This window comes from Celeribacter persicus (genome assembly GCF_003050785.1).
Classification (GTDB): Bacteria; Pseudomonadota; Alphaproteobacteria; order Rhodobacterales; family Rhodobacteraceae; genus Celeribacter; species Celeribacter persicus.
Map to the genome: position 1 here is coordinate 1 of NZ_QAOH01000005.1, position 57,671 is coordinate 57,671.

General features: G+C 60.2%; 44 protein-coding genes and 1 tRNA gene (1 of these 45 running past the window's edge). 26 read left to right on the forward strand and 19 right to left on the reverse strand.

The genetic code is table 11. The features are described 5' to 3' along the window. The first annotated feature begins 301 nt into the window (after positions 1–301). From C8N42_RS07875 to C8N42_RS07900, 6 genes are all read left to right on the forward strand, one after another. On the forward strand, positions 302–559 hold the full coding sequence (locus C8N42_RS07875; RefSeq protein ID WP_107816023.1) for a DUF4212 domain-containing protein: 258 nt from the start codon (positions 302–304) through the stop codon (positions 557–559). 12 nt (positions 560–571) lie between these two features. Beyond that, positions 572–2,311, forward strand: coding sequence for a sodium:solute symporter family protein (locus C8N42_RS07880; protein ID WP_107816024.1), 1,740 nt, complete (start codon positions 572–574; stop codon positions 2,309–2,311). A gap of 99 nt (positions 2,312–2,410) precedes the next feature. Beyond that, positions 2,411–4,228, forward strand: a complete 1,818-nt coding sequence (locus C8N42_RS07885; RefSeq protein WP_107816025.1) for a DUF294 nucleotidyltransferase-like domain-containing protein — start codon at positions 2,411–2,413, stop codon at positions 4,226–4,228. 18 nt (positions 4,229–4,246) lie between these two features. Continuing rightward, positions 4,247–4,738 carry a hypothetical protein gene (locus tag C8N42_RS07890; RefSeq protein WP_107816026.1) on the forward strand — a complete coding sequence of 164 codons (492 nt, stop codon included), beginning with the start codon at positions 4,247–4,249 and terminating at the stop codon, positions 4,736–4,738. A gap of 17 nt (positions 4,739–4,755) precedes the next feature. Then, on the forward strand, positions 4,756–5,145 hold the full coding sequence (locus C8N42_RS07895; protein WP_107816027.1) for a response regulator transcription factor: 390 nt from the start codon (positions 4,756–4,758) through the stop codon (positions 5,143–5,145). Beyond that, positions 5,135–7,240 (forward strand): 3'-5' exonuclease, encoded by a 2,106-nt coding sequence (locus C8N42_RS07900; RefSeq protein WP_107816028.1) that lies wholly within the window; start codon positions 5,135–5,137, stop codon positions 7,238–7,240. The genes C8N42_RS07895 and C8N42_RS07900 overlap by 11 nt, the downstream gene beginning before the upstream one ends. Here the strand turns inward: C8N42_RS07900 and C8N42_RS07905 are convergent. The 6 genes from C8N42_RS07905 to C8N42_RS07930 form a co-directional block, all read right to left on the reverse strand. Then, on the reverse strand, positions 7,237–7,842 hold the full coding sequence (locus tag C8N42_RS07905; RefSeq protein WP_107816029.1) for an NUDIX hydrolase: 606 nt from the start codon (positions 7,840–7,842) through the stop codon (positions 7,237–7,239). The two genes, C8N42_RS07900 and C8N42_RS07905, sit on opposite strands and share 4 nt — an antisense overlap. A 21-nt stretch (positions 7,843–7,863) precedes the next feature. Beyond that, the gene (locus C8N42_RS07910) at positions 7,864–9,033 is read right to left on the reverse strand and encodes an HlyD family type I secretion periplasmic adaptor subunit (RefSeq protein ID WP_107816030.1); all 1,170 of its coding nucleotides are present in this window, start codon (positions 9,031–9,033) and stop codon (positions 7,864–7,866) included. Beyond that, positions 9,033–11,669, reverse strand: coding sequence for an ATP-binding cassette domain-containing protein (locus C8N42_RS07915; protein ID WP_425430519.1), 2,637 nt, complete (start codon positions 11,667–11,669; stop codon positions 9,033–9,035). Before C8N42_RS07915 ends, C8N42_RS07910 begins: the two co-directional genes overlap by 1 nt. Next, positions 11,666–13,024, reverse strand: coding sequence for a TolC family protein (locus tag C8N42_RS07920; RefSeq protein ID WP_107816031.1), 1,359 nt, complete (start codon positions 13,022–13,024; stop codon positions 11,666–11,668). The genes C8N42_RS07915 and C8N42_RS07920 overlap by 4 nt, the downstream gene beginning before the upstream one ends. A gap of 63 nt (positions 13,025–13,087) precedes the next feature. Then, entirely contained in the window at positions 13,088–16,243 is a 3,156-nt protein-coding gene (locus C8N42_RS07925) for an Ig-like domain-containing protein (protein ID WP_107816032.1), read from the reverse strand. 240 nt (positions 16,244–16,483) lie between these two features. Then, positions 16,484–18,922 (reverse strand): heavy metal translocating P-type ATPase, encoded by a 2,439-nt coding sequence (locus C8N42_RS07930; protein WP_107816243.1) that lies wholly within the window; start codon positions 18,920–18,922, stop codon positions 16,484–16,486. A 105-nt stretch (positions 18,923–19,027) separates the two neighbouring features. Here C8N42_RS07930 and C8N42_RS07935 point away from each other — a divergent pair, with 105 nt between their 5' ends. From C8N42_RS07935 to C8N42_RS07945, 3 genes are all read left to right on the forward strand, one after another. Beyond that, entirely contained in the window at positions 19,028–19,228 is a 201-nt protein-coding gene (locus tag C8N42_RS07935; RefSeq protein WP_107816033.1) for a heavy-metal-associated domain-containing protein, read from the forward strand. Positions 19,229–19,292: 64 nt separating this feature from the next. Then, a complete protein-coding gene (locus C8N42_RS07940; RefSeq protein ID WP_170109249.1) occupies positions 19,293–20,033 on the forward strand; it encodes a 2-dehydro-3-deoxygalactonokinase in 741 nt (246 codons plus the stop codon). Beyond that, entirely contained in the window at positions 20,030–21,025 is a 996-nt protein-coding gene (locus tag C8N42_RS07945; protein ID WP_107816035.1) for an aldose epimerase family protein, read from the forward strand. Before C8N42_RS07940 ends, C8N42_RS07945 begins: the two co-directional genes overlap by 4 nt. A 34-nt stretch (positions 21,026–21,059) precedes the next feature. On the opposite strand, the gene C8N42_RS07950 is transcribed toward C8N42_RS07945, so the two are convergent. Then, positions 21,060–22,295 carry a urate hydroxylase PuuD gene (locus tag C8N42_RS07950; RefSeq protein WP_107816036.1) on the reverse strand — a complete coding sequence of 412 codons (1,236 nt, stop codon included), beginning with the start codon at positions 22,293–22,295 and terminating at the stop codon, positions 21,060–21,062. Positions 22,296–22,297: 2 nt separating this feature from the next. Beyond that, positions 22,298–22,657, reverse strand: a complete 360-nt coding sequence (uraH, locus tag C8N42_RS07955; RefSeq protein ID WP_107816037.1) for a hydroxyisourate hydrolase — start codon at positions 22,655–22,657, stop codon at positions 22,298–22,300. A 151-nt stretch (positions 22,658–22,808) separates the two neighbouring features. Between uraH and puuE the strand changes: the two genes are divergently transcribed. Genes puuE through C8N42_RS07970 form a run of 3 tightly spaced genes read left to right on the forward strand, consistent with a single transcriptional unit; the run spans position 22,809 to position 25,562 of the window. Next, the gene (gene puuE / locus C8N42_RS07960) at positions 22,809–24,236 is read left to right on the forward strand and encodes an allantoinase PuuE (protein WP_107816038.1); all 1,428 of its coding nucleotides are present in this window, start codon (positions 22,809–22,811) and stop codon (positions 24,234–24,236) included. 10 nt (positions 24,237–24,246) lie between these two features. Further along, a complete protein-coding gene (locus C8N42_RS07965; RefSeq protein WP_107816039.1) occupies positions 24,247–25,077 on the forward strand; it encodes a bifunctional allantoicase/(S)-ureidoglycine aminohydrolase in 831 nt (276 codons plus the stop codon). Then, positions 25,074–25,562, forward strand: coding sequence for an ureidoglycolate lyase (locus C8N42_RS07970; RefSeq protein WP_107816040.1), 489 nt, complete (start codon positions 25,074–25,076; stop codon positions 25,560–25,562). The genes C8N42_RS07965 and C8N42_RS07970 overlap by 4 nt, the downstream gene beginning before the upstream one ends. Before the next feature lie 58 nt (positions 25,563–25,620). Here C8N42_RS07970 and C8N42_RS07975 read toward each other — a convergent pair whose 3' ends face one another. Next, entirely contained in the window at positions 25,621–29,217 is a 3,597-nt protein-coding gene (locus C8N42_RS07975) for a hydantoinase B/oxoprolinase family protein (RefSeq protein ID WP_107816041.1), read from the reverse strand. Positions 29,218–29,380: 163 nt separating this feature from the next. Between C8N42_RS07975 and C8N42_RS07980 the strand changes: the two genes are divergently transcribed. Further along, positions 29,381–29,457 (forward strand) — tRNA-Met (locus C8N42_RS07980). A 239-nt stretch (positions 29,458–29,696) separates the two neighbouring features. On the opposite strand, the gene C8N42_RS07985 is transcribed toward C8N42_RS07980, so the two are convergent. The 6 genes from C8N42_RS07985 to C8N42_RS08010 form a co-directional block, all read right to left on the reverse strand. Next, positions 29,697–30,944, reverse strand: coding sequence for an AGE family epimerase/isomerase (locus C8N42_RS07985; protein WP_107816042.1), 1,248 nt, complete (start codon positions 30,942–30,944; stop codon positions 29,697–29,699). A 62-nt stretch (positions 30,945–31,006) separates the two neighbouring features. After that, positions 31,007–31,432, reverse strand: coding sequence for a RidA family protein (locus C8N42_RS07990; protein ID WP_107816043.1), 426 nt, complete (start codon positions 31,430–31,432; stop codon positions 31,007–31,009). A 111-nt stretch (positions 31,433–31,543) separates the two neighbouring features. After that, positions 31,544–33,172 carry a hydantoinase B/oxoprolinase family protein gene (locus C8N42_RS07995; RefSeq protein ID WP_107816044.1) on the reverse strand — a complete coding sequence of 543 codons (1,629 nt, stop codon included), beginning with the start codon at positions 33,170–33,172 and terminating at the stop codon, positions 31,544–31,546. Beyond that, a complete protein-coding gene (locus C8N42_RS08000; protein ID WP_107816045.1) occupies positions 33,169–35,223 on the reverse strand; it encodes a hydantoinase/oxoprolinase family protein in 2,055 nt (684 codons plus the stop codon). Before C8N42_RS08000 ends, C8N42_RS07995 begins: the two co-directional genes overlap by 4 nt. A gap of 21 nt (positions 35,224–35,244) precedes the next feature. Further along, a complete protein-coding gene (locus C8N42_RS08005) occupies positions 35,245–36,576 on the reverse strand; it encodes an NAD(P)/FAD-dependent oxidoreductase (protein ID WP_107816046.1) in 1,332 nt (443 codons plus the stop codon). Between the two features lie 7 nt (positions 36,577–36,583). Further along, complete coding sequence (locus C8N42_RS08010) at positions 36,584–37,369, reverse strand: SDR family NAD(P)-dependent oxidoreductase (RefSeq protein WP_211309164.1); 786 nt, start codon at positions 37,367–37,369, stop codon at positions 36,584–36,586. Positions 37,370–37,640: 271 nt separating this feature from the next. Here C8N42_RS08010 and dctP point away from each other — a divergent pair, with 271 nt between their 5' ends. The 4 genes from dctP to C8N42_RS08030 all read left to right on the forward strand — a co-directional run bounded on the left by dctP (position 37,641) and on the right by C8N42_RS08030 (position 41,546). Continuing rightward, complete coding sequence (dctP, locus tag C8N42_RS08015; protein ID WP_107816047.1) at positions 37,641–38,660, forward strand: TRAP transporter substrate-binding protein DctP; 1,020 nt, start codon at positions 37,641–37,643, stop codon at positions 38,658–38,660. 114 nt (positions 38,661–38,774) lie between these two features. Next, positions 38,775–39,359, forward strand: coding sequence for a TRAP transporter small permease (locus C8N42_RS08020; RefSeq protein ID WP_107816048.1), 585 nt, complete (start codon positions 38,775–38,777; stop codon positions 39,357–39,359). 13 nt (positions 39,360–39,372) lie between these two features. Beyond that, positions 39,373–40,677: a TRAP transporter large permease gene (locus C8N42_RS08025; RefSeq protein WP_107816049.1), complete on the forward strand. Its 1,305-nt coding sequence runs from the start codon at positions 39,373–39,375 to the stop codon at positions 40,675–40,677. Positions 40,678–40,739: 62 nt separating this feature from the next. Then, positions 40,740–41,546, forward strand: a complete 807-nt coding sequence (locus tag C8N42_RS08030; RefSeq protein WP_245889999.1) for a DeoR/GlpR family DNA-binding transcription regulator — start codon at positions 40,740–40,742, stop codon at positions 41,544–41,546. 861 nt (positions 41,547–42,407) lie between these two features. Here the strand turns inward: C8N42_RS08030 and C8N42_RS08035 are convergent. The 4 genes from C8N42_RS08035 to C8N42_RS08050 all read right to left on the reverse strand — a co-directional run bounded on the left by C8N42_RS08035 (position 42,408) and on the right by C8N42_RS08050 (position 48,828). Continuing rightward, positions 42,408–44,129, reverse strand: a complete 1,722-nt coding sequence (locus C8N42_RS08035; RefSeq protein WP_107816050.1) for an OFA family MFS transporter — start codon at positions 44,127–44,129, stop codon at positions 42,408–42,410. Between the two features lie 243 nt (positions 44,130–44,372). Beyond that, on the reverse strand, positions 44,373–46,349 hold the full coding sequence (locus C8N42_RS08040; RefSeq protein WP_107816051.1) for a sensor histidine kinase: 1,977 nt from the start codon (positions 46,347–46,349) through the stop codon (positions 44,373–44,375). Beyond that, complete coding sequence (locus C8N42_RS08045; RefSeq protein ID WP_107816052.1) at positions 46,328–47,677, reverse strand: sigma-54-dependent transcriptional regulator; 1,350 nt, start codon at positions 47,675–47,677, stop codon at positions 46,328–46,330. The genes C8N42_RS08040 and C8N42_RS08045 overlap by 22 nt, the downstream gene beginning before the upstream one ends. 233 nt (positions 47,678–47,910) lie before the next feature. Next, the gene (locus C8N42_RS08050) at positions 47,911–48,828 is read right to left on the reverse strand and encodes a LysR family transcriptional regulator (protein WP_107816053.1); all 918 of its coding nucleotides are present in this window, start codon (positions 48,826–48,828) and stop codon (positions 47,911–47,913) included. Between the two features lie 306 nt (positions 48,829–49,134). On the opposite strand from C8N42_RS08050, the gene C8N42_RS08055 reads away from it, so the two are divergent. The 9 genes from C8N42_RS08055 to C8N42_RS08095 all read left to right on the forward strand — a co-directional run. Continuing rightward, positions 49,135–49,914, forward strand: coding sequence for a 5-oxoprolinase subunit PxpA (locus C8N42_RS08055; protein ID WP_107816054.1), 780 nt, complete (start codon positions 49,135–49,137; stop codon positions 49,912–49,914). Between the two features lie 30 nt (positions 49,915–49,944). Then, a complete protein-coding gene (locus C8N42_RS08060) occupies positions 49,945–50,178 on the forward strand; it encodes an acetyl-CoA carboxylase (RefSeq protein WP_107816055.1) in 234 nt (77 codons plus the stop codon). A gap of 1 nt (position 50,179) precedes the next feature. Continuing rightward, the gene (locus C8N42_RS08065; protein WP_107816056.1) at positions 50,180–51,556 is read left to right on the forward strand and encodes an acetyl-CoA carboxylase biotin carboxylase subunit; all 1,377 of its coding nucleotides are present in this window, start codon (positions 50,180–50,182) and stop codon (positions 51,554–51,556) included. Next, positions 51,553–52,428, forward strand: coding sequence for a 5-oxoprolinase subunit B family protein (locus C8N42_RS08070; protein ID WP_107816057.1), 876 nt, complete (start codon positions 51,553–51,555; stop codon positions 52,426–52,428). The genes C8N42_RS08065 and C8N42_RS08070 overlap by 4 nt, the downstream gene beginning before the upstream one ends. Continuing rightward, positions 52,418–53,389, forward strand: coding sequence for a 5-oxoprolinase subunit C family protein (locus C8N42_RS08075; protein WP_107816058.1), 972 nt, complete (start codon positions 52,418–52,420; stop codon positions 53,387–53,389). The genes C8N42_RS08070 and C8N42_RS08075 overlap by 11 nt, the downstream gene beginning before the upstream one ends. An 89-nt stretch (positions 53,390–53,478) precedes the next feature. Then, positions 53,479–54,543 carry a TMAO reductase system periplasmic protein TorT gene (torT, locus tag C8N42_RS08080; protein WP_107816059.1) on the forward strand — a complete coding sequence of 355 codons (1,065 nt, stop codon included), beginning with the start codon at positions 53,479–53,481 and terminating at the stop codon, positions 54,541–54,543. A gap of 81 nt (positions 54,544–54,624) precedes the next feature. Continuing rightward, positions 54,625–56,142 carry a sugar ABC transporter ATP-binding protein gene (locus C8N42_RS08085; RefSeq protein WP_107816060.1) on the forward strand — a complete coding sequence of 506 codons (1,518 nt, stop codon included), beginning with the start codon at positions 54,625–54,627 and terminating at the stop codon, positions 56,140–56,142. Further along, complete coding sequence (locus tag C8N42_RS08090; protein ID WP_107816061.1) at positions 56,139–57,155, forward strand: ABC transporter permease; 1,017 nt, start codon at positions 56,139–56,141, stop codon at positions 57,153–57,155. Before C8N42_RS08085 ends, C8N42_RS08090 begins: the two co-directional genes overlap by 4 nt. A 510-nt stretch (positions 57,156–57,665) precedes the next feature. Beyond that, positions 57,666–57,671 carry the start of an OpgD/OpgG family glucan biosynthesis protein gene (locus C8N42_RS08095; RefSeq protein ID WP_107816246.1) on the forward strand. Its footprint extends 1,545 nt past the window's final position, so the window shows 6 of its 1,551 coding nt (coding positions 1–6); it begins with the start codon at positions 57,666–57,668; its stop codon lies beyond the right edge, outside the window.

Sequence of the window (57,671 nt, forward strand, 5' to 3'; positions counted from 1 at the left end):
CGCAAAATCGCCGAAAACGACACAGGCTCCCTCGGCGACATCTCAACCCTCGCCGAACCACAAGTCGTCGACGAGTTGATACAGAATTCGCTGTACCAAAAATCTGCGTGAATTTTTCACAGATATGGTAGGCTAAAGTATCACCCCCACGAAATGAGGGGTGATACATCCAAAGGCCTCAGGGCCGACATGGAGAAAAGAACGGTATCCGCGAGGAGGCGGGGCCGTCACTTCAGAAGATTCATGTACCTGCACCAAAGGTGGGGGACACGGATCGGGGACAAAAGGGAGGACCGCACTTATGGCGGAAAATTCGGACAACAACGCCTATTGGTCGGCAAACAAGCGGATCATCGGCATTTCTCTGGTGATTTGGTTCATCTGTTCTTTCGGCTTCGGCATTCTGCTGCGCCCGATGCTTGCGGGCATCAAAATCGGCGGCACGGATCTCGGTTTCTGGTTCGCCCAGCAAGGCTCGATCCTTGTCTTCCTCGTGCTCATCTTTGCCTACGCGGCGCGGATGAACAAACTCGACAAAGAACACGGCGTCGACGAGTAAGGAGCAGATATCATGGATCAGTTTACCCTCAATCTCATCGTTGTGGGCGCGACCTTCGCGCTCTACATCGGGATCGCGATCTGGGCCCGCGCGGGCTCCACATCTGAGTTCTATGCCGCCGGTCGGGGCGTTCACCCGGTTCTGAACGGCATGGCGACCGGCGCGGACTGGATGTCTGCCGCCTCCTTCATCTCCATGGCGGGGATCATTTCCTTCGGCGGCTACGACACTTCCGCCTACCTGATGGGCTGGACCGGGGGCTATGTGCTTCTGGCGATGCTGCTCGCGCCCTACCTGCGCAAGTTCGGCAAGTTTACCGTGCCCGAATTCATCGGCGATCGTTTCTACAGCCAGACCGCGCGCACCGTTGCCGTGATCTGTCTCATCGTCGCCTCCATCACCTACGTGATCGGCCAGATGACCGGCGTGGGCGTGGCCTTCTCCCGCTTCCTCGAAGTGGACAAGACCACTGGTCTGCTGATCGGTGCCGCTATCGTGTTCTTCTACGCCGTCATCGGCGGCATGAAGGGCATCACCTACACCCAGGTCGCCCAGTACGTCGTTCTGATCATCGCCTACACCATCCCGGCGATCTTCATCTCGCTGCAACTGACCGGCAATCCGATCCCGCCGCTCGGCCTGTTCTCCGACCATGTCGGCACCGGCGAACCGATCCTCGCCACGCTGAACGGCCTGCTGCAAGACCTCGGTTTCTCCGAGTACACCAAGCAAAGCGACACGACCCTGAACATGTTCCTGTTCACCGTGTCCCTGATGATCGGTACCGCGGGCCTGCCGCATGTGATCGTGCGCTTCTTCACCGTTCCCAAAGTGTCCGATGCGCGCTCTTCCGCAGGCTGGGCTCTGGTCTTCATTGCGCTTCTGTACCTGACGGCTCCGGCTGTTGCGGCCATGGCGCGTGTGAACCTGATCGACACGTTCTACCCGAACGGCACCAAGGCCGAGGCGGTCACTCTGGACGCGATCCAGAACGATGAAGCCCTCGACTGGGTACGCAACTGGGAAACGACGGGGCTTCTGGCATTCGACGACAAGAACGGCGACGGCATGATTGAGTACAACGCCTCCGCCGAGAACGAGCTGACGGTGAACCGGGACATCATCACGCTGGCGAACCCGGAGATCGCAAACCTGCCGGGTTGGGTGATCGCTCTGGTCGCCGCTGGTGGTCTGGCCGCCGCACTCTCGACCGCTGCGGGTCTCTTGATGGCGATTGCGTCCGCCGTGTCGCATGACCTCATCAAGTCGCAAATCAACCCGTCGATCTCGGAAAAAGGCGAACTGACAGCCGCACGCATCGCCATGGCCGTAGCCATCGTTGTTGCGACCTATCTGGGCCTGAACCCTCCGGGCTTTGCCGCGCAAACCGTGGCTCTGGCCTTCGGTCTTGCCGCCGCCTCAATTTTCCCGGCGCTGATGATGGGCATCTTCTCGAAGCGCATCAACAACAAGGGTGCGGTCGCGGGCATGGTCTCCGGCTTGGTGGTGACGATCGTCTACATCTTCCTGCACAAGGGCTGGTTCTTCATCGCAGGCACCAACTCCTTCACCGATGCCGATCCGCTGCTGCTGTCGATCAAATCGACCTCCTTCGGCTCCATCGGTGCGCTGGTGAACTTTGCGGTCGCCTACGTGGTGTCCAACGCTACGGATGAGCCGCCGGTGGAAATCCAGGAACTGGTGGAAAGCATCCGCATCCCGCGCGGTGCCGGTGCCGCCGTCGATCACTAAGACGGTTCGGGCTGGCCTGCGGGCCCGCCCCACACCATACTCGGGGCGCGGGAGCAGTGAGCTTTCGCGCCCTTTTTCAAAGCTTTTCCGGAGCCCGGGATGCAGACCGCAGACAAGATCATCGGCTTTCTCCAGATCACCCACCCCTACGACGTGCTGCCGCAAGCAGAACTTGAGGATTTATCCACGTCCTTTTCGCGCAAGGCCTTTCGGGAAGGGGATGTGATCTATGCCCATGGCGACCTGCTAGAGGGGCTCTATCTCATCAAGGAGGGATCGGTCGAGATCACCGATGTGAATGGCGGGCAGGTTTCGCTATTGCAGAAGTCCAACCATTTCGGCGAGCGTGGTTTGCTCCGCGACGGCATAGCCGCCACCACGGCAACCGCCGCATCCGACTGTACGGTTTTGCTGCTCACCCCCGTTGCATTCAAAAAGGAAGTCGCGGCCAACGCCGCCTTCGCCCGCTATTTCAACCGCGGTCAGGCAAGACCCAAAGCCGCTTCCGGGCTGATGACCCAGCACATTTCCGATCTCATGGCGCACGCGCCAGTGACCTGTTCGGAACACACACCGATTACCGACTGCGCCCGTCTGATGCGTGACGAAAAAGTGTCCTCTGTCGCGGTGACCGAGGGGGATCGTCTTCTCGGCCTCGTGACCGTACGCGACATGACGAACAAGGTGCTGGCCGAAAACCGCGACACCTCCCTGCCGGTCTCCACGATCATGGCGCGCGATCCGATCACCCTCGATCCCGGCGCTTTGGGCACCGATGTCATTCACGTCATGCTGGAAAACCGCATCGGGCATCTGCCAATCGTGGAAGGCGGTAAATTCGTCGGCATGGTGACCCAGACCGACATCACGCGCTTTTTCGGCTCCTCGCAGACGCAAATGGTCTTCGACCTGAGCAACGCCAAAACCATTACCGAGATGGCCGCCGTCACCGCGCGTTTGCCCGAGTTCTTGATGCAACTCGTCGGTGCGCATCTCGCCCATGACATCGTCACCCGCAAGGTGACCGATATTGCCGACATCGTCACGCGGCGGCTTCTCAAAATGGCCGAAGAAGAATTCGGCCCCGCCCCCGTGCCGTACCTCTGGGCAGCCTGTGGCAGCCAAGGCCGACGCGAACAGACCGGCGTGTCCGATCAGGACAATTGCCTGATCGTCGATAATTCCGCGACCGACGCCGACATGGAGTACTTCCGCAAACTCGCACGGTTCGTCTGCGACGGCTTGGATGCCTGCGGCTATGTCTATTGCCCCGGCGAGATGATGGCGATGACCGAGCGCTGGTGCCAACGTCTTGCGGTCTGGGAGCGCTATTTCAACAAATGGATCGCGGCCCCCGACAACGAGGCACAGATGCTCGCCTCCGTCATGTATGACCTGCGTCCCATCGGCGGCGATGAACGCCTGTTTGCACCGCTGCAAAAAACCGCGTTGGAGGCCGCGTCAAAAAATTCCATCTTCGTGGCCCACATGATCTCGAACTCGCTCAAGCACACGCCGCCACTTGGCCTCTTGCGCGGTTTCGCCACGATCAAATCCGGCGAGCACCGCAACGCACTCGATATGAAGGCGAACGGCGTCGTACCCATCGTCGATCTGGGGCGGGTCTATGCGCTTCAAGGCAAACTGCCCGTCGCCAACACGCGCGCGCGTATCGTGGGCGCGATCGAGGCCGGGATCATCTCGGAAACCGGCGGCAAGGATCTCTTGGCCGCTTACGACACCATCGCCACCGCCCGGCTCGAACATCAGGCCGCGCAGGTGCGCGACGGCCAGAAGCCCGACAATTTCCTGAGCCCCTCGGCCCTTCCCGCCTTTGAGCGCTCTCACCTGCGCGATGCCTTCGTCATCGTTCGCACCATGCAATCCTCACTCGGCTCCTCCTCGGCGCGTTCATAACAGAAGGGATCAATCCCCATGCTTTTGGAATTCATCGCTACAATCTCCGCCGGAGTCGGTGCCGCCGGTCTCATGGTTGCCCTGCGCAAACTGACCCGTGGCAGCTTGCCGAAGTGGCTGGTTCCCGCTGCCGCCGGTCTCGCCATGCTCACCTTCACCATCTGGTCGGATTACTCGTGGTTCACCCGCGCGCAGGACACCCTAGGTCCCGACAAGATCGTCGCCACTACGGTCGAAAAGCAACAGCTCTGGCGGCCCTGGACCTATTTCGCAGCGGTCACGACACAATTCATCGCCCTCGACAAGGCCAGGACGACGATCGACGAAGCCACGGTGAGTACCGATATGTATCTTCTGTCCCGGCGTGGCGACAGCGCCATCGTGCCTGTCACCTTCGACTGCCTGATGTCGCGTCGCACCGATGCGACTGGCGATCTCTCGGAAGCCGAATGGTTCAGCATGGACCAAGACGACCCGATCCTGCGTACCGCCTGCGACCGGCTGAGATAGAACGGAGGGAAAGCACCATGGCCGAGCCATCCCGCATTCTGCTTGTCGAGGACGAGGACAACATCGCGATTGCCGTCGAGGTCCTCCTGTCTCGCCTCGGACATGACATTCTGCGCATCGCCGATGGCGATCAGGCCCTGCCGAATATCCGCGCACAAACACCCGACCTCGTGATCCTCGACGTAACGCTCCCCGGCAGGTCCGGCTACGAAATCTGCCAGCAGATGCGCCTCGACCCCGCACTCTCGGAGGTCCCCGTGCTGATGATGTCGGCGCGCTGTTCCGAGCCGGAAAAGCGCAAGGGCCTTGCCATGGGTGCCAACGCCTTTCTGAGCAAACCCTTCGCGCCCAACGATCTGCGCAGCGCCGTGACGCGACTGATCGAGGGAGCCCGCCATGAAGATTGAACACTGGTCCCTGCGCCTGCGCGTTTTCCTGTTCTTCGCCTTCCTCGCCGTGGTCGCGATCTCCGGCGAGACCATCGGACTTTACCTCGGCTTTGCCCGGATGGAAAAGCCCACCGCCCCGGATGGATTCGTCTTCGCGGGCGTCATCGCGGGATTTGCCACACTCGCCGCCGTAGCTTGGGTCTGGTTCCTGTTCGACGAACATGTCGCCCGCCCGATCCAACGGCTGGCGGGCGGCCTTCTGGCCCGTGCCCATGCCGATGTCGAAGAAGCGATTGATGCGAAAACCGCGCGCTATCTCGGTGATCTGGCACCTGCAGCGCAGGCTGTGACGGCAAACCTTGCCGCCACGCGCAATAAGCTCGCCGAGACGGTGGCACAGGAAACCACCCGCCTCGTCGAGGAAAAGGAGAAACTCACCGCGCTGTCTGCCGAAATGCCGCACGGGGTGGTGCTCCTGTCCGGGTTGCACAAGATCGCCTTCTATAACGGTGCGGCGGCGGAGCTTTTGTCCGCCGATCATGCGCCGGGTCTCGACCATTCGATCTTCGATTTTCTCCGGGCGCGTCCGATCCTTTCGGCCTATTCTAGGCTCTGCGCCGGAGAAGGCGGCGACGGTCATGTCCTGCCCCTCACCGTGGCGACGGTACATGGCGCGGAAGTGCTTTCCGCCCGCATGCGCCTCATGCATGCCCCCGACGAGGGTGATATCAGCCCACCCTACGTGCTCAGCCTCGATGACGTGACGACCGATCTGGCGCTTCATACCGAGCGCGAAAAACTCCTCTCAAAGCTTTTTGCCCGTCTTCGACCTTCCCTCACCGCTCTGCGTACCGCGCTCGCCGCTCGTGCGGAAAGTGGCCCGCAAAACGATCCCCGCCTCGATGCCGCCCTCATCGACGAGATCGAGCATCTGACCGGCGAGGTCGCCACGCTCGACGCCGAATATGAGGCGCATAAATCCGACTGGTGGCCCATGGCGCAGGTGCGCGCCAGCGAGCTGTGCGATGCGCTCTCCGCACAACTCTCCGAGGACGATATGACACTCGCCGCCGATGCGCCCGATCCGCTGGCCCTCACGCTCGATGCGGTACAGATTGTCACTCTGCTCGGCCATGTGGCCCGGCGATTGTCACAAGAGGGAGGCCGCGCCTTTTCCTTTCTCGTCAGCCGAGACGAGGGCGGCGGTGCGATGCTGGCGCTTGGCTGGAGCGGCGATCCGCTTTCGGTCGATCTGTTGGAAAGCTGGCTCGCCGAACCGCTCGATGTTGGTCTCGCCGATATGACCGGGCGCGATATTCTCGACGCGCACGGCACCGAGGTCTGGCCTGAATTCGGGCGTGGCTCGCGTGCGGTTCTCAAACTCCCGATCCGCGAGGCCCACCGCCTACGCCGCAGCTTCGGTGACGGTCGTCGCACGGCCACCTACGATTTTGATCTCCTGAGCCGCACGCCGCCGAAAGAGTTGATGGAAAGCCCGCTCGCCGATCTGTCCTATGTGGTTTTCGATACGGAAACCACCGGACTTCTCCCTTCGCAAGGGGACGAGATTTGTCAGATCGCCGCCCTGCGCGTGGTCAACGGCAAAGTAGTAAAAACCGAGCGGCTCGACCAGCTTGTGAACCCCGGACGCAACATTCCCGCTTCGGCCACAGCCGTCCATCACATCACCAATGAGATGGTACAGGACGCGCCGAAAATCGACGTGGCCGGTCGGCAATTGCACAGTTTCGCCCGGGGCGCGGTTCTGGTTGCCCATAACGCGCCGTTCGATCTCGAATTCTTCCGCCGTCACGAGGCCGGGATCGGCGCGAAATTCACCAATCCCGTGCTGGACACCGTGCTTTTGTCCGCCATCGTCTTCGGCCAGTCCGAAGAGCACACGCTTGATGCGATTTCTGCCCGGCTCGGTGTGAAAATCCCGCCCGAAGCGCGGCACACGGCGATGGGCGACACGATCGCTACGGCGGAAGTGTTCATCAAACTGCTGCGCATGGCGGAGGAAAAGGGCATCCGCACGTTCGGCGATGCGCTCACCGAAATGCGCAAACACAAACGCCTGTTGCAGGACGCGAATGAGACGTCCGGGACTTAAAACAGTGCCCTGATCTGCCCGACCCTGCCGCGATGATCGTAAAACGGCACATGATCCGGCGGCAGGGCACGCCCGAAAGCCGCCTCGATTTCGGCCAGGACCACACGGGTTACAAAAGGCAGGTCAAAGCCGCGCGCGCCATGCAATGTCACCCATTGCAGATGCGACAGCTCATCCTCGGCACCGGAAAAATCATCGGCATCGCAAGAGAGATGCGCCGCATTCACCAGAAAAAACCGCGCATCGAAACGGCGCGGACGACCCGGCGGGGTGATGGCGCGAAACACGAACTGCAACTCCGCAACAGACGGCAGCACCAGCCCGGTTTCCTCCCGCAGCTCCCGCAGCGCGGCATTGGCAAGCGCCGGGACGAGGCCGGGCGCACACTCCGCCGCCAACCGTCTTTGCGTCACCGGGTCGAGCGCGCCGGGCAAAGGCGTCTCATAATCCGCCACATCCACCGCACCGCCGGGAAAGACGAATTTCCCCGGCATGAACACCGCGCTACGCCCACGCTGTCCCATGAGGACACGCGGACCATCAGTTCCCTCGCGCAACAGGATGACGGTCGCGGCGTCTCTTATCGGAAGATCGGTGCTCATGGCGGCGATCCTAGACGCCAATCAAGGCTCGCGGAAGGCCTCTCGCGACTTATAAAGCGGTTTCAAGAGATATTGCAGGAAGGTTTTCGAACCGGTGTGCAACTCCACCTGCGCCCGCATCCCCGGACGGATCTCGATCTTTTGCTGGCGCTCGGTCAGGCTGCCGAGATCGACCGTAGCCGTCACCCTGTAATAGGACTGGGCATCCGGGTCGCGTTCGTCCTTGAACGTGTCGGCGGAAACCACCTGCACCTTGCCCTTCAGCGAGCCGTAAATCGTGTAATCGTAAGCCGAAAGCTTGATCGTCGCCTCCTGCCCCGGCTCGACATGGGCGATGTCCTCGGGGCGCACCTGTGCCTCGATGAACAGTTCCTCATCGACCGGAATGATCTGCACCAACTCCTCGCCCGGACGGATCACGCCCCCGATGGTCGTCACAGTCAGATTGTTGACAATGCCTCGCATCGGTGCGGTGATCACCGTACGTCCCAACTGATCCTGCGCCAAGGTCAGCGCCTGCCTCACCGAGGCAAGCTCCTTGAGCGTGTCGGAATAGTCCTCCGCCCGCTCCAGTTCCGCCTGCGTCACGATCTCGTTGTATTTGAGTTGCGCGTCGGAATGCGCCTTGCGCGCCCGCGTCACCTCGATCAGTGCCACGACGTTCTTCTGGAGCATGTCCTCCATCATCGAGCGCTCGGCTTCGGCCTGTTTCAGAACCGCCATCGCACCATCCTTGCGCGCCAGATAATCGTCCACGCGGGCTGACAAAAGCGCCTTCTCGGAGGCCAGAACATTAGGGGCGCGGGCGGCGAGGTCTTCGGGCACCTCAAAACTGTCTTCGCCAGCCATCTCCGCCTCAAGCCGCAGCCGCCGTACCTCGAACGCATCGAGTTTTTCCTGAAGATCGTCGGCGGAAGTGCGAAATTCCGTGCCCTGCAACCGGGCAAGGACCTGCCCCTGCTCGACCTCCTGCCCCTCATGAACCAGAAGCTCCGACAGGATGCCCCCTTCGAGGTTCTGCACGATCTGCGGTCGGGACGAGGAAATCATCTGCCCATCGGCGCGCACGATCTCGTCCACACGCGCGATCGCGGACCAAAGCAGAAACAGAAGCACCACGAGCGCAGATATCTTGATCACCCATCCGGGACGATCCATGTCGCGCGCCAGCATATCGTCGAGCAAAACCATCAGCCGCCCTTCTGTGTCAGATGCGCCATGACCTGTTCGCGCGGCCCATCGACCTTGAGGCGTCCCTGATGGAACACCATGCAGCGATCCGCGAGGCCTACGATGGGCATGCGGTGGGTGGCGACCACCGCCGTGCGCCCGGCAAGCCAGCCCTGCAACCGCCCGACCAGCGCAGTTTCAAGCGCCTGATCGAGCGCGGCGGTGGGTTCATCGAGAAGGCACACCGAAGGGTCCTGCAACCACAGCCGCGCCCAGCCGATGGACTGGCGCTGACCGACGGAAAGCCCCTCGCCGCCGTCTCGAATTTCAAGATCGAGGCCCCGGTGGTGCCCGCGCACGAAGGTCCCGAGCCCCGCGAAATCCAGCGCCGCGAGAAGCCGGTCGTCATCGCGCTCCAACCCGCCGAGATTGAGATTGTCGCGCAGCGTCCCAGCAAAGAGCCGCACGTCCTGACCGAGATAGCCCACGCTTCGGCGAATGTCGCGCGGGTCGATCTGGCTCATCTCCGCCGCATCGAGGAGAATGCGCCCCTGCGACGGTGCATAAAGCCCTGCCAAAAGTTTCAAAAACGTGCTTTTCCCCGACCCATTTGCCCCCAGAACGGCAATTTTCTGCCCTATCCTAACATCGACAGCAGGCAAATCCAGCGTCGGCGCACCTTCAGCATCGTAGCGAAACTGCACCTCGCGCAGCGCGAAATCGCCCCTGATTTCGGGACGCCGTAGGAAATTACGATCTTCGCCCGCGTCCTGCGGCGCGGTTGCGATGGCATCTAGCCCCTCAAGCGCCGTCTTCACATTAGTCCAGCGCGCCATCGTGCCCGACAATTGCGTCAAGGGCACCAGCGTCCGGGAGGTCAGAATGCCCGTCGCGATGATCGTCCCGACAGTGAACTCGCCCGCGAACACGAGATAAGTTCCCGCCACCACGGCGGACACATAGGTGAACTGCTGTACCCCCTGCGACCAGAAGGTCAAAAGACCGGAAAGCTTGCGCTGTTCGGAGGATTTCGCCGTCGACAAGAGGTTCAACTCATCCCAGATCCGGCGGACGCGCTCTTCGCCGCGCTGGGTCTTGATCGTGTCGAGCTCGAACACAGCCTCATGCAAAAGCCGCGAAGCTCTGGCCGAGGCGCCCTGTGTCTCCTGCGTCAGGCGCATCATGCGCTTTTGCATGAAATAACCCGGAATCACCATGATCACCGCGCCCAAAAGCAGGATGAACACAACCGGCCCGGCGATTGAGGCGACAAGCACGAAGAACAGGAAGATGAACGGGATATCCGCCACCGATCCAATGGTCGAAGCGGTAAAAAACTCGCGCACCGAACTGAATTCCCGCATCGCGGAGAACAGGCCAGAGGGCGTCGTCGGGCGCGCGTCCGAGCGCATACCCAACAGCCGCCCCATCAGCATTGATTGCACCCGCATCTCGATCTGCCGTCCGGCCCCGTCCATCAGGCGCGAACGCGCGAGTTTCAACACCGCTTCCAGTGCGATCGCCATGGCCGCACCGAGCGCCAACACCCAAAGCGTCGCCTGCGACTGGTGCGGGATCACCCGGTCATAGACCTGAAGCGAGAACATCGCGACAGCCACCGCCAGCATATTGGCCACGAGAGAACCAAGAGCAATCTCGCCGATCTGACGTTTGAACGCGCCGAACTGCCCCCAGAACCAGTGTTTTTTCGACATATCCGGCACATATTGTGCAGAAATTGTCTCCAATGTTTTCCCGGCGCGCACCAGCGTACCGGAAAAGAACGGCGCGAACTCGGCGAGCGGCACCTCGGCGCGCTGATCCGGCGCGGTGCTGTCATGGATCGTCAGCACCGCGCCCTTTTGCTTCAGTACTAAAATCACATGACCCGAAGACATATAGGCAAGCGCGGGCCAGAGCTTTACCGTCAGTGCCCGCGGGCGCGCCAGTTCTGCGGCCAACCCGGTGCCCTGCAAGGCGCGCACCATGGCCTCCGGCGAAATCTCTCCGCCGGTCTGATCGGCAAAACTCTCGATGATGTCGGAGACCATCGCGCGCTGTCCAAGCTGGCTTGCGAAGGCCACGACAAGCTCGGCCCGTTGGATGATCCGGCGGGAAAATACCGGCTGGGCCGGGAGCTTCTGCGCCTCCGGCATCGGTGGTGCGGACGGTTCCGCGATGGCTATAGGCGCAACTGGCTCTGGTTTCACTTCGGGCGTGATCTCCGCGACCGACACCTGTACGGGTTCGGAAATCAGAGCCTCCCGGCGCGCTTTCGCAGCGGCCTTGACCTCGGCCGCCCCACGTTTCGGTTTACGTGTCGCATCCGCTGCCAGACGCGCCCGTTCCAAACGCTGCGCATTCAAAGTCTCGCGTGCCTGACGCTCGATCTCGATTTCCCGCGCGCGTGCCTCTTCGCGCTCGCGGGCTTCGCGTGCCGCATCGGCGGCTTTGCGCCGCAGCGCGTCCTTGGCAGCCTGTTTCCTGGCTTCAACAGGATCGACGGACGGCGCGGGTTTTGCAGGCCTGGCCTCCACCTTCGGCGACCCCAGATGTACCGTCAGCGGCGTAGGCGCTTTCGGGTGGTTCGACACGTCCTCGGGCACCTTGGGGCGTGCGGAACTTAGGGTAAAGGCAAGTTTCGGAGTACGGCTCAAATCGACTGCCCCTCTGCCAAAGCGCCCTTGTCGCGCGCGATCTCAAGCTCGGTCAGCGCAATTTCGTATTTGAGATCAATATGTTTCAGTTCCTCGCGGATCATTTGTTCATAGACGTTCAGCACATCCATGACGGATTTCTGCCCGGCTTCGAACTGATCCTGAAAAATCCGGTAATTGGCGCGGGTTTGCTGTACGAGATCAGCGGCATCGCGCTCCTGACGACGCAGCGCCGTCAGCTTGCTCTCTGCCCGGGCAGCACGGCGGGCGGCGGTTTCTCTGGCCTGCGTGACCGTGGCTTGCGCCGCCGCTTCGCGCGCCCGGCTGGCTTCTATCTCGGCGGCAGTGCCCAGACCGAGCCCGCCACCTTCATAGCTCAGACCCGAGCTGTTCGACTGCCCGAGCAGGGTCGAGGCGCTCAACGTCGGCAACATCGCCGCACGCTCCGCCTGTGCCTCGGCAACGGTTCGTTTCGCTTCGGCCTCGGCACGCAACACGTCGAGCGGGATCAGCGAAGACGCCGGGAGCGCAATCCCCATGACCTGCTCCATCACGGGAAGGTTTGCCCCGCCGGTGAAACTCCCAAGCTCCTCGCGCGCACTGGTTTCGGCCTCACGGTGAGTCCGTGCCTCATGTTCCATCTCGGAAATGATCGAGCGCACGACACGCTGATCCGACAGGCTGGAAGCGCCGCCTTTCACCCGCTCGGTCACCACCCGGTTGAATTCGCGCATCCGCCCCAGACCGCGCTCGGCCATGTCCGCCTTTTCACGCGCCTCGGAAATCGTGATGTAGAGCGTCAGCCCGTCGTAAACCCGGTCGTTCATATCCTGTGACAAGGCAACGGCGGAAACTTCGACATCGGCGGCGGCAAAGGCACGTTCGGCCTTGCGTTTGCCATTGTCGTAAAGCGCCGCCTCGACCAGAAGTCCGCCTGCAAGCTTGCCCAGAGATGTCAGGGAAATTTCCGGCCCGATGGTTGGCAGCCAGTTCTTTTCTCGCGCCACCGCGCGCATTTTCGACGCCCTGAGCTCCGCCTGCGCCACCCCGGATGAAGTGGCGAGCACGGCGGAGGCGACCCGATCATAGGCGGAGCCTGCGGGCAAAACGGATTGTCGCGCCAGAAGATCGGAAATGAGTGGAGACCCCTCTCCCTCGTTGGCGGCAGAGAGGGCGTGGGTCGGCGTCGGGGTTGTGCCAGAAGCGGTGTCGAACCGGTCCGTTTTGAAAAGCGCCACCGGCGAGACCGACGACAGACCACGTCCCGAGGTCGAGCCCGCGACACAGCCACCAAGCCCCATTGCGGACGCCATGAGGGCACCGATCACAATGCCGAACTGTGGTCGCGCGCTCATGCCCTCGTTACTCCTCACCTCCGTTGCCGTGCGGGCGGGGTGCCCCGCCCGCTGCGCTCTGCCTCAGGGCAGAACGACTTCGATATCGTGATCGACCAGAACCTGATCGTCACCCAGCGTGTAAATGTCGTAGGTGTTGCCATCCTCGGTCACGCTGCCGGTGAGTGTCGCGGTTTCCTCGAAAACCACACGATCATCCTCGCCACCGTGAATGGTCAGCGTGCCCTCCTCGCCCACAAGCCGGTCGAGATCGGCCGAAGACAGGCTCACCTCACCGCCATTGACGAATTGCAGATCAATCGCGCCAAGGTCGAACCGGTCGAGACCGGAGTTGTCGAGATCCACCTCGAAATAGGCACCATCGGGCCGCTCGTTTGTGGTGTCGAGCACCAGAAGCGTATCAGAGGCGTTTCCTGCCGCATCGTCGGCGGTGATGACGATCTGATCGCCATTGGAGACCTTGGCGTCGAAATTGAGAAGCGTCTCGGAGCCGAGATCGTAAGCCGTATGACCGATCTCGCTGGTCGATCCTCCCTCATCGAGCGCATGGACCGAGACGTCGTCATCCGTTGCTGCAATGGAAATGGACCGCACGCCATCGACCCCGCGCGTCACGCTTTCGACAACGGCACTGTCGATCTCGGTGTCGACGGTGATCGTGGTCGTCTCGGACAGCGTATTGCCCGCCGCATCGGTCGCGGTGACCAGAACGTCGGTGTCATATGTGCCCTTGGCGATCTCATCCGGTGCGAAGGTCACGGTCCAGTTGCCGGAGGCATCCACCGTCGCCTGGCGGGTCATGCCTTCGAGTGTCACATAGACGGTGGAACCGACCTCCACGATGCCCGTCAGCGTCGCGCCGTCATTGACCTCCGCGAGGTTGAGATAGAGATCGCCGCCCGCATCCGCCGAGAGTTCCAGCGCATTCACATAGGTGTCGTAGGTCAGGGTCTCGGTCAGGGTCGAAGTGTTGCCCGCTGGATCTGTTGCGGTGATCGACACGCTGGTCGTGCCCTCGCCGGACGGCAGGGCCGAGGCCGGGATCGTCGTGGTCCAGTTGCCGGAGGCATCGACGTTTGCTGTATAGCTCTGACCATTGAAGGACAGCACCACGGTGGAGCCCACTTCGACCGTGCCGGCAAGCACGACGCCGGAGCTGGCTTCTGCCGCGTTGATCACACCGTCCGCGCCGCCCTGCACGCCGGTTTCGGCAAAGTTCGATACATAGGTGTCGATCTCCACCGCCGCCTGCACGGTCTTGCTGTTGCCCGCCGCGTCGGTGAGAGTCGCGGTGACGGTGCTGTCGTATTCGCCCGCCGTGATCTCGGAGGCCGCGAAGAACACCGAATAGGTGCCCGCCGCCGTCGAGGGCACGGTATGGGAGACGCCCGCCAACGTCACGGTCACGCTCTCGCCCGCCGTTGCTGTGCCGGTGATCCAGACACCATCGGAGGCCTCAGCGGCATTGATCACGTTGTCGCCCTCGATCGGCGTAGTGAGCGTGATATTGCCTGCGACCGTATCGACATGCACCGTGCTGGTGCTGGTTGCGGTGTTGCCCGCCGCATCGGTGGCGACCGCCGTCAGGGTCGTGTCATATTCGCCACCCGCCAACGTGCCCGCCGCATAGGTTGCGGTCCATGTGCCATTGGCATCGGCCACAGTGGTGACCGACACGCCCGCCAGTGTCACGACAACCGTCGCGCCCGCTTCTGCGGTGCCGGTGAAGCTCATCGCCTGCTGGCTTTCCGAGAGGTTCACGGTCTCGTCACCCCCCGAATGCCCCGCGTCGATGGCGACACCGGTTTCGGTGTCGATCTCGAACATACCCGTCGCGGTGGTACTGTTGCCCGCCAAATCCGTCGAGGTCGCGGACACTTCGGTGTTGTAAGTGCCTTCCGGCAAAGTGCCGGATTCGTAGGTGACGGACCACGATCCGTCTTCGGTCACGGTGGTCGTGCGGGTCACACCCTCGACCGTCACCGTGATCGACGCGCCGGCCTCGCCCGTGCCGGTCAGGGTCACCCCCGACTGCATTTCCGACAGATTCACCGTGCCGTCACCGCCAGCGCTGTCAGCGTCCACGGTCAGCATGGTCTCAAGGTCGATGGAAATCGCATGGGTATAGGTCGCGGCATTGCCATAGGCATCGGTCACCGTCGCGGTGACCGTACTGTCATAAGTGCCGGCGGGTAGCGCGCTGCCGTCGAAGGTCACGGACCAGGTGCCGTCTTCCGCCACCACCGTCTCGACAGTTTGTCCCTCAAGCTCGACCACAACACTCGCGCCCGCCTCGGACTGGCCGGAGACGACCACATCGTCGGAAGCCTCGGCGATGTTGATCACATCGTCGGTCTCCACCGCGTCAAAGCTCAGGTCTTCGGCTTCTGTGTCCACGATCAGCGTATCGGTGACGGTGGTGGTGTTCCCCGCCTCGTCAATCGCCGTGACGGTCACGCCGGTGGTGTATTCCCCAGTCTCGATGGTGTCGCTCTCGAACGTGGTGGACCAGGTACCGTCCTCGCCAACCACGACCGTTTGAGAGGCGTTATTGATCTCGACGGTGACCGAGGCCCCCGCTTCGCCCTTACCGGAAATCACGAAACTGCCGCTGTCGTAAACCTCACCGTTCACGTAATCGGCAGAGCTTTCCACACCCGACAGGATCGACACCTCTGGCGGTGTCGTGTCGGAATTTCCGCCGCCGCCATTGCCACCGTTGCCGCCGCTCTCACCGTTCAGCAAATCGTCTGCGACCGCAATCCCGGCCACACCAGCGGCAGCCGCACCGGCCCCGAGCCAACCGAACCCCGCCGCAGCAATCGGTGCCACCACCGGCTCGACCCGTTCGAGATCGAGGAAGGCAAGTTGATCGTATTCGCTCCATTTGCCGGTCAGGTCGATGTCTTGATAGCCCGCGACCAGCGGCCCCTCGCCTTCACTCACAAACTCGACCCGGGTCATCAACCCGCGTTCCGAGAGCAAAAGCTCATGCTCGCCTTCGAAAAAGCCCTCAAGGACAATCGTCTTGCCGCCCACAAGCTCGACCACAAGATTGCCGCCCTGGCGGGTATACCCGCTGACTGCGGCACTCGACATATTCAGAGAGATATCCTTGACATCCTGAACCGCGAGAACCTCGCTACTGCCGGACAAGGAGAGTGTACCTGTACCGATCTGGCCCGCGCTGTCGCGGACGGAATATTGCAATCCCAACATTTCACCAATTCACTTCTGCTCGAGGAACATCCACGTCCGGAACGTCCGGCGCAGCTTTTTGTTTCTGACGCGCAGAATTACTCGAAAGGTGATTCGCAAGCTAGGGGAGAAATGCACAGGCGTTAACCATTTTGGCGTTTTTGCCACAAGATCAACGCTGAGTTGTGCACTGAGCGCGCAAATATTGCGGAGGAACCAAGATATTGAAGTGCTACGACAACATACGCCCCAAACGACGCGTCAGAATGCCGCACCCATACGTCGCAATCTGAGAGCATTCGATACAACGAAAACCGAAGACATCGCCATCGCCGCAGCTCCCAGCATCGGGGAAAGCTGCACCCCGAACCTCGGATAGAGCACGCCCGCCGCCACCGGGATCAACACAGCGTTATACGCGAAGGCCCAGAACAGGTTCTGGCGGATGTTGATCATGGTCTTGCGGCTCACATCATAGGCAGTGACCACCGCCGCCGGATCGCCGCCCATGAGCACCACGTCCGCCGCCTCAATGGCGACATCCGTGCCCGTGCCCACCGCAATGCCGACATCGGCGGAGGCCAGCGCAGGCGCATCGTTGATCCCGTCACCGACGAACCCGACGGAGCCATGCGCCTCCTGAAGCGCGGTCACGATTTTGGCCTTGCCCTTGGGCAGAACCTCCGCCTCGACATGATCAATGCCAAGATCACGCGCGATCACCTCGGCGGCGCGGCGGGTGTCGCCGGAGACCATCGCCACCTTGATCCCACGCGCATGCAGCGCCTCCACCGCCTTGCGCGAGGCCGGGCGCACCGGATCGGAAATCCCGATCACCATCACGGGCACGCCGTTGCGGGCCACCAGAACCGGCGTGCGGCCCTTTTCGGCCAAAGCCGCCAGCGGCGTTTCAAACGGCGTCGTGTCGATCTTCTCGCGGGTCATCAGACGCATGTTGCCCACATGCAGCGTCACATCGCCGATCTCCGCCTTGATCCCATGGCCTGCAATAGCGCGCGCCTTGTCGACGGACGGGAGTGCCAGCCCCCGCGCCTCGGCGGCACGTTCGATGGCCCGCGCGATGGGATGTTCCGACTTGGCCTCGACGGCAGCCACCTCGGCCAGCAAAACCGCCTCGTCGCCCTCAAGGACCGTCACCTCGGTCACATCCGGCCGCCCTTCGGTCAGCGTGCCGGTTTTGTCGAACGCGATCACCTTGACGTCCTGAAGCCCCTGCAACGCATCGCCCTTGCGGAACAACACGCCCAACTCGGCGGCCCGCCCGGTTCCCACCATGATCGAGGTCGGCGTCGCCAATCCCATGGCACAGGGGCAGGCGATGATCAGCACGGCAACCCCCGCGACCAAAGCATGCGCCAACGCAGGCTCCGGCCCGAAGATCAGCCAGATCAAGACGGTCAAAGCCGCCAGCGCCATTACCACCGGCACGAAATACATTGTAACCTTGTCGACAAGCGACTGGATCGGAAGCTTCGCCCCCTGCGCCTCTTCAACCATGCGGATGATCTGCGCCAGCATCGTGTCGGACCCGACCTTTTCGGCCAGATAGATCATCGTCCCCTCGCCGTTCACCGTGCCAGCGATCACGGGCGACCCTTCGGATTTCGCCACCGGGATAGGCTCGCCCGAGATCATCGCCTCGTCCACATGGCTATCGCCCGAGAGCACCTTGCCATCCACCGCGATTTTCTCGCCCGGACGCAGGTGCAGCACATCGCCCACCCTGATCTCTTCGATCGGAACCTCAACCACCTCGCCGCCGCGCTCGACCCGCGCGGTCTTGGCACGCATCCCGGCCAGTTTGCGGATTGCCTCGCCCGTGCGCCCCTTAGCCCGCGCCTCAAGCCAGCGGCCCAGAAGGATCAGCGTGACAATCACCGCCGCCGCCTCGAAATAGACATTCTGCGCTCCCATCGGCACCACCTGCGGCCAGAAAGTCACCACCGTGGAAAACAGATAGGCAGCCCCCGCACCCAAGGCGACCAGCGCGTTCATATCCGGCGCGCCTTTCAGGAGCGACGGAATGCCCTTGGTGAAAAACATCCGGCCAGGGATCGCCAGAATCACCGTCGTCAGCGCAAATTGCACCATACGCCAGAGCCATTCCGGCACGGTCATCATCCACCAATGATGCAAGGCCGGGATCAGATGCCCGCCCATTTCGATGAGGAAAATCGGCAGGGTAAGCGCCGCAGCGAGCATCAGCCGCCCGCGCATCTCCCGCGCTTCGGTCTCCTTGCGGTTCACCGGCTCGGCCCCGGCTTCCACTCGCGGCTTGGCCTCATATCCCGCCCCAGCGATGGCCTTGGCCAAGCTCCCGGCATCCTGCACGCCCGACAGGTATGTCACCGTCGCCGTCTCGGTCGCAAGGTTTACGGAGGCCTTCGTCACGCCTTCGACCGCCTGCAACGCCCGTTCGACCCGCCCGACACAGGAGGCACAGGTCATCCCCTGAACATCGAACGTCATTTCTTCGACCCGCGCCGGATAGCCCGCCTTGTCAAGCACCTCGACCAGCCGCGCCACATCAACCCCATCGCCGAACTGCACATCCGCCGTCTCGGTAGCAAGGTTCACACTGGCCGCCTCGACCCCTTCGGTGCTCTTCAAGGCGCGTTCGACACGCCCCACACAGGAGGCGCAGGTCATACCTTCGACGGAGAAACGGGTGCTGTGCATCTTTTCCACTCTGGTCTTCTGACGGATCGGCGTTAGGTATATAGCGCAGAGCCACGGCGCATTCGAGCGATCCGTGCAGATTTTCTCAAAGAAGGGTCACAAACCATGTCCGTCTTTTCCATTCCCAACATGACCTGCGGCCATTGCAAGGCCGCCATCACCGAAGCACTCGAAGCCATCGACGACACGGTCGAGATCGAGGCCGACATGGACGCGCATGAGATCGACGTTTTCTCCGAAGCGGGAGATGAAGCCATTCTGGACGCTCTGCAAAAGGCGGGTTACCCGGCCGAACTCAAAAGCTGAGCGCCCATTGCAACACCGTGCCCCCCACGCCATAAACGGTGTGACAGAGGTGAGGGAGGCACGGATGAGCGCTACGGCGGGAATTTTGAACGGGACGAAGCTTCGGCTTTGGGATCTCGACACATCTTCCCCTGTTCCGACCGTCACTGAACTGACAGATCGAACCTCTCTGGCGATGATCGCAGGCACACAGGTTCCCGCGCGCTCTCTGCCCTGTTCCGCGCTGCCCGAAACGCTGCCCTTCCCCGACATTCCGCCGCTGGTCCAGGATCATCCCCGCACCCTCACGCGTGGCGAAGAGGTCACGATGGCCGGGTTCATCGCCGAAAATCCGAAATTCGACGGCATTCTCTGCCTGCCCTCTGAGACCTCGACCCTCTGGGCCCATGTCAGCGCCGAAGAGATCGTCTCCATGCGGCGGTTTCTGACAGGTACGATGGTTGGGGCCGTGTTTGGCACGCCGGGCCTTGGTGAGGCGGAGGCTTTCACCGATACCCTTTCCGACTGCATGTCCCGCCCTGAAAATGTCGCGCTGCGACTTTCCACGCTCAAGACCGAGCTTGATCTGGGTGCCCTCCCTCTCCCCGAAGCCACCTCCCGCGCCACCGCCGCGCTGATCGGAGCCGAAATGGCCGCCACCCGTGCCTATTGGCTCGGTCAACCCGTGGCGTTGATCGGAGCGGACCCGCTCCGCGCGCCCTACCGCGCCGCATTGGACAGCCAGTTTGTGCCCGTGACCGAGGCCGAGGGCGACGCCATGACCCTCACAGGCTTCCGGCTTGCACGCGAAAGGCGGACCGCATGAAGGCGCTTTTCGGTTACCTGAAAGACGGACGACGGGTCGATGCGATCACGCTCACCGCAAGCGATCTGAGCGTGACCGTTTTGAGCTATGGCGCCATTCTCAACGACGTCCGCCTGCGTGGCGTACCCTATGGGCTGACACTTGGCGGCACGGAGATCGCCGCCTATGAAAACGGTCCGATGGACTATTTCGGTGCGATTGTCGGTCCGGTCGCAAACCGGATTTCCGGGGCGCGAGCGGAACTGGACGGGCGGGAGCTGGGGTTCGAGGCGAATGAGGGCGAAACCCTTTTGCATGGCGGCGCACGGGGCATGCACACGGAACTGTGGAAAATCGCCGCGCTGAGCGAAACCTCCGTGACACTGACGCTGTCTCTGCCCGACAGCAGGGGCGGCTTTCCTGGCAATCGTCTGATCGCCGCGCGCTATACGGTCGAGGCGCCTGCAACTCTGCGGCTTGAACTGACGGCCACCACCGATGCGCCGACGCTTCTCAACCTCGCCAACCATTCCTACTGGAACCTCGACGGCACGCCCACCACAGACGGGCATTGGCTTCAGGTATTCGCGGATCGCTACACCCCGGTCGATGATCACCTGATCCCGACGGGTGTGCTGGATGTCTCGGGAACCGGGTTCGATCTCAGCGCTGGTCATGTGCTGCGCCCCTCGGACGCCCAGCGCTATGATCACAATTTCTGCCTCTCGGACGGGCCCGGCAAGATGAAACCCGCCGCCATCCTGCGCGGCACCAGCGGCGTCACCCTGCGTATGGACACCACCGAACCGGGATTGCAGGTGTTCGACGCCGCTCCCATCGGCAGCGGCGAGATGAATGGCCATCGCGGCGTGCCGGAGGTAGGGTTCTGTGGCATTGCGCTTGAGGCACAGCGCTGGCCGGATGCCCCGAACCGGTCGGATTTCCCCTCTGTCCGGCTCGACCCGGACGAGACCTACCGGCAGGAAACCCGCTGGTCCTTTTCAAAGAAATAAGGCGGGGAAGACCCCGCCCTTTCTATCCCTCAGGTTATCCCTCAAGCCCCGCTTCGTACCATTTGCGAATGGCCGCGCGGCTTTCGTCGTCAAGCGCCATGTAACTGCCCGCCGGCGGCATGGCATGGGTCACCCCGGCCTGTAACCAGATTTCTTTGGCGAGCGTCGCGACCTCTTGCGTGGTCTCAAGCCGGATGCCCTTCGGCGGCGAGGCCATGCCCTCCCAATAGGGCTCTTTCGCGTGGCACATCGAGCAATTGGTCGTCACGATGTCATGCACCTCGTCAAAACCAGCGGCGGAGGCAAAGCGCTGCGCCATCGGGCCCAGCGCCGCCTCATCCTCGCCATCGTCCTGCATGTAGATGCCCGCCGTCGAAAGCCACATCACCGCCAGAAACAGACCCACGGTCAGCCCCCATGTCCACCACAGCATGCCGCCCCGTTTGTGCATCGTGTTGAAGAAATGCCGGATCGTGACCCCCATAAGAAACACCAGCGCCGCGATGATCCAGTTGTACTTGGACGCAAAGGCCAGCGGGTAGTGGTTCGACAGCATCATGAAGATGACCGGCAGGGTCAGGTAGTTGTTATGGGTCGAGCGCTGCTTGGCGATCTTGCCGTATTTGGCGTCAGGCGTGCGACCCTCGATCAGATCTTTGACCACCACTTTCTGGTTCGGAATGATGATGAAGAACACGTTGGCGCTCATCACCGTGGCCGTGAAGGCCCCCAGATGCAGGAAGGCCGCGCGGCCCGAAAACACCTGTGTATAGCCCCAGGCCATGATCACGAGGATCACGTAAAGGATAATCATCAGGTAAGTGTCATCCTTGCCCAGCATCAGCTTGCAGATGGTGTTGTAGGCAATCCAGCCGAAGGCGAGCGAAGCCACAGAAATCGCAATCGCCACCGTGTTCGACAATTCCATCACGTTCGGGGCGATGAGATAGAGCTCCGAACCGAGATAATAGACCACCGCCATGAGCGCAAAACCCGACAGCCAGGTCGAATAGCTCTCCCATTTGAACCAAATGAGATCGGCGGGCATCCGCGCGGGGGCAACCATGTATTTCTGGATGAAATAGAAGCCACCGCCATGGACCTGCCATTCCTCACCGGAGACGCCCTGACGACGATCCGAGGAGGGACGCAGCCCGAGATCGAGCGCGATGAAATAGAAAGACGACCCGATCCACGCAATCGCGGTGATCACATGAACCCAACGCAGGGCAAACTCCGCCCATTCCCAGAAAATCGGCATCAAACTCATGATCAACTCCCCCGGTAGGTCGAATAGCTGTAGGGCGACAGCAAGAGCGGCACGTGATAATGGCTCTCCGCGTCACTGATCCCGAAACGGATCGGGATTTGATCGAGGAACAAGGGCTCATCGCCTGCCTGTCCCGTGCGCCGAAGGTAGTCGCCCGCGAAAAAGATCAACTCATAGCTCCCGGTTTCAAACTTCCCGGCGGGGAGGATCGGCGTGTCCGTACGCCCGTCATCATTCGTCACCGCAGTCGCAATTTTCCTGTGACTGTTCCCGCTCACCCGATAGAGCGCAATCTCGATCCCCCCGGCCGGAATCCCTCTGGCCGTGTCGAGAACATGGGTGGTCAAAAAACCGGATGTCATGAAGAAGCTGCCCAAATTGTTAGCGTTTCTTTTGAAGACTGTCGGAAAGCCCCGCCAGCGGCAATAATCATTATCGCCAGATTGCATACAAAAGAGTATTCGATGTTTTGCAAGCCTACCAATTAGTCAAAAAACACGAAGGCCAAGGGAAATGCCGAAAAATCCACCGCGTTATGTTCGAAACATGCTGGGCTACGGGGCCAATGCGCCCGATCCTCAGTGGCCGGGCGGAGCGAAGGTCGCGGTACAATTCGTGCTGAACTACGAGGAAGGCGGCGAAAACTGCGTGCTTCATGGCGATGAGGCTTCTGAGGCCTTCCTGTCGGACATCGCAGGGGCCGCCATGTGGAAAGGTCAGCGCCACTGGAACATGGAGTCGATCTACGAATACGGTGCCCGCGCCGGGTTCTGGCGGCTGCACCGGCTTTTCACCGAAGCCGACATTCCCGTGACAATCTACGGCGTGGCAACCGCTCTGGCGCGGAGCCCCGAACAGGTCGCCGCGATGCAGGACGCCGGATGGGAAATCGCGTCGCATGGCTACAAATGGGTCGAACACAAGGACATGCCGGAGGAAGAGGAACGCGCCTCCATCGCCGCCGCAATCAAACTGCACGAGGAAGTCACCGGCGAGCGTCCTTATGGCTGGTACACCGGGCGGTGTTCGGCCAACACCGTGCGCCTCGTCGCGGAAGAGGGCGGGTTCGATTATGTCTCCGACACCTATGACGACGACCTGCCCTATTGGCTCGAAGTCGGGGATCGCGATCAGTTGATCATTCCTTACACGCTAGAAGCCAACGACATGCGCTTTGCCACAAGCCCCGGCTGGATCACCGGCGAGCAGTTCTTCACCTATCTCAAGGACGCGTTCGATACGCTCTACGCCGAAGGCACGACGAGCACACCGAAGATGATGAACATCGGGCTGCATTGCCGCCTGATCGGGCGTCCCGGCAAAATGGCGGGCCTCAAGCGCTTCATCGACTATATCAAAACCTTCGACGGCGTCTGGACGCCCCGCCGCATCGACATGGCGCGCCATTGGGCCAAGGTGCATCCGCACAGCCGTAAACTCCGCCCATCACAAATGTCGCAAGACGATTTTGTCACGAAATTCGGCGGTGTTTTTGAGCATTCCCCATGGGTGGCCGAACGGGCGTGGGCGCTTGAGCTTGGCCCGGCGCATGACGGCTGGGTCGGCGTGCATTCCGTGCTCTGCCGCGCTTTCCGTGCGTCTTCTGACGCCGAAAAGGATGGTGTTCTGATCGCCCACCCCGATCTCGCCGGGAAACTGGCGCAGGCCAAACACCTCACCGCCGAGTCGACTTCCGAACAGGCCTCCGCCGGTCTCGATGCGCTCACCGATGAGGAACGCGCCACCTTCGAGCGCCTCAATACCGAATACACCGAAAAATTCGGCTTCCCCTTTATCATCGCCGTGAAAGACAATACCAAGGCGACAATCCTCGACGCATTCCACACCCGGCTCCAAAACGACCGGGACACCGAATTCAAAACGGCCTGCAAACAGGTCGAACGGATCGCGTGGCATCGTCTCAAGGATATGAATCTCTGAGAAAACACGGATGAGCTACGAATATACCTATTGCGCCCCCACCGGCGGCCTGCCCGATCAAAACAACCACGCTCGCGAGCGCGCCGTTTTCACCAATTCCTATGCAGTCATTCCGCATGGGGTGATGTCGGACATTGTGGTGAGCTATCTGCCCGGCTGGGACAAAACCCGCACCTGGGTTCTCGCCCGACCTCTGACTGGCTTTGCCGAAACCTTCGCCCAACTGATCGTCGAGGTCAGCCCCGGCGGTGGTTCGACCGACCCAGAGCCCGATCCGATGGCGGAATGCGTGATCTTCGTTCTGGCCGGTCACATGCGCCTCACCCTCGGCGCGCGCGCCTATCAGCTTGACCCCGGCAGCTATGTCTTCGTCGCTCCCGGCGATAAATACACCATCGCCAATGATAACGACACGCCCGCGACCTTCGTGTGGATTCGCAAACGCTACGAACCCGCACCGGGGATCGACAGACCGGAAAGCTTTGTCACCGCCGATATGGAAAAGCCGCCTGTCGAGATGCCCAACACCTCCGGTTACTGGTCCACGTCGCGCTTCGTCGACCCGCATGACCTGCGCTACGATTTCCACGTCAATATCGTGACCTTTCTCCCGGGCGGCACCATTCCCTTCGCCGAAACTCACGTGATGGAACACGGGCTTTACGTGCTTCAGGGCCGTGGTGTTTACCTGCTCAATCAGGATTGGGTCGAGGTGTCTGAGGGCGATTTCCTCTGGCTCCGCGCTTTCTGCCCGCAGGCCTGCTATGCCGCCGGTCGCCGCCCCTTCCGCTACCTCCTGTACAAAGACGTCAATCGTCACGCCAAGCTGGAGCTGGGATGAGCCGCATCCTCACAACCGAACCTCTGACGCCCGAAGCCTTCGCGCCTTACGGCGATGTGCTCGACGCTGTGGGCACGCCGGACAAGATCATCAATCAGGGCAAATGCGGTCGCTACCACGACCGCGCCCGGATTGACGTGGCCCCGGAGACGGGCGGTCGCGTCGGCATCTCGATCTTCCACGCCGAGCTGCGGGATTTTCCCTACACGCTCGACCTGATCGAACGGCATCTCGAAGGCTCGCAGGCTTTCGTGCCGATGTCCGCCGATCCGTTCCTCGTGATCGTCTCCGACAGCCCCGAGGCCACGCCCCGCGCCTTTATCACCGATGGCGCGCAGGCGATCAATTTCCACCGGGGCACTTGGCACGGAGTGCTGACACCGCTCTCCGGCAACGGACTGTTTGCCGTGGTGGACCGGATCGGCGACACGCCAAACCTTGAAGAGCACTGGTTCGAGGTGCCTTGGGTGGTGATGCAGAGGTGAGGCTCTGCCTCCGGCGGGAGTATTTCCGGCACAAAGGAAACAGACAGGGACGCGGGGGTTATCCCGCGCCAAATCCCCCACCGCCCGGCGTTTCCATCACGAAAATGCCGCTTGCCGGAAGGTCGATCTCATCATTGCCCTGAAGGGCAATTTCGGTTCCATCCGGCAGCACCGCCCAGTTGCGCCCAACCGCGCCCGGCGCGCCACCGGCGACGCCGAAGGGCGGTACGATGCGATGCGAACAGAGCGTCGTCACCGTCACCGGCGTCAGGAATTCCATTTTGCGGATCAATCCCTTGCCGCCGTGATGCACGCCAGCGCCGCCGGAATTCGGACGGATCGAAAACTTCAGAAGCCGTACCGGGAAACGCGCCTCCAGAATCTCGGGATCGGTCATGCGCGTGTTGGTCATATGCGACTGCACCGCATCGCAGCCGTCGAAATCCGGACCTGCTCCGGTGCCCCCCGCGATGGTCTCGTAATTCTGGAATTCATTGTTCCCCCAGACGAAGTTGTTCATCGTCCCCTGCGATCCGGCAATCACGCCCAACGCACCAAAGAGCGCATTACACGCCGCCTGCGACACTTCGGTATTGCCCGCAATCACCGCCGCACCCTCGCCCGGATTGAGCATCGAACCTTCCGGCACGATGATATGGAGCGGTTTGAGACAGCCTTCGTTGAGCGGGATATTCTTGCCCACCAGCGTGCGGAAGACATAGAGCACCACGGCACGCGAGATCGACAGGGGCGCGTTGAAATTGCCCTTCTGCTGCGGCGAGGTGCCGGTGAAATCGACCGTCGCCGTACGGGATTTTGCATCGACCGTCAGCCGTACCTTGATCTGCGCCCCGCTGTCCATTGGATAGGTGAATTCACCATCCGAAAGCCGGTCGATCACAGCCCGGACCGAAGCCTCGGCATTGTCCTGAACATGCTGCATATAGGCGGTCACCACATCGGCGCCATAGCGCGAAACAACGTCCATCAGCGCCCGACGCCCGGTCTCGTTCGCGGCAACCTGCGCCTGCAAATCGGCGATATTCTGGTCGATGTTACGCGCAGGATAGCGCCCCGAAGCCAGAAGCCTGCGCATCTTGCCGTCTTCGAACAGACCCCCCGTGACGATCCGCGTGGTCTCGATCACGACGCCCTCTTCTTCGAGCGTCGTGCTGTCAGGCGGAAGCGATCCGGGCGTGCGCCCGCCGACATCGGCATGATGCCCCCGCGCACCAAGCCAATAGATCGGCTTTTCACCCACGAAAACCGGCGTGACCACCGTGATATCCGGCAGATGCGTGCCGCCACGATAGGGCGAATTGAGCACGAAAGCGTCGCCCTCGACGGCATCGGGAAATTGTCGGATCACCGTCTGCACCGAGTCCGACATGGACCCGAGATGCACCGGCACATGCGGCGCATTGGCGACAAGATGCCCCTGCGCATCGAAGATCGCGCAGGAAAAATCAAAGCGTTCCTTGATGTTCACCGACCACGAAGTATTCGCCAGCGTCGCGCCCATCTGATCGGCGACCGACATGAAGAGGTTCGACATGACCTCCAAGAGGATCGGATCGGCCTCGGTGCCCACGGCGGCGCTGCGTTCGGCGGCAAAAGCACGCGTCAGGATCAGGTTTCCCTGTCGATCGAGACGCGCGGTCCAGCCGGGTTCAACCATGTTGGTCCCGGTCGGTTCGGAGATCACGGCGGGACCATGGATTTCTGCGCCTTGCGGCACGGCTTGGCGGTCGTAAAGCGGCACCTCGCCCCAGCCGGAGGCCGTCACGGAAATCATGGCTTTCGGCTGAGCGTCCCCTTCGACCATCCGTTGCGGGACAGGTGTTTCACCAGTCTCCCCGACTGCCTCAACCGCCAGCATATCGAGGATCAGATCACGTCCCGGCGGCGCGAAACCGAAACGCGCTTTATGCGCCGCCTCGAAGGCTTTGGTCATGTCAGAAGCAGAGCCGAATGGCACATCGAGGGTTTGATGCGAACCGGTGTAGCGCAGATGCGCACGGGTCAGAGTGCGGATTTGTGTCACGCCTTGGGCCGCGACCTCGGCCTCCGCCTCGGCCATCAGCGCGATGAGCGTCTCCTGAGCGGCATCCAAGCCGGAAAGCGGCAAATCCATCTGCGCCTCTCGAAGCGCCCGGATCTCGGCCAAGCCCATGCCATAGGCCGACAAGACCCCCGCAAACGGATGGATCAGAACCCGCTCCATCCCCAAGGCATCGGCGACGAGACAAGCGTGCTGCCCCCCCGCACCGCCAAAACACTGAAGCGTGTACTGCGATACATCATGCCCACGCTCGACCGAGATTTTCTTGATCGCATTGGCCATGTTGTCGACAGCGATCTTAAGAAAACCTTCCGCCACCTCTTCGGGCGTCAACGCTTGTCCGGTCGCCGCGTTGATCTGGGCGGTGAGCATCTCGAACCCGCGACGAGTCGCCTCGACATCCAGAGGCTGATCGCCCTCCGGTCCAAAGACATGTGGGAAGTGATCGGGCGAGAGCTTGCCGAGAAACACATTGCAATCGGTAACGGTCAGAGGCCCGCCCCGGCGATAGGCGGCAGGTCCGGGATCGGCCCCCGCGCTTTCGGGGCCAACCTGAAACCGCCCGTCGCGGAAGCTACAGATCGAGCCGCCACCGGCCGCGACCGTATGAATGTCCATCATCGGCGCACGCAGGCGCACGCCCGCGACCTCGGTCTCAAACGTGCGTTCATAAAGACCCGCGTAATGCGACACATCCGTCGAGGTGCCGCCCATGTCGAAGCCGATCAGCCGGTCGAACCCCGCAGCCTCGCCCGTGCGGACCATGCCGACGATCCCCCCCGCAGGTCCCGACAGGATGGCATCGCGTCCCTGAAACAAGGAGGCATCGGTCAGCCCACCATTCGATTGCATAAACAAGAGACGCTCACAGGCATGGCCCAATGAGAGCGCCTCGGCCACCTGATCGACATAGCGGCGCAGGATCGGGGAGAGATAGGCGTCAACCACGGTGGTGTCGCCACGGGACACAAGCTTCGCCAATCTCGAGGTTTCATGCGATGTGGAGACTTGCGTAAAACCGATCTCCCGCGCGATCTCCGCGACGAGAATTTCATGCGCGGGTTCGAGATACCCATGCAGGAAGGCGATGGCGACGGCGCGAATGCCCTGATCGAAAGCCGATTGCAGAGCGGTCCGCGCCACATCCTCATCCAGTGTCGTCACAACAGAGCCATCTGCCGCCAGCCGCTCCGGAATTTCCGCGACACTCTCATAGAGCAATTCGGGACGTTTGATCTCCAGCGAAAAAAGATCGGGCCGGGTCTGGTAGCCGATGCGCAACAGATCACGGAAACCTTCGGTGATCAGCAAAAGCACCCGCTCACCCTTGCGCTCCAGAAGCGCGTTGGTGGCGACCGTGGTACCCATCTTGACCGCTCCGATTGCACGCTCCGGGATCGGAGCGCCCGGCGCAAGGCCCAGAAGATCGCGAATGCCCTGTTCGGCGGCATCGCGATAACGCTCTGGATTGTTGGACAGGAGTTTATGGGTGTGAAGACGCCCCGAAGGGTCGCGCCCCACCACATCGGTGAAGGTGCCGCCCCGGTCGATCCAGAAATCCCACTGCCTCGTGCTGCCCGTCTCTGCGCCCATATCCGCCCCGCAATCCACCTGTCGCGGGAGGTTAGGAGATCGCGACACAGGCAACAAGACAGACAGCGGATCACGGGCACGGACCAGCGTGGAATTTTCTGCCGAATTTCGGCGAAATCCCTCTTGACCCCCGCACTGTCCCCCTCTATCTACGCGGCACTTCGGCGGAGTAGCTCAGTTGGTTAGAGCAGCGGAATCATAATCCGCGTGTCGGGGGTTCAAGTCCCTCCTCCGCTACCATATCCTCACAGCAAAACACTGGAATGATGTAGCTTTTCACAAAGCTCCAATCTGTTCCCACCATTTCTCCCACACTTCGGGCAATGGTTCGTCTACGGCTCATTCTCCGATTTCTCAAAAGAATCCGCGCTTTCAATAAGCGCCTAACCTGAGAAGAATGGAGAAACGAATGTCCAACACCCTTACCCAAGTCACCTCTGATCAAGATCTATGCGACTTGGCGACTCCCGCCAAAAAAATCAGGAGCGATCCGAACGACCTGTAAAATAACGACAATGATCGCGGATACCTTTGTAGTATCCGGAAAGATCTCGCGTCAGCGGATAGATACAGGCCTGCAGCGCATGATAGATGTCTGGTTTTCCAGTAAATTGCCGTTCCACGGGGCGCCCGACCTCATCAATTTCAGGATACCAGCCGCCCCGGTCATGATCCACGAAGAAACGGTTGGCGACATTCCAAAGCCGTCTGAACCATTCAGCATCCACCTCTTTCAACGACAGTTTGTGCAGACTGGAAAACGCGCCCATCGCCTCTGCAACCGGCCACCAATAGCGATCTGACACGGCAACGTTCCCCTTGAAGTCAAGCGTGTAAGCGAACCCCCCCGTTGGTTGCCAAGCGGCATCTGCCGCCGTTTCTATCAGCCGCCGTGCGATACGCGGCGCATCGGTGTTGGGCCGCCCTGAAAGGTCCCAATACTGTAAGAGCAGGCGCCCGAGTTCAAAAGAGTGACCGGGTGTCGTGCCAGCCGGACGGAACATCGGGTCGCCCGCATAGCTGCGATCTACCGCCCACTCGGCAGTATAATGCTCCGGGAGATGCCACCCGTATGCCGGCGCGATCTCATTGGTAAAGAATGTCAGAATACGCCCCGCGCGGAGCAAGAAGACCTCGTCACCCGTCGCCTCGAAGGCGGAAAGAAACGCCTCAATGCCATGCATATTGGCGTTCATGCCGCGATACTTGGAAAAAACCGTCCAATCCCGGCGAAACTCGTCGCGTAGCCGACCAGTCCCTTCATCCCAGAAATGCATGTCGATGTCGGCGCACACCTCAGCCAACACGCGATCTGCCTCGTCATGGCCCGCCGCCTTTGCACTGGCCGCAGCCAAAAGAACAAAAACATGCCCATAGGCCAGTTTATCCTCGGAAACCGCGCCATTCCCACGGGCAATTGGCAAATAGCCGCCATAGAGCCGATCACGGTGTTCATTCTTCAACGCAGCCATCCCTGCATCTAAAATATCCGTGCAGGCCGGAGCCCCCGCAAGGTGTCCCAGAGCATAGGCATGCACCAAGCGCGCCGTGGTCATCAGCGTTTGTGGTTGATCGGGAATGGCCCGCCCCGCATGGTCCAGAAGATCGAACCCGCCATCGGATCGCAAACTCGCCTGGAAAAACTCGAGCTGCGCCAAAGCATTCGAGATCAGGACCGAGGCAAGCTCGGGGTCGACAAGAGAAGATGCTTCTGGCCGCGCAGACATTGGCTTTCCTTTGAAATTGAACGAGGCGTCGCAACCTTTGCAACGCCCCCGATTGGCTGTGCTTAGCCCAGCGAAATCGTGATATGCTCAACGTCCGCCTTGGATGCGCCACGATAGGCCGTCACTTCGATTTCAACTTTGAAATCCGGCGCCCCAAGGGGCGAGCACGTCACGGTGCGCTGAGGATCGATGCCCTTCAGACGCTGACCGACATATTCCATAACTGCCTTGGCATCTTCGACATAGGGGATGAAAATCTTCGACTGGACCACATCTTCGAGACAGGATCCGACGGATTTCAGTGCGCCTTCGATGTTGTTGAAACATTGTTTGGCCTGCTCGACGGCATCGGTGGACATTTCGCGGGTCTTGTAATTGCGACCGGCAGTATTGGAGACGAAAATCCAGTCATCGACGGCAACGATGCGGGAATAGCTTTCTTTTTCCTCAAAGATTGAGCCGGATTTGACTTTGGTGATTTTGACCATGGGTATACCTTTCTTGGCCTGTACGTGGGTGTCACGAGAGTGAGAGAAACCAGCCCGCTCGCATTTGGGAACGAGAGCGGGCTGACGAGAAACGCCATTAATCGGAAGAGGTTAGGCGTCTATCCCATAAACAGTCTTGGCGATGTCCGGGGTGATCCGTCCTTCGGCGAGATCGCGGGTAATTGCCTCGGGAGCGCGTTTCGCCGGATCGCCATAACCGCCCCCGCCGGGGGTGACGATCGCAACGATCTGGCCGGGTTTAAGATCGACCATGCCGGAGAATTCGGTGCGCCCGTCGCCGAAATCGAGATGTGTGCACTCTGCACGGCCGCCGCCTTCCAGCCCCCAGGGGTAGGACGCCACGCGGGAGCCTTCGACTGTGAACCGACAGGCTTTCTCGGCGCGGTAAACACGCCGAATGCCCATACCGCCGCGGAACTCACCCGCTCCAGCAGACCCATCGACCAACTCATATCGCAAAAGCGTCAGCGGATATTCGAGCTCCAACGCCTCGACCGGAAGGTTGGAAGTATTGGTCAGACCAACATGGATACCGGACAAACCATCGCCCGACGGTCGCGCACCGCCACCGCCGCCGATGGTCTCGAGATAGACCCAGATATTGCCGTCATCGTCCGTACCGTTGAAAATCGCACCGGTGCAGCACCCGTTGCCAGCGGCCATTACCTTGCCCGGAAGAGCTTTGGCGAGCGCACCATAGACCAGATCGGTGACACGCTGCGCGGCCGCGATGCGTCCGTCCACAGCCGCGGGATATTCGCAGTTCAGAATAGATCCTTTTGGGGCGGTCACCGTCAGAGGGCGCGCCAGCCCTGCGTTCGGAAGAACGGTCGGGTCCAGTACGGATTTCACCGTGAAATAACATGCCGCGAGAAGCGAGGTATAGATCAGGTTCAGCCCACCCCGCACCTGCGGCGGTCCATCGAAGGACAGTGTCATCTCATCACTCTTGACGGTGATCGCAACCTGAAATGTCATGACCTCTGCGCGCTGGTTGCTGTCGAACTGATCCTCGAATGTGTATGTTCCATCCGGAATCGCGGCGATTGCAGCCCGCATTTTGCGCTCGGCATAATCCTGTAAAGCATCACCCGCAGCGAGAACCTTTTCCATGCCGTACTTGTCACAGAGATCGCTCATGCGCTGCACGCAAAGACGGTTGGCTGACATTTGCGCACGCAGGTCCGAAATCCGTTCGCGCGGCACCTGACAGTTCAGCAGGAACATCTCCTGAAGGTCGGTGTTGAGCTCCCCCTCACGATAGAGACGTACCGGCGGGATACGCAGTCCTTCCTGATAGATGTGATCATGGCCGCGGTCTGCAAAATCTGAATGGTGCGCGGTGTTGACCGCCCATGCCACTAGGGTTCCCTGCACGAAAATCGGCTCTGCCAGAACGATATCGGGCAAATGCGTCGCCCCACCCGCATAGGCATCATTGGCCATAAAGACGTCGCCCGGCTTAATGTCCTGAAGCGCGAAACGGCTCAGGATTGCTGGGATCACCCCTAAAAAAGAGCCAAGGTGCATCGGGATATGTTCGGCCTGACACAGAGTATTTCCGCGATGATCAAAGAGTGCCGTGGAACAGTCGCGCCGCTCTTTGATGTTGGTCGAATAAGACGCACGCACCAACGCCTCGCCCATTTCCTCGACAATGGATTGCAGTGCGGAGCCAATAACTTCGACGGTGATCGGGTCGATTGTCGGGGTCGTCATGCTTTGACCTCCAAAATGAGATTGAGATAGGAATCCACCGTGCCGCGCATATCGGGCAGGATGACTGTGGTCGTGTCCATTTGCTCGATGATGGCCGGCCCCTCGATCACGTTACCGGCCATGAGCGCGTTGCGCGAATAGACCGGACAGGTAACGAAATCCCCGGCCTCCGCCATGTAGACATCCCGCGTGTCAATTCGCGCCTCAGAGGCATCCGGACCAACCGGCACCTGCGGCTTGAACTGCGCCTTGTTGACGATCCCAGCCGCCTCGAGGCGAAGCGTCACGAGCTGGATCGGCTCTCCCTCGGCAATGAAACCGAAGCGCTGGCGGTGGGCGGCCTCAAAGCCCTCTTCAAGTGCCTTGAAGGTCTCTGCGGTAATCGGCCCCGCAGGCACTGCCACGGACAGTTCGTAGTTTTGACCCATATAGCGCATGTCGACCGTGCGCGTCATAACGCGGCAATCTTTGGCGATGGCCTCATTGTCGAACCAGATCCCGGCCTGCGCCATGAGATCGGCAAACCCGCTTTCGACCGCACCCAGAGCGTTCTCATCGAGCGGCATCAGGCGAGAGATTGCGAAATCTGCCCGCAAATCGGTTAGCAAAAGACCAAGCGCGCAGAGCGTTCCGGGCGTCAACGGCACGATGACTTTGGCCATGTCCAATTCGCGCGCCAGACGCGCTGCATGAAGCGGCCCCGCGCCCCCGAAAGCCATAAGCGCATAGTCGCGCGGGTCGTGACCGCGTTGCACAGATATCACCCGGATCGCTTTCGCCATATTGGCGGTAACAACGGAAATGATGCCCTGTGCCGTTTCCATCACGCCAAGACCCAGCTTGTCGGCAAGCCGTTGCACTGAGGCCATCGCCAGATCGCGGCGCACTTTCATCCGCCCACCCAGAATTTCGACCGGGTTCAGTGTCTGAAGCACGATATTGGCGTCTGTCACGGTTGGCTCCTCATTGCCCAGACCATAACAGACCGGCCCCGGATGTGCGCCAGCCGAACGCGGACCGACCTTCAAAAGCCCGCCGGTATCAACATGCGCGATAGACCCCCCGCCGGCGCCCACCGTGTGAATGTCGAGCATCGGTGCCTTGATCGGATACCCATGCACATCGGCCTCACCGGTGAGCTGGCACACCCCGTTTTTGAGCAGCGCGACATCCGACGACGTACCGCCGACATCAAAGGTGATGATATTGTCGAACCCGGCCATTTTTCCAATGGCCTGCGCCGCCACCACCCCTGTCGACGGGCCGGACAGCACCGTGCGTACCGGTAGATTCGCGGCCGTATCAAACCCGATAACACCGCCGTTCGACTGAGTGAGCTGAGGCGCGATCTCAAGGCCGATCTCTGTGAGACGGTCTTTAAGACGGCGGATATAACGATGCATCACCGGGCCGAGATAGGCGTTCACAACCGTGGTCGAAAGACGTTCAAACTCACGGAACTCCGGCGCGACATCATGAGAGGTCGACACGAAAACATCCGGAAGCTCTTCGGCAATCACACGCTTGGCAAGCTCTTCGTGTTCGGTGTTGAGAAACCCGTAGAGAAAGCACACCGCAAGGGACTTGATGTCTTGCGTTGCCAGCGCCTTAAGCTCAGTGCGCAGTGCCGCCTCATCAAGCGGCACATCAACCGTGCCGTCATGATGCAACCGCTCCGGCACCTCGCGCCGCAAATCGCGGGACACGAGCTGTTCGGGTTTTTCCGCAAACATGTCGTAAAGGTTCGGACGCTTCTGCCGCCCGATCTCCAGCAAGTCGCGAAAACCGTCAGACACGATCAGCCCCGTTTTGACGCCACGCAACTCAATCAGGGCATTCGTCGCCACCGTGGTGCCATGCCCCAGAAAGGACAAATCCTTAGCCGTTGCGCCCACTTGATCCAAGCCTTCGACCACCCCGGCAGTGATCCCGCGTGATGGATCATCCGGTGTCGACGACACCTTCCAGATTTCGACTTTCCCGGTCTCTTCATCAAACAAGCACACGTCCGTGAACGTGCCACCCGAGTCTACGCCAATTCTCCAGGCCATGCGTGTAGTCCCTGTTAGTTTTTATGCCGCTATTCGTGCGGCTTCGGAATGAGTGTTTTTGAACCGTGTTAAACGGAACGGTTTCGGATCGATGCGCGGCGTCACGCCACGGACCATTTCTGCCATCATTTCACCGGCACCGGGGCCAGAGCCAAAACCGTGCCCGGAAAAGCCCGCCGAAAGAAAGAGCCCCGGAATGGCTTCCACTTCGGAAATCACGGGGATGGCGTCGGGTGTTGCGTCGATCATCCCAGCCCAGGAATGAGTCTGGCGGGCATCGGCAAACCCCGGAAAAACCTTGGCAAGATTTTTCAGGGTGTTCCGGTTGAAAGGCTCATGGGGCAAAGGGTCAAGTGTGCGGATTTTTTCGAACGGTGTGACCTCATCCAGTGCCCAGTGCCGCGGCATTTTCAACTCGCTCAGGAACTGGCCGCCGACCCGGATTTTCAACTCTCGCCAACTGCTCAGGAGCGTCGGAAAAAACTCTGGCATCAAGCGGAAGCTATCTGGCACGATCGGAGCGACATTGGCATTGCGTTGCGCCACGGTGTAGCCACCGTCCAGCCGCTTGCGGAAGGAAAAGTCACCACCTCCAACCGGCATCTGCGGGACATCTGCCGCGCTTTCGATCCGCGCCGCTGTGCCAAGCAGTTTGAGCTGAGGAAAATTGATCCCGAGATTGCCGAGAAACAAACGCGACCATGCGCCGCCCGCGAGCAACGCGCGCTCGGTTTTGATCGTGCCTTTTTCCGTGACCACCCCGGACAGCGCTCCACCGCTGTGTTCGATCCCACGCACAGCACAGTTTTCCACGATCACCGCGCCCAGCCGTTGCGCGGCCTGCGCCATTTGAGGGACGGCTTTCCAAGGTTCCGCGCGGCCGTCCGTTTTGGTGTGCAGCCCCATGGAGTAGCGGTCGGAAATACCCGGAAGCACCTCCTGAAGCCCTTTGCGATCGAGTTTGCAGGAGGCCATATTGGCTTTTTCTGCATAAACGGCCCAGTCGGAAAATTCCTTGATCTCCGCGCGAGTGCGACACACATAGGTAATGCCGGTTTCCCGATAGCCCGTATCGATCCCGAACCGCTGATCGATCTCGCGCCAAAGCTCAAGAGAACGGATGGTCAGCGGCAGTTCCAGAGGGTCGCGTCCCATCTGACGCACCCAGCCCCAGTTGCGCGCGCTCTGTTCCGCACCAACCCTCCCTTTTTCGCAGAGCACGACTTTCACTCCGGCTTCAGCCAGATAAAGTGCGGTTGCGACACCGGCAATTCCTCCCCCGATGATCACCATATCGGCGTGGTGGGGAGGATTTTCATCTGATTTAATTTTTTGGATGTTATCGAGGATCATGGCAGGCTCACAACGTATCTTCGAGGCGGCAATTGACCAACATTTCAGCCATCGCGGCCGTGTTCGGCAATTCGATCGCTGTGCGCACGAGACCGGCCAGCGTTTCAGGCTGAATCATTTCGTCCGGCGTGACTTTTTTCGTATAGGCACTCATTTCCGTGCGCACGAACGAGGGGCAGATTGCCGTCGCGCGCACCCCTTTGTCCCATCCAACAAAACGCGTCGTGTGGTGCAGGCCCATCATCGCATATTTGGTCATATTGTAGCCGACAAAGGCATTGCGCACGCGTTTGCCTGACAAAGACACTATATTGATGACCCGCCCACGGCCGGTCTCCTCAAGATGCGGCATGCACAACCGTATCAAACGCAAAGGCGCCTTGACGTTCACTTCCCATAGGCGGTCGAGGGCATCTTCGTTGTCATCCATGAGATGCACATGTTCTCCATTCCCCGCATTGTTCACAAGCCCGTCTATACGCCCGAAGCGCTCAACGGTCGCAGCAACCCAGTCTTCTGCTGTTTTGGACTCATACGCATCAAAACGCGCATAAAGCGTCATATCATCGGAAGAGCCATAGGCTTCCTCGAGCTTTTCCACAGACCTTGCGCCCAAAGACAGGCGATATCCCGCCCCTTTAAGCTCGCGAACGATGGCTGCACCGATCCCTCTATTGGCTCCAGAAATGAGAATTACTGGAGCATTTTTATCATGAGTCGTCATATAGCTATGTCCCGTGGTCAAACATTCAGATGGATCCATCGAATCCACCGGTTCCTCAAGCTTGCTCATTTATGACGCTTTGTGAATGAAAAAATCAAATTAGCAGGGGAATGCGGTCCGAAACGCCCAAATTCGGTGATATTGATTAATAATTGCGCACATAACGCGCTTAAATGCGTAGGCATGCTGTCATTGCTTGACATATATTGACGCTTTATGGCCGCATTGTTGCATGATCGCGCACAACTGATGCACTGACAAATCTACCAACGCGTTTTTCCGTGGATAGAGAGCCCGAGAATGGCCGATACTCCACCCAACTCAGAACAGGGAAATCAACATGACCTTCACACGTCGCACATTCTTGCAAACTGCCACGGCAACCGGTGCGCTTTTGGCTACCGGATGGCCAGCCTCGGCGAAATCGGTCACCTGGGACATGGCCGATGAATATGGCGCACAGGCGCTTTCTGGCAAAGCCTCCGCATATTTCCTAGCAGAACTGGAAAAGAAAATCGGTGACGCGCTTGTCATCAACTATCAGGGCGGCGGCGCGCTTGGCTATAAATCCGTCGATCACTTCGATGCGGTGCAGGATGGTGCCGTGCAATGTGCCGTCACCCTTGTGACCCAACTTGGTGGCATTGATCCGTTCTTCAACCTCTCATCGCTTCCCTTCATCGCATCGACTCCGGAAGAAGCCTATCTTCTCTGGCTTGCGGCGCGCGATGAGTATGCAAAGATTTTCGAGGAAAACGGGATGGTACTGCTCTGGGCGATGCCGAACCCGCCATCCGGCATCAACGCACCGACACCGATCACCACGATCGACTCGCTCAAGGGGCTGCGCATCCGGACCTATGACGTGAACGGCACCGAAACCATGATGAACGCAGGTGCTGCGCCACTTCAGGTCGCATGGTCCGATCTCATCCCGCAGCTGTCTACCGGCGGAATCGACGCGGTTCTCACCTCTGCCGACGGCGCGATGCAACTGTCGCTTTGGGATTACGTGAGCGACTTCACCGAGATGAACTACGCCATGGGCCTCTTTATGTGCCACGTGAACAAGGATGAATTCGACGCCCTGCCTAAAGAGGTTCAGACGGCCATGACGGAAATCCTTGAGGATTGCGACAAATACAACTGGCGGATCATGCGCGACTCGATCGAGGCGGCCTACACCAAGATGAGCACGAACGGCATGAAGATCACCTATGACGACGATGTCCCCACCGAAGTGTTCGATCATCTCAAAAAGGCGGGCGATCAGGTCAAGGTGAGCTGGCTCGCCGAAACCGGCGACAAAGGCGCTACCGTGCTGGCGAAGTTTGAAGAGTTGAAAGCCAACGCTGGCTAAAACTGCTCTTATTAGGCGCATCCCTTGCCCTGATACTGCGCCCGAGCCGACCGCAACTCCGCTTGGGCGCAGCCCTCTTTAATAACAGGCTCCAAAAACAAGGATGCGCATACGATGACTGACCCGCAGATTCCCGAGATTCCGGAAATTCAACGACATCTTCATCCAACCGTCACAGACGACCCAGCCTGGCTAAAACGGATTGATGGGGTATCGACAGTCCTCAACCGCATCGCAGCGGTGATCGCCGCGACGTTTCTGGTGCTCATGACCCTGCTCATTCTGACGGAAATCACCCTGCGTCTGTTTTCTCTCTCGACATATATGGCCGATGTGCTTGTGGGGTATGGTGTGGCCGCCATCACTTTTCTGGCCGCGCCCTGGGCACTTCAGGAAGGCGCGATGATACGCGTCACGGTCCTCACCGAGCGTATGAACGTGCGGCTTCGTTGGGTGTCGGAAGCGTTTGTTCTATTCTCTGTCGGATTTATCATCTTGTTCCTGATGGCCTATCAATGGAAATCCGTGGCCAAACTCTTTGCCCGGGGATCGACCAGCCAGCATTTCATCCCGATACCGCTCTGGATCCCAGAAAGTTTTTTTCTGATCGGTCTCGCCCTCATCCTGCTTCAAATCATCGTGCGTATCCTGCGCCTGTTCACTGTCGGCCATGCCGAAGAACGCGCTCTGAGCCTCTAAAGGAAGGGTCCCCATGTCTATCACACTCTCCGCGCTCATCGTCCTTGGCCTTCTTGCGCTTTTTCTCGGCGCGGGGGCTTGGATTTTCTCTGGCCTGCTGCTTGTGGGTGCGTCCGCGATGTACGTCATCCTCGATTTTTCGCCCGCTCGGATCGGGTCCATCGCGACAAAGGTAATTTCCTCCTCGGCCATTTCATGGGAACTCGCCGCCATCCCGATCTTTATGTGGATGGGGGACATCATCTTCCGAACAGACATTTCCCAGCGCCTTTTTCGCGGTCTCGCCCCCTTGGTTGCGCGCATTCCGGGTGGGCTCTTGCATACCAATGTCCTTGGCTGCACCGTCTTTGCAGCCATTTCAGGCTCCTCAACAGCGACCACGGCAACGGTCGGAAAAATCACGATCCCCGAATTGCGCAGACGCAACTATGACCTGAAATTGGCAGCCGGATCGCTGGCTGGCGCCGGGTCGTTCGGTTTGTTGATCCCCCCCTCCATCGCCATGATCGTTTATGGCGTCTTGGCCGAAGTTTCGATTGCCAAGCTTTTTGCGGCCGGCCTTATACCGGGCCTCATGATGGCCATTCTCTATGTTGGCTACATCACCGTCATGTCCATGATCGATCCGTCGCGCGCACCGAAATACGACGGAGAAGTGACGCTTCGAACGATCCTGCGCGGGCTCGTAGACCTTACACCCATCGTACTGCTTATGTTCATCGTGCTTGGGTCGATCTATTCAGGGATTGCCACCCCCTCCGAAGCCGCCGCCGTTGGCGTCTTTGGCGCAATACTGATCACCATCGTAACGGGGCAATTTTCGATACCGCTCATGCTCGACAGCCTGCTTTCAACGATCCGTGTCTCGGCGATGATCCTTATCCTGATCGCCTCGTCCTCCTTTCTCTCCTCCGCCATCGCCTATATGCATTTGCCCGGCATGATTACCGAGGGAATTTCGGCCATGGATTTGTCGCCTTACGGCGTGCTTTTGATTCTCGCCGCCCTTTATATCATCCTAGGGATGTTCCTTGACGGCACGTCTATGACCGTCATGACAGTGCCGATTGCGGTTCCTCTCATCGTTCAGGCCGGGTTCGATCCGCTATGGTTTGGTGTTTACCTTGTGATCATGATCGAAATGAGCGCCTTGACGCCTCCGGTCGGCTTGAACCTCTTTGTGCTACAGGGCCTCACAGGGCAGTCTATGGGAGAAACCACCCGCGCTGCAGCTCCTTTTTTCCTGTTGCTCTGCCTTGGAACCATCATTCTGGCGGCATTTCCGCAGATTGTCTTGTGGCTTCCAAACGCCCTATAACAGAACGCAATTACAGAGAAGACCGCCATAGAAGCGCGATCTATTTGGAGGAGGAGAACGGTTTGAACGATTTCGATGACACGATGAATGATGAGATGCTCCCAGCGGAACGTCGCCAGCATCTCATTGACTGGTTCAAACAAAATCAGGCGGGCTCCAGTCAGGATCTTGCACGTATGTTCGGCATTTCTCTGTCGACCATTCGCCGGGACCTGGACCTTCTGGCTTCTGAAGGGTTGGTTCGACGCACCCATGGCGGCGCCGTGGCAATCCGGTCGCGCACCACCTATGAGCCGTCAACAGATCTCGCAAGACGCACGGCCGTCGAAGAAAAGCAGGGAATCGTGAACGAAGCGCTCAAACTGATTGAACCACATCAGTCGCTTTTGCTCGATACAGGTGCGGTGATCTGTCATATTCTGGCCGACGAGATCGCGCAGCTCGACATTCCCCTGACGGTCATTACCAACGATCTATACGTCGCCAAGGCCCTGACCTACCGACAAAATATCACGTTGATCGTTCCAGGTGGAGCGTGCCGGTTCGGCTCGTACAGCCTTTTGGGCGAACCCGGCGAAAGCTTTCTGAAAAACCTTCACTGCGATATCTTTTTCATGTCAGCCGCAGCCGTCGACGAAAGCGGCGTTTCGGAAACCCTCCTCGAACTGGTCCATCTCAAACGTGCCATGATCGATGCAGCCACCAACGTCGTCCTTTTGGCGGACAGCAGTCGCTTTATGTCGCGCGCCCTACATCGCACTGTTCCGATCAACCAGATCGGGCACATCATCACGGACAGCGGCCTCTCTGAAGAGGATCGTTTAAAATTTCCGGAACGGAAGCCCGCTTTTACAATCGTAGAGATTTGAAGCGATGGCCCGAAGCCCAAAATATTCGAGGTATTCGGAAAATGGAGGTGCTTTGCAAATATGCTGCCAACCCCACTGGAAAGATTCTCGATTTTAGAAAAGTATTGAGCGACCGCGCTGCAAAGACGCGGGCAAGCAATTTTTACAGTAAATTGCGCCCGTGAGGCTTTTGTCAACAAAGCGAATACATCCCAAAGAAGCTGACGAAATAGAATTCGCGGATCAAACTGAACGCCTCAAACGGGAAACCTCAGCAGAATGGAGAAACGAATGTCCAACTCCCTTACCCAAGTCACCTCTGATCAAAATCTTTACGACTTGACGCTTCAGTGCCGCGATCTCTCCGCATTGCTCGAAGATAACCAGATCGAACTCGACAGCGAAAATTGAGAGAAGAAGCTGGGGGAATTATCGCCCTCGCCAGCATCTTGCATGAGCGGATGTAAAAGGCGGCACACACATGCGATCCGGTGACGCTTCGCAAAGTTCGGGAAGTCGGCTCCTAAGCCATAGCCACTCAATGACACTTTCAGGATGGCTGAGAACCGCGCAGGATCGCGGCTGGACCGTTGACCAGATTACTCTGGAGGCGATTTCTCTGCGCTGCACCGGGCAAGGCTGCAGTGCGCATATATCCCGTGCTTTTTCTTCGCTCGGCACTCTCCTCTACAAAATCAGGCACGTTTTAAAGAAAAGCCTGTGCACACAGAGAACATTGTAGACCACCCAGAATGAGAACAAATCTCATCACCACGCAGCGGGGGGTTAGCCTCAAGAGAGGGCAGACAGGCGAATGCACGTCACGCTGACCGCTCGCGAACGCCTGAAACGGGGCGCCGAACAGCGCCCCGCTTGTTCGTCTTACTCTATCGGAATTGCTTGAAGCTCAGGTTCGTCATGGTGGTGATGTTCTTTCACCGGGCGCATGAACAGGTTTGCGAAGAAGGCCACAACCAACAATGCCGCCATGCAATACATGGTCGTGTTGTAAAGTGACGGGGTCGGGTCGATGGTGCCCTCGGGCGCGATCTCCATCAGCTTGGCAATGGTCACGGTCTTAGCCGCCATCAGTTCCTGAAGCTGCGAGATCGGGGCACCGAACTTTTCGGCGAAGGCCGCAGGGTCGACCTTGCCCGCCAGGTCATTGATGGCCGAGGTCACGGACATCTGCCGCAGCGAGGTGATCGCTAATGGGCCCAACACACCCGCAGTGGACCACGCCGTCAAAATCCGCCCGTGGATACCGCCCACATGCATGGTGCCGAACATGTCGGCCAAGTAGGCCGGGATCGTGGCGAAGCCGCCGCCATACATCGAGAAGATGATCATCGTCGCGACGTAGAAGCCGATCAGGTAGATCATCGCCGGGTTCGTCGCCACGGCCGAGGCGAAATAGGGGATCGACAGATACAGGATCGTACCCAGCACGAAGAAGCACATGTAGGTCGTCTTGCGTCCGATGAAGTCAGAGGTCGAGGCCCAGAAGAACCGCCCCACCATGTTGAAAACCGAAATCATCAGCACGTAGGTCGAGGCGAAGGCGGCGGTGACCACCAGAGGCATGACCGAACCGAAGATTTCCGACATCATCGTCTTGGCAACCCCGATGACGCCGATCCCGGCAGTCACGTTGAAGCAGAGCATGATCCACATTTGCCAGAATTGCGGCGTCTTCAGCGCCTGGTCGATATGGACGTTGTTTTGCGACACCATGCCCGAGGCGACAGGCTTGGGCTGCCATCCGGCGGGTTTCCAGCCCTCGGCGGGAACGCGATACTGGAACGAGGCCAGGATCATGACGATAAAATAGACCACACCGAGCGTCAGGAAGGTCTGCGCCGCGCCGGTCTCACCGGTGCCTACGACATAGACGCCTGCTTCTCCGCCGAAACTTGCGGCCTGCGCGGCAGAGGCGATCACGACCTCGACCTTGCCCATGGCAGTTTCGGCGAAGACCCGGCCGTTCTCGACCACGGTTGTCACGGTGCCCTGCGCGCCCAGAAAGTCGGGCGCCTTGGCATAGATGCTCAACAGCCAGCCCTTGACCGGGGCGGCGATCATCGCGCCACCGCCGAAGCCCATGATGGCCATTCCGGTCGCCATGCCACGCCTGTCCGGGAACCAGCGGAGCAGCGTTGATACGGGCGAGACATAGCCGAGGCCGAGACCGCAACCGCCCAGCACCCCGTAGCCAAGATAGATCAGCCAAAGCTGGTGGCTTGATATTCCGAGGGAACCAATGATGAAGCCGCCGCCCCAGAGGAACGCGGCGACAACGCCGACCATGCGCGGGCCCACGTCCTCAAGCCACTTGCCCGCGAAAGCCGCAGAGAGGCCAAGGAAGACGATGGCGACGGAGAAGATCCAGACGACCGAGCTGAGGCTCCAGTCATCGGCGCTGGACGCCACGACGCCCAGTTCTCGGGTCAGCGGCTGGTTGAAGACGGACCAGGCATAGACCGACCCGATGCACAGATGGATCGCGATGGACGCAGGCGGGACTCGCCAGCGGTTGAAACCGGGTTCGGCGACGATGTGGCTCTTATGCAGAAACCCCAGCGCACCACCAGATGCGTTGTTCATTAATGTAACCTCCCTTTTCGATCCGGGCGACGGCCTCCTACCGCGGGCCCGATGAGCGGCATGCGACGACATGCCATAGCGCAGAAAGGAACACAGGCACTTACAAAGTCAAGAAAATATGTAAATAAAACAATTGGTTGAGATTACATTTTGACCACGCGCGCACTTCTGATAGTGACAAAATGGGACATTTTGTCCGGCCTCTTGTCACGCGAAGGGTAAAATCGGGTCAGACTGTCTGGATCAGGCGTTTTTGAAGATCGGCAGGGAAACCTCGAACCTGCTGCCTTTACCGGGGGTCGAAGTGACACTGATCCGCCCCCCGGCCTGCGTGGCGATCTGTTGCGAGATCGACAGGCCCAGCCCGGTGCCCTGCGCCTGCTTGGTGGTGAAGAACGGATCGAAGATGCGCGGCAGCACCTCGGGCGGAATGCCAGTTCCGGTATCGGCGACGACGATCAGGGCGCAGGTGTCGCGGTCCTCGGTGGCAACGGTCAGGCTGCCGCCGTCGGGCATGGCATGAACCGCATTGAGGATCAGGTTGACGACGACTTGCTGCAATTCGGTGCGCGACATGCTGACCGTCGCCGTGCTGTCGAAGGTGGGGGAGCAGGTGATCCCCGCCGCCTCGATCTGGTGGTGCGTCAGGACAAGGCAGTCGCGGACCACCTCGCTGGGGACGATCAGGTTGCGGGAACCTGAATACTCCTCGGGCCGAGCGAATTGCAGCAGCTTCGAGACGATAACGCCGATGCGATAGACCTGATCGTCGATCAGGCGGAATTCCTCTTCGACCTCTTCGACCTCGGCGCCTAGCCTGCTGCGGGCCAGATCGAGGTTACCCTGGATCACCGCCACGGGGTTGTTGATTTCATGGGCAACGGAGGCGGTGATCTCGCCCACCGCGGCCAGCTTCTCGGAAATGATCAGGCGTTCGGTCGTGCGTTCCAGCCGCTGGTTGGCGGCCTGAAGGTCGCTGGTGCGCTCGGCGACGCGGACCTCGAGGCTTTCAGCCCAGTCGCGCAATTCCCGGTCACGGGCCTGGAGCCGGTCCAGCAAATTGTCCAGATGCCCCGCGACCTGGGCGATCTCACCGCTGTCATCGGGCGGGTTGTTGCGCGCGGCAAGATCCCCCGCCTCGACCCGCGCAATCGTCCGGGTCATCGCCTCAAGAGGGCGAAAGATATGCCCGGCCCAACGCAAGAAGACCGGGATCGAGGCCAGCGCGATCAGTACGAACGCCCCGCCAAGAATCAAGATCGAGCTGCGCTTGGCATTGCGGAACGGTGCCTCGAGAAAGCCGACATAAAGCATCCCGACCCGTTCGCCGAAGCTGTCATGGATCGGTTCATAAGCCGAGATGTACCAATCGTTGACGACAAAGGCACGGTCGTGCCACACACCGCCCTCCTCCAGCACCTGCGTCCGCACCTCGGCGGAGACGCGGGTGCCCAGGGCACGGACATTCTCGAACAGGCGCACGTTGGTCGACACGCGCACATCCTCAAGGAATAGCGTCGCCGTGCCCTGACTGCCCTCGGGCAGACTCTGTTCGCGGTAGACAAGGGCATTGATCGTGTCGATGAAATCGAGATTGTGGTTAAGCAGAACCCCACCGACCAGCGCCGCGGAACGTCCATCGGGTAAGATCAGCGGGGCGGCGGAGTGGATGATCATGCCGCGCGTTTCCACGGTGCCGTCTGCCGACACTGCGGCACGGGTGGGGACAATCGGGATCTCGGCCCGTTTGGCCAACCCCTGCGACAGGGCCTCCAGATCAGCGGCTTCCAGCACATCCACAGCGCTGCGCAGGCGTCCGCTCAGCGCCGCCGCGATGACCGGCCACACCCGCGCCTCGGGCGTGACCATCTCGATCCGCAGGAAATCGAGCCCCAGCCGCTCCCGCTCATTCTCCAGGAAAGCCGCTGTATCCCCGGCGCCAAGCGCATCCTGCATGGCGACGGAGCGTGCGACAGCGTCGATCCGTTCGCCCGACAACTCGACCAGACGCGCAAGATATTGGTCGGCAATGGTCAGGTCGCCGGTAACCTTATTGACAAGGATATCGTCCACCTTGTTCGACCAGCGCCATATGGTGCCGCCCAGTAACACCGGCAGAAGGACCAGCATCGGCATGAGCGCGATGACCAGAAGCCGGACACGCACCGAACCGAGAAAGGCCCCCAACCATGACACTGTCACAGGCCCCAGATCGCGCATTTGCGGTCGATCGTCTTGCGCGACACGCCCAGCCGCCGGGCCGCCTCGGTCCGGTTGCCGTTCAGGGTCTCCAGTGCACGCAGGATCTCGCGCTTCTCGGTGTCCTCCAGCGGAGTGATGTCTTGGGCCGGGCGGGTTTCGCCCAAAGTTTCAACGGGAAACCGGCCAAAGATCAGCGCCCGCTCCACGAAATTATGTAACTCACGGATATTACCGGGCCAGTCGTAGCGCAGCATGGCCGACCGGACAGCCGACGGCATGTCGAGCCGTGGCAGATTCAGTGCGGTGGATATTTCCGCTTGAAACAGGTCTGCAAGATCAAGAACGTCGGTTCCTCGGTCCATGAGCGGCGGCATCTCAATTTCGACAACGTTGAGACGGAACAGAAGGTCCTCGCGGAATCGGCCCTCGCGTACGGCCTCGTCCAGCGCCTCGGTGGAGGCAATCACAAAGCGCAGGTCGAGTTGCACATCCCGTTCCGTGCCGACCGGGCGGATCACCCCGTCTTCCAGCACCCGCAAGAGTGCTGTCTGTGCACTGGGCGCCAACTCGCTGACATCATCCAGAAACACAGTTCCGCCAGAGGCCGAGGCCAACAGCCCCTCGCGCCCGGATTGCGCCCCCGGAAAGGCACCTGCCGTGTGGCCGAACAGCTCGAACTCGATCATGTCCTCGGGGATCGCCCCGCACTGAATCGCGACGAAGGGTGCGGTTCCCCGCCCTGAATGGTCGTGGATGTGGCGCGCGGCAACTTCCTTGCCGGACCCGGACGGCCCCGTGATCAAAACCGGGGTCGACAGGGGGGCGACTCGTTCCAGCAGGCGTCGCACCTCGTTGATGATCGTCGAAGATCCGATCAGCTCCCGTCGTTGCGTACCCTGCGTAATCGTTTCAAGCTCGCGTCGGAGCAGGAAGTTCTCGCGCCGTAAGGCCGCCATTTGAAGGCAACGCCGCAGCGCGTTCAGGATCTGGGTCGAGCGGAAGGGCTTGATCAGAAAATCGGACACGCCCGCGCGCAATGCGTCGATTGCGGTCTGAAGGTCGGCATAGGCCGTGATCATGATCGTGTCGGTAAAGCCGCCGCTTTCGCGTTGCGAGTGCAACCAGTCGAGGCCCTTTTGGCCGGGCATGATGTTGTCCAGCACCATGATGTCATATTGGTGAACGGACAGCAGACGCTCTGCCATAGCCGCGTCGGGCGCTTCATCCACGGCCCGGCAAAGCGGGGCGAGCATCTTGACTAGGAAATGCCTCATGCCGGGCTCGTCATCCACGACAAGGATACGCGCTCCCGCAAGAAGATCATCCCGCTGAATGGATTGCGTCATCACCCTTGTATCCCATGTCCAACTTAAATCGCTTCACCCATCAAGCGCAAATAACCTATGATTGGCAAGTCGGTGAGCCGTTGACGAGCAACTTCTGCGCAACTGCCATCAAAGGCTGCGGAGCGCGTGATGTCTTATGGTCCGTTACCATCTCTCCCAAACATTATGAATAAACGCCGCCTCATCGGATGCGCGGACGTTTGTACGCTATGCCAATCTTCAGGATTGAGCCCTCAGACCCGCTGTGTCTGATGGCCCATCTGCGGCTCGAGAAAGACCTCGGTGAAATAGTCATAGAACACCCGCGTCGCCTCGCTCCACTCCTGCCCCTTGCGCCAGGCGAGACCGACATCCATCGAAGGGATCGCCCGATCGGTCGTCACCGTACCGATCCTCCGACCTTCGAGCGACCAAGGGCGGTGCACCATGTCGGAGAGGATCGTCACGCCCTGCCCGTTGGCCACCATGGAACGCACGGCTTCGGTGGAGGAGGTCCGCAGCTTGACCCGCGGCGACAGGCCCGTCGGGCCCCAATATTTCATCGAGGTATGCGCCGCCTCGTCGACGGTCAGCATGATGTAATCCTCTTCTGCGATCTCCGCGAAGGTTGCGAGGCCCTTGAGTTGCAGCGGATGGTTCTGTGGCACCCAGAGACGGCGTTGCGAGCGCAGGAGCGTCTGGGTCTCAAGCTCCGGGTTCGCCGTGTTCGAGGTCAGAAGCACCGCCATATCGAACCGGTTGGTGATCAATCCCTCCTCGATGCTCTCGCGGTTCAGCTCGCTGAGACGGATGTCGAGTTTCGGAAATCGGTGGTTCAGCCGGTCGAGATGGTAGGGCAGGAAATAACCGATCACCGTATAGGTGGCGGCAATGTTGATCGTCCCTTCGATCTCGGAATGGCTCTGTACCACATTGCGCGCCATCTCGACCTTTTCCATAATCTCCCGCGCCGCCCCGAGAAGCTCCCGCCCCGGCGGGGTCAGTTCCATCCCGTGCGCGGTGCGCACAAAGAGAATGGCGTCGAGATCCTGCTCCAACTCGCGCACCGCTGAGGTGATCGAGCTTTGTGAAATCCTGAGCTCACTGGCCGCACGGCTGACCTGACCGAGTTCGGCAGTGGCGATGAAGTATTTAAGCTGACGCAGATTCATGAGAGCTTTCCCATTCGGATTCTCCGAAACCTTCCGAAGCGATATTTCGAAACATCCTGCCGCATCACGTCATAAACGTAAATTTCGATTTTTAAGATAACCATTATCTAAAAATAAGAACCACCTTAAGGCGATTCCGTTCAAAAAGCGCCCAAAAACACATCATACCTTATTTTCAGAGGTTTTTTGATAATCCAAATTCTAATCATTCGTTCGGATTTTTCGATAATGCATCAGCTATATTTTGAATTTTACAACCAAAAGATTTTTCTCCGAGGATGGCTGCAACGAAATTAAGGACCAGCCATGCGAAAGATCATAGATTTGAATTGCGATATGGGAGAGGGCTTCGGACATTGGGTTCTGAGCGAAGCCCCGGATGAAGAGTTGATGGCTCTGATCTCCTCGGCCAATATCGCGGCCGGGTTTCATGCCGGCGATCCGAACTCCATGGATCGGGTGATCAAGCTGGCGCAGGATTACGGCGTCGGCCTTGGCGCCCACCCCGGTTATCGCGACCTTCAAGGCTTTGGTCGTCGCTACATCAAGACCACACCAGAAGAGCTGGTAAACGACATCATCTATCAGGTCGGCGCGGTGCGCGAATTCGGACGACGTCACGGCATCCGGCTCCAACATGTCAAACCGCATGGTGCGCTCTACATGGAGGCTGCCGTCAACGAAGAGCTGTCACGTCACATGATCGAAAGTCTGGCGGCGATAAGCGGCGATCTTCTGATCTTCTGCATGGGCGCTTCGAAAACCTATGAGGTCGCGAAACGTCTCGGCCAACCGGTGATCCGTGAATTCTATGCCGACCGCGATTATGGTGACGACGGGTCGATTGTCTTCACCCGCCGCGTTGCCCGTCCCTCCCCCGAGGAAATCGCGCAGAAATGCCTGCGTGCCTGTGTCGAAGGCAAGGTGACGACGGTCACCGGGAAAGACATCGACATCGAGTTCGAGTCGATCTGTTTTCATTCCGACACCCCCGGTGCCGTCGACATCGGCCGCGCCATTCGCGCCGCTCTCACCGAGAACGGGATCAACATCGCACCGGCCTCCGCCGTGCTCGAAACCGCCTGAGAGCGGCTCCAACAACAGGGAAACATCACAATGAGCGCTATTCAATCCCCCCTCCCCGGCACGTTTTACCACAAACCCTCCCCGGAAGAGCCGCCATTCAAGGCACCCGGCGACAAAGTGGCCGTCGGCGACCAGATCGGTCTCGTGGAAGTGATGAAAACCTTCATCGCGGTCAATTCCGAGGTCGAAGGCACCTTCAAAGGTTACAGTGTCGAGGATGCGACCCCCGTCACGGCGGGTGCCGTGCTCGCGGAGCTTGAGTGACATGGCGATCCAACGATTGTTCATCGCCAATCGCGGCGAGATCGCCGTGCGCGTGGTAAAAGCCGCGAAAACCCTCGGCATCCACACGATTCAGGCACATTCCGAAGCGGATACGGAGATGCTGGCCGTAAAGCTTGCCGATGAGGCGGTCTGCGTCGGCCCCGCGCCGTCGAAAGACAGCTATCTCAACATTTCCGCCATTTTGGAGGCCGCGAAGGCGACCAACGCGGATGCGATCCATCCCGGCTACGGCTTTCTCTCCGAAAGCCCCGCCTTTGCCCGTACCGTCGAAGAGGCCGGTTTGATTTTCGTCGGACCCTCTGCCGACACCATTGAGCGCATGGGCGACAAGGTGGCCGCGCGTCAGGCCGCTGAGGCCGCGGGCGTGCCGGTTGTGCCCGGCTCCGAGGGGCGGATTGATGTTTCCGAAGCGCTCACCGTGGCCAAAAAGATCGGCTACCCGGTGATGATTAAAGCCGCTGCGGGCGGCGGTGGACGCGGTATCCGCATCGCTAAAGACGAAGCGGAGTTGAAAACCCTCGCGCCGCAGGCCAAGGCCGAAGCAGAAGCCGCCTTTGGCGACGGTGGCCTTTACATCGAACGCGCAATCCTGTCGCCGCGCCATATCGAAGTGCAAATCCTCGGCGATGGTGAGAATGCCGTGCATTGTTACGAGCGCGAATGCTCGCTGCAACGCCGTCGCCAGAAGGTCTGGGAAGAAGCCGGGGCCATGTGCCTCGATGACGAGACCCGCGAGAGCCTTTGTACCTCTGCCGTGGCGCTGGCCAAGGCGGTGAACTATCGCGGCGCGGGCACGCTTGAATATCTCTACGATGAGGCGGCGAATGAATTCTATTTCATCGAGATGAACACCCGCATTCAGGTCGAGCATCCCGTGACCGAAATGGTCACCGGCGTCGATCTTGTGGCGGAGATGATCAAGGTCTGCGGCGGCGCGAAGCTGTCGATGACCCAAGACGAGATCGAAAGGACCGGCCACGCCATCGAGGTGCGCCTCTGCGCCGAAGATCCGTTCATGAATTTCATGCCCTGGCCGGGCGTGGTCTCGGCGCTCAAAGAACCCTCTGGCGAGGGCGTGCGTTTCGACCACTTCCTCTCCGAAGGTTATCAAATTCCGCCCTTCTACGACTCGCTTCTGGGCAAGGTCATCGTCCATGCCGACACGCGGGAGGCGGCGATCGACAAGCTGGTGATGGCGCTTGAGAGCATGGAGATCGGCGGCACGAAAACCACCGCGCCGCTGCATCTGGCGCTGGCTGCCGATCCGGAGGTGCGCAAAGGCGCCTTCCACACGCAATGGCTTGAGCCATGGCTTGAGGCCGGAAACCTGTCCGCAACCAAAGGAGACGCCGCATGAAAACGCGTTACAGCTATGGCGGGGACGAACATATCTATGTCGAGATCGACGATGAAATGTCGCTCGACGCCTTCTTCATCGCGCTCTCGCTTTCGAACATGGTGCGCGAGGCCAATATCCCCGGTGTGACCGAGATCCTGCCCGCCAATGCCTCTTTCGAAGTGCGCTTTGACCCCGACGTGATCGCGCCCGACGCGATGATGGCGAAGATCAAGGAGTTCGAACACAGGGCGGAGGTGCAGGAGAAGCGCCTCGACACACGGATCATCGAAATCCCGGTCTATTTCCAGGACCCCTGGACCCATGAAACCCTGATGCGCTTTCGCGAACGGCATCAGGACCCGTCGGGATCGGATCTCGAATATGCCGCGCGGATCAACGGCTATGACACGGTCGAAGCCTTTATCGAAGCCTTCCACTCGCAACCGTGGTTCGTCTCCATGGTCGGTTTCGTCGCCGGTCTGCCCTTCTTGTATCAGCTCGTTGATCGCGACAAACAGATCGAAGTGCCGAAATACCTCCGCCCGCGCACTGACACACCGCGACATACGGTGGGGATCGGTGGCTGTTTCGGCTGCATCTACTCCGTGCGCGGCGCGGGCGGGTATCAGATGTTCGGCATCACGCCGATGACAATCTTCGACCCGGATCAAAAGGTCAGCTACCTGAAGGATTTTATGGTCTTCTTCCGCCCCGGCGACATCGTGAAATGGAAACCCATCGGGCGCGAAGAGTTCGATGCGATCACCAAAGAGGTCGAGGAAGGCACCTATACGCCGCGCATCGCCGAGGTCGAGTTTGATCTCGATGCGTTCAACAACGACATGACCGGCTTCAACGCCAAGCTGATGGAGGCCCTCAATGACGCTTGAGATCATCAAACCCGGCCTGGCGACGACCATTCAGGATTTGGGCCGCCCCGGTTATTTTCACTTGGGCATCCCCGAAGGCGGCGCAATGGATCGTCTGGCTTTTCGGGCCGCGAACCTTCTTGTTGGCAATGACGAGGGCGCAGCGGGGCTTGAGGCCGTGTTCATGGGACCGGAGATCAAATTCGGCGCCGAAATGAGTGTCGCGGTGACGGGCGCAGAGATGCCGATGTTCCTCGACGGTGAGCCGCGCGACACTTGGACCTCTTTCACCGTGAAACCCGGTCAGGTTCTGTCCTTCGGCTTCCTGAAAGCGGGCGCTCATATCTATATCGCTGTCTCTGGCGGCATCGACACACCACCCGCGCTCGGCTCGCGTTCGACCTATCCCATCGGCGCGCTTGGCGGGTTCGAAGGGCGAGCCATTGCTGCGGGCGATGTGATCCCCGTCGGCGTTGGGTCCGTGGTGGCGGAGGGGCGCGTGGTCCCCGATGCGCTCCGCCGCCGCCCCGGCACTCCGGCCGTGCTGCGTGCTGTCACCGGGCTTTACTGGCACCGTCTGACCGAGAAGAGCCAGAAGGCCTTCTTCGACGACGACTGGGTGGTCGCGCCTGAGGCAGACCGCATGGGCTATCGCTTCCGTGGCGGCCAGCCGATGGAATTCGTCGACCGTCCGCAGCCTTTCGGGGCCGGGTCCGACCCGTCGAACATCGTCGATGGTTGCTATTCCTACGGCTCCATTCAGGTGCCCGGCGGGCTTGAACCCATCGTTTTGCACCGCGATGCGGTGTCGGGCGGCGGCTACTTTACCCTCGGCGCCGTGATCTCCGCCGATATGGACCTGATCGGCCAGTTGCAACCCAACACGCCGGTCAAATTCAAACGCGTCGAAATGGATGAAGCTCTGGCCGCCCGCGCCCAGCGCAAGGCCATGATCGAAGACATTCGCCAGTCCCTCGCCTGAGGGGCTGACACCGGGACCCCGGTCCCACCCACCAACCACAACAAGCGGCAAAACCGCCTTCCCTGATGAACCAACAAGGAGTCAGAACCATGAAACTTGCCCTGATGACAGGTGTGGCGCTTGCCGCACTGGCCACTACCCCCAGCTTTGCCGAAGACTGGTTCCCCTATGAGGCCGAAGAGGTCACCCCGGCCTTTTCCGCCGATGGCACGGCGTCACCCGTGACCTATGTGCCGCTCGAAAAAGCCGATGAGGCTTACGAGGTTTGCGTGTCCTTCCCGCATATGAAAGACGCTTACTGGCTGGGTGTAGATTACGGTGTCGCGGAAGAGGCCGCGCGCCTTGGCGTTAAGATGAACCTTGTCGAAGCGGGCGGCTATACCGAGCTTGCCAAGCAGGTCAGCCAGATCGAGGATTGCGTGGCCGCAGGAGCCGACGCGGTGATCATCGGTGCGATTTCCTATGACGGCCTCAACAACGTGATCAAGGAAACCGCCGCCAAGGGCATTCCGGTGATCGACGTGATCAATGGCGTGTCTTCGCCCGACATCTCCGCCAAATCTCTCGTGTCCTTCTACACGATGGGGTTCGAAATCGGTAAGTACCTCGCCGGGAAACACCCGGCGGGCAGCGATCCGGTCAAAGTCGGCTGGTTCCCCGGTCCGGCAGGCGCCGGTTGGGTCGAAGCGGCGAACACCGGCTTTCTGGAGGCCGTGAAAGGCTCCGCCGTCGAAGTGCTTGAACCACGCTACGGCGATACCGGCAAGGAAGCCCAGCTCAAACTCGTCGAAGACGTGCTGCAATCCGACCCGGATGTGAAATACCTCGCAGGCACCGCCGTCACCGCCGAAGCGGCGCAAGGTCTTCTGCGCGAGCGTGGTCTCACCGACGATATTGGTCTTCTCGCCTTCTACATGACCCCCGGCGTCTACACCGGCATCCAGCGCGGCATGATCGCGGCGGCACCGGCAGACTCGATGGTCATTCAGGGACGGATCGCGATGGATCAGGCCGTGCGCCTCATCGAAGGCAAGGACTATGTCAAACACGTCGGTCCGAAAATTTTCGTGGTCGATGGCGATAACATCGGCGATGTTTCCCGCGATGCGATCCTTCCGCCGGAAGGCTTCCGTCCGGTCTTCTCCGTCGAGTGATCCCAGACCGATCCTCGATCTAATGTGAAGACCATGCCGGGTGAGGCAATCCCCTGTTGCCTCACCCGATCAGGAGGCCCCATGACCCTTCCGCTTTTGACCACCCACAATCTGACCAAGGTCTACCCCGGCGTGCGTGCCCTCGACGGGGTGGATTTCGACCTCATGCCCGGCGAAGTGCACGTCCTCTTCGGTGAAAACGGCGCGGGGAAATCCACGCTGATTTCCATGCTCGCCGGTGCAAACACGCCCTCCGAGGGCAAGATTTACCTCGACCACCACGAAGTCACCTTCGACTCGGTGGCCCGCGCCAAGGCGCATGGCGTCTTCACCGTGTTTCAGGAATTCTCTCTCATCCCCACGCTCACCGTGGCCGAGAACATGTTTCTCGGACAGGAACCGCGCACCGGGTTGCTGATCGACCATGCCGAGATGCGACGTCGCGCGCAGGAAATTTTCGACGAGTTGGGGTTCCCGATCTCACCTACCGCGCAGGTGTCCTCGCTGTCGCGGGCGCAACAGCAGATGCTGGAGATTTCCAAGGCGTTTCATGGCGATCCGAAGGTGTTGATCCTCGACGAGCCGACCGCATCGCTCACGGATCGCGAGGTGGATCACCTGTTCCATTTCATCGACCGGCAAAAGGCCAAGGGTGTGGGCATCATCTACATCTCGCACCGGATACAGGAGTTCAAACGCATCGCCGACCGCATCACTGTTTTGCGTGACGGGGCCAAGATCGGCACGGTCGAGATGGACGGCACCGACGAGGCGGCACTGGTCGAAATGATGACCGGGCGCGCAATTGCCGAGATTTACCCTTTGATTTCCACGGAGCCCGGCGAGGTGGTGCTTGAGGTTAAGGATCTCGCCACTGCCGGTGTCGCACCCTCGTCGCTGACGCTGCGGCGGGGCGAAGTTTTTGGTGTCGCGGGTCTGGTCGGCTGCGGCAAATCGCGGTTCTTCCGCGCGATGATGGGACTTGTGCCCATACGTTCCGGTACGGTCGCGCTCAAGGGGCAGGACATCACCGGGCGCCCCACCCGCGAGATCATCCGCGCAGGCCTCTACTACCTCTCACCGGATCGCAAACACGAGGGGCTCGACCTCGCCAAGACCTCCGATGAGAACCTCGCGCTCAATGTCGTCACCTCAGGCGCGTCAGGAAAAAACGGGCCTGTGAAACGCGGCTGGATCGACTGGCGGTCGGTGCGCAAGACCGTCGCCGGTATCGCCACGCGCGTGGAACTGCCCGACGCCTATCGCAGCCGCCGCGTGTCGCAGCTCTCGGGCGGCAACCAGCAAAAGGTTCTGTTCGGCAAAGCCTTTGGCCAAGAGGCCGATGTCTATATCTTCGACGAGCCCACCGTGGGCGTCGACATGGGCACGCGCGCGGCGCTTTACCTGAAAATCAAGGCGCTGGCGGAGACAGGCAAAGCCGTGGTCGTAATCTCGTCTGACCTGCCCGAAGCGATCAACCTCTCCCACCGTCTTCTTATCTTTGCCAATGGCCGGATCAGCGCGGAACTGCCGCGCGCGGAGGCCAGCGAAGACACCGTCCTCAAACATTTCTTCACCGAAAGCGAGCCCGTCCAATGAGTGATGCAACCGCACAGGCGCAAAGCGAGACCCGCGCCAACCCGATCAAAACCCTGTTTCTCCGTGTCGGCGTCCTGCCCTTCTTCCTCGGCATCGCCCTTGTGGTGTTCTCCTTCCTGTCTGACAAATTCCTGACCGGGCAGAACCTCGTCAACGTCGCACGCCAGTCGGTCTATCTGGTGCTCGTGTCTCTTGGGCAGATGCTGGTGCTGGTCTCAGGCGGATTCGACCTGTCCGTCGGCACGGCGATTGCGCTCACCTCCGTGGTCTCTGCGCTCTCGATGACATGGGCGGCGGGGGTGTTCGACTCCGTTTTCCTGATCATCGCCATCGGCATCACGGCGGGCGGGATCGTGGCGCTCATGGTCGGGCTGATCAACGGCGTGGGTGTGGCCTATTTCGAGGTCTCCCCCTTCATCATGACACTGGGCGTGTCCTCCGTTGGGGCGGGGCTTGCGCTTTTCATGACCGGTGGCATCCCGATCTCCGGCCTGCCATTCGCATTCGGCGACACTTTCGGTTTCGGCAAATGGTTCGGCGTGCCCGTACCAGTGTTCATCGCACTGATCTGCATCGCGGCGATGTGGCTGATGATGGCGCGCACGCCCTTGGGAACGCGGCTCTACGCGGTTGGCGGCAATATCAAGGCCGCACATCTTTCGGCGATCGACACGAAGAAAACTCTCGTTCTGGCCTATGTGCTCTGTTCGCTGATCGCGGCGCTCGCCGGTGTCCTTCTGACCGCGCGGGTCGAAAGTGGCGAGGCGAACCTCGGCGGCACCATGGCGCTCGAGTCGATCTCCGCCTGTGTCATCGCGGGCGTGTCCCTTCGGGGTGGCATCGGGCGGGTTCAGAACGTGGTGCTTGGAGCTTTCTTCATCGTCATGGTGCAGAATGGCATGAACCTCGCCAAGATCAGCTCCTATATGCAGATGGTGCTTCTGGGCGGCCTGTTGATCCTCGCCGTAATCTTCGACCAGATGCGTTACCGGATGATCATGCAGGGACGCTGATTTCTCCAGAAAAGGATGAGACAGGGGGCTGCATCGCAGTCCCCTTTGTCATGCCATGATCTCAGGCTTGGGTGAGTCGCAGGCGTACCGGCGAGGCTGACGGGGAGTTGTGTGCATTTTTCACACTGGAACCGGGCCACATCAAGAATGTAACACTTTTACGAACAGCCATGCCGCAAGTGCGAAATCAATTCCCCCTGACTCCATGGGGAATCCGCACCCTGCGCGCAAAATCCCACTTGCGCGATGGACAAAAAAGGTCAAAAGGCATTGAGAATAGGAGGAATTCCGCCCGCTTTGAGCAGCTTTCCGCCACAGAACCCCGCAGATTGGCATTTTCTGCTGCAGAGCAAAATCCACGCCCTATCTACTGCCCTGACCATGACTTTACGGAGTGCCAGTTTGACGACCCCCGCCGGTTCAACCGCCGCAATCGAAAATACGCCCGACAATCTGCGCCGCCGCCGCTTTCTTGCGACGCTTGCCGGCTCTGTCGCTCTGTCCGCGGTGATGCCC

What these genes read in the sequence shown, in the direction of transcription:
- C8N42_RS07875 (WP_107816023.1), top strand. Translation starts at nt 302, where the DNA reads ATGGCGGAAAATTCGGACAACAACGCCTATTGGTCGGCAAACAAGCGG.
- C8N42_RS07880 (WP_107816024.1), top strand. Translation starts at nt 572, where the DNA reads ATGGATCAGTTTACCCTCAATCTCATCGTTGTGGGCGCGACCTTCGCG.
- C8N42_RS07885 (WP_107816025.1), top strand. Translation starts at nt 2,411, where the DNA reads ATGCAGACCGCAGACAAGATCATCGGCTTTCTCCAGATCACCCACCCC.
- C8N42_RS07890 (WP_107816026.1), top strand. Translation starts at nt 4,247, where the DNA reads ATGCTTTTGGAATTCATCGCTACAATCTCCGCCGGAGTCGGTGCCGCC.
- C8N42_RS07895 (WP_107816027.1), top strand. Translation starts at nt 4,756, where the DNA reads ATGGCCGAGCCATCCCGCATTCTGCTTGTCGAGGACGAGGACAACATC.
- C8N42_RS07900 (WP_107816028.1), top strand. Translation starts at nt 5,135, where the DNA reads ATGAAGATTGAACACTGGTCCCTGCGCCTGCGCGTTTTCCTGTTCTTC.
- C8N42_RS07905 (WP_107816029.1), bottom strand. Translation starts at nt 7,842, where the DNA reads ATGAGCACCGATCTTCCGATAAGAGACGCCGCGACCGTCATCCTGTTG.
- C8N42_RS07910 (WP_107816030.1), bottom strand. Translation starts at nt 9,033, where the DNA reads ATGGTTTTGCTCGACGATATGCTGGCGCGCGACATGGATCGTCCCGGA.
- C8N42_RS07920 (WP_107816031.1), bottom strand. Translation starts at nt 13,024, where the DNA reads ATGAGCGCGCGACCACAGTTCGGCATTGTGATCGGTGCCCTCATGGCG.
- C8N42_RS07925 (WP_107816032.1), bottom strand. Translation starts at nt 16,243, where the DNA reads ATGTTGGGATTGCAATATTCCGTCCGCGACAGCGCGGGCCAGATCGGT.
- C8N42_RS07930 (WP_107816243.1), bottom strand. Translation starts at nt 18,922, where the DNA reads ATGCACAGCACCCGTTTCTCCGTCGAAGGTATGACCTGCGCCTCCTGT.
- C8N42_RS07935 (WP_107816033.1), top strand. Translation starts at nt 19,028, where the DNA reads ATGTCCGTCTTTTCCATTCCCAACATGACCTGCGGCCATTGCAAGGCC.
- C8N42_RS07940 (WP_170109249.1), top strand. Translation starts at nt 19,293, where the DNA reads ATGAGCGCTACGGCGGGAATTTTGAACGGGACGAAGCTTCGGCTTTGG.
- C8N42_RS07945 (WP_107816035.1), top strand. Translation starts at nt 20,030, where the DNA reads ATGAAGGCGCTTTTCGGTTACCTGAAAGACGGACGACGGGTCGATGCG.
- C8N42_RS07950 (WP_107816036.1), bottom strand. Translation starts at nt 22,295, where the DNA reads ATGAGTTTGATGCCGATTTTCTGGGAATGGGCGGAGTTTGCCCTGCGT.
- uraH (WP_107816037.1), bottom strand. Translation starts at nt 22,657, where the DNA reads ATGACATCCGGTTTTTTGACCACCCATGTTCTCGACACGGCCAGAGGG.
- puuE (WP_107816038.1), top strand. Translation starts at nt 22,809, where the DNA reads ATGCCGAAAAATCCACCGCGTTATGTTCGAAACATGCTGGGCTACGGG.
- C8N42_RS07965 (WP_107816039.1), top strand. Translation starts at nt 24,247, where the DNA reads ATGAGCTACGAATATACCTATTGCGCCCCCACCGGCGGCCTGCCCGAT.
- C8N42_RS07970 (WP_107816040.1), top strand. Translation starts at nt 25,074, where the DNA reads ATGAGCCGCATCCTCACAACCGAACCTCTGACGCCCGAAGCCTTCGCG.
- C8N42_RS07975 (WP_107816041.1), bottom strand. Translation starts at nt 29,217, where the DNA reads ATGGGCGCAGAGACGGGCAGCACGAGGCAGTGGGATTTCTGGATCGAC.
- C8N42_RS07985 (WP_107816042.1), bottom strand. Translation starts at nt 30,944, where the DNA reads ATGTCTGCGCGGCCAGAAGCATCTTCTCTTGTCGACCCCGAGCTTGCC.
- C8N42_RS07990 (WP_107816043.1), bottom strand. Translation starts at nt 31,432, where the DNA reads ATGGTCAAAATCACCAAAGTCAAATCCGGCTCAATCTTTGAGGAAAAA.
- C8N42_RS07995 (WP_107816044.1), bottom strand. Translation starts at nt 33,172, where the DNA reads ATGACGACCCCGACAATCGACCCGATCACCGTCGAAGTTATTGGCTCC.
- C8N42_RS08000 (WP_107816045.1), bottom strand. Translation starts at nt 35,223, where the DNA reads ATGGCCTGGAGAATTGGCGTAGACTCGGGTGGCACGTTCACGGACGTG.
- C8N42_RS08005 (WP_107816046.1), bottom strand. Translation starts at nt 36,576, where the DNA reads ATGATCCTCGATAACATCCAAAAAATTAAATCAGATGAAAATCCTCCC.
- C8N42_RS08010 (WP_211309164.1), bottom strand. Translation starts at nt 37,369, where the DNA reads ATGAGCAAGCTTGAGGAACCGGTGGATTCGATGGATCCATCTGAATGT.
- dctP (WP_107816047.1), top strand. Translation starts at nt 37,641, where the DNA reads ATGACCTTCACACGTCGCACATTCTTGCAAACTGCCACGGCAACCGGT.
- C8N42_RS08020 (WP_107816048.1), top strand. Translation starts at nt 38,775, where the DNA reads ATGACTGACCCGCAGATTCCCGAGATTCCGGAAATTCAACGACATCTT.
- C8N42_RS08025 (WP_107816049.1), top strand. Translation starts at nt 39,373, where the DNA reads ATGTCTATCACACTCTCCGCGCTCATCGTCCTTGGCCTTCTTGCGCTT.
- C8N42_RS08035 (WP_107816050.1), bottom strand. Translation starts at nt 44,129, where the DNA reads ATGAACAACGCATCTGGTGGTGCGCTGGGGTTTCTGCATAAGAGCCAC.
- C8N42_RS08040 (WP_107816051.1), bottom strand. Translation starts at nt 46,349, where the DNA reads ATGCGCGATCTGGGGCCTGTGACAGTGTCATGGTTGGGGGCCTTTCTC.
- C8N42_RS08045 (WP_107816052.1), bottom strand. Translation starts at nt 47,677, where the DNA reads ATGACGCAATCCATTCAGCGGGATGATCTTCTTGCGGGAGCGCGTATC.
- C8N42_RS08050 (WP_107816053.1), bottom strand. Translation starts at nt 48,828, where the DNA reads ATGAATCTGCGTCAGCTTAAATACTTCATCGCCACTGCCGAACTCGGT.
- C8N42_RS08055 (WP_107816054.1), top strand. Translation starts at nt 49,135, where the DNA reads ATGCGAAAGATCATAGATTTGAATTGCGATATGGGAGAGGGCTTCGGA.
- C8N42_RS08060 (WP_107816055.1), top strand. Translation starts at nt 49,945, where the DNA reads ATGAGCGCTATTCAATCCCCCCTCCCCGGCACGTTTTACCACAAACCC.
- C8N42_RS08065 (WP_107816056.1), top strand. Translation starts at nt 50,180, where the DNA reads ATGGCGATCCAACGATTGTTCATCGCCAATCGCGGCGAGATCGCCGTG.
- C8N42_RS08070 (WP_107816057.1), top strand. Translation starts at nt 51,553, where the DNA reads ATGAAAACGCGTTACAGCTATGGCGGGGACGAACATATCTATGTCGAG.
- C8N42_RS08075 (WP_107816058.1), top strand. Translation starts at nt 52,418, where the DNA reads ATGACGCTTGAGATCATCAAACCCGGCCTGGCGACGACCATTCAGGAT.
- torT (WP_107816059.1), top strand. Translation starts at nt 53,479, where the DNA reads ATGAAACTTGCCCTGATGACAGGTGTGGCGCTTGCCGCACTGGCCACT.
- C8N42_RS08085 (WP_107816060.1), top strand. Translation starts at nt 54,625, where the DNA reads ATGACCCTTCCGCTTTTGACCACCCACAATCTGACCAAGGTCTACCCC.
- C8N42_RS08090 (WP_107816061.1), top strand. Translation starts at nt 56,139, where the DNA reads ATGAGTGATGCAACCGCACAGGCGCAAAGCGAGACCCGCGCCAACCCG.